This window comes from Streptomyces sp. NPDC002680 (genome assembly GCF_042889145.1).
GTDB lineage: Bacteria > Actinomycetota > Actinomycetes > Streptomycetales > Streptomycetaceae > Streptomyces > Streptomyces adonidis.
Window position 1 is genome coordinate 1 of the sequence record NZ_JBIAQP010000005.1, and the last position, 56,733, is coordinate 56,733.

General features: G+C 69.6%; 53 protein-coding genes (1 of these 53 only partly in view). 22 read left to right on the forward strand and 31 right to left on the reverse strand.

Annotation, left to right across the window (positions count from 1 at the left end):
* Positions 1-263: 263 nt before the first annotated feature.
* Entirely contained in the window at positions 264-1,427 is a 1,164-nt protein-coding gene (locus ACFYXF_RS14750) for a hypothetical protein (protein WP_389349944.1), read from the reverse strand.
* A complete protein-coding gene (locus tag ACFYXF_RS14755) occupies positions 1,424-2,407 on the reverse strand; it encodes a 5-dehydro-4-deoxyglucarate dehydratase (protein ID WP_389349945.1) in 984 nt (327 codons plus the stop codon). The genes ACFYXF_RS14750 and ACFYXF_RS14755 overlap by 4 nt, the downstream gene beginning before the upstream one ends.
* Before the next feature lie 258 nt (positions 2,408-2,665).
* Between ACFYXF_RS14755 and ACFYXF_RS14760 the strand changes: the two genes are divergently transcribed.
* From ACFYXF_RS14760 to ACFYXF_RS14790, 7 genes are all read left to right on the forward strand, one after another.
* On the forward strand, positions 2,666-3,475 hold the full coding sequence (locus ACFYXF_RS14760; RefSeq protein WP_389349946.1) for an NAD-dependent epimerase/dehydratase family protein: 810 nt from the start codon (positions 2,666-2,668) through the stop codon (positions 3,473-3,475).
* A 310-nt stretch (positions 3,476-3,785) separates the two neighbouring features.
* Entirely contained in the window at positions 3,786-4,553 is a 768-nt protein-coding gene (locus tag ACFYXF_RS14765; RefSeq protein ID WP_389349947.1) for a DeoR/GlpR family DNA-binding transcription regulator, read from the forward strand.
* 104 nt (positions 4,554-4,657) lie between these two features.
* Entirely contained in the window at positions 4,658-6,028 is a 1,371-nt protein-coding gene (locus ACFYXF_RS14770) for an ABC transporter substrate-binding protein (protein ID WP_389349948.1), read from the forward strand.
* Positions 6,025-6,963 (forward strand): carbohydrate ABC transporter permease, encoded by a 939-nt coding sequence (locus ACFYXF_RS14775; RefSeq protein ID WP_389349949.1) that lies wholly within the window; start codon positions 6,025-6,027, stop codon positions 6,961-6,963. The genes ACFYXF_RS14770 and ACFYXF_RS14775 overlap by 4 nt, the downstream gene beginning before the upstream one ends.
* Complete coding sequence (locus ACFYXF_RS14780; RefSeq protein ID WP_389349950.1) at positions 6,960-7,820, forward strand: carbohydrate ABC transporter permease; 861 nt, start codon at positions 6,960-6,962, stop codon at positions 7,818-7,820. Before ACFYXF_RS14775 ends, ACFYXF_RS14780 begins: the two co-directional genes overlap by 4 nt.
* On the forward strand, positions 7,817-8,806 hold the full coding sequence (locus tag ACFYXF_RS14785; protein WP_389349951.1) for a zinc-dependent alcohol dehydrogenase family protein: 990 nt from the start codon (positions 7,817-7,819) through the stop codon (positions 8,804-8,806). The genes ACFYXF_RS14780 and ACFYXF_RS14785 overlap by 4 nt, the downstream gene beginning before the upstream one ends.
* 309 nt (positions 8,807-9,115) lie before the next feature.
* The gene (locus ACFYXF_RS14790; protein ID WP_389350350.1) at positions 9,116-10,318 is read left to right on the forward strand and encodes a TerD family protein; all 1,203 of its coding nucleotides are present in this window, start codon (positions 9,116-9,118) and stop codon (positions 10,316-10,318) included.
* A gap of 64 nt (positions 10,319-10,382) precedes the next feature.
* Here ACFYXF_RS14790 and ACFYXF_RS14795 read toward each other — a convergent pair whose 3' ends face one another.
* Positions 10,383-10,874: an FBP domain-containing protein gene (locus tag ACFYXF_RS14795; protein WP_389349952.1), complete on the reverse strand. Its 492-nt coding sequence runs from the start codon at positions 10,872-10,874 to the stop codon at positions 10,383-10,385.
* A gap of 85 nt (positions 10,875-10,959) precedes the next feature.
* Here ACFYXF_RS14795 and ACFYXF_RS14800 point away from each other — a divergent pair, with 85 nt between their 5' ends.
* Both ACFYXF_RS14800 and ACFYXF_RS14805 read left to right on the forward strand, forming a co-directional pair.
* Positions 10,960-11,541 (forward strand): TetR/AcrR family transcriptional regulator, encoded by a 582-nt coding sequence (locus ACFYXF_RS14800; protein WP_389349953.1) that lies wholly within the window; start codon positions 10,960-10,962, stop codon positions 11,539-11,541.
* Between the two features lie 25 nt (positions 11,542-11,566).
* Positions 11,567-12,760 carry a GDSL-type esterase/lipase family protein gene (locus ACFYXF_RS14805; RefSeq protein ID WP_389349954.1) on the forward strand — a complete coding sequence of 398 codons (1,194 nt, stop codon included), beginning with the start codon at positions 11,567-11,569 and terminating at the stop codon, positions 12,758-12,760.
* 18 nt (positions 12,761-12,778) lie between these two features.
* On the opposite strand, the gene ACFYXF_RS14810 is transcribed toward ACFYXF_RS14805, so the two are convergent.
* The 5 genes from ACFYXF_RS14810 to ACFYXF_RS14830 form a co-directional block, all read right to left on the reverse strand.
* A complete protein-coding gene (locus tag ACFYXF_RS14810; RefSeq protein ID WP_389349955.1) occupies positions 12,779-13,795 on the reverse strand; it encodes a 1-aminocyclopropane-1-carboxylate deaminase in 1,017 nt (338 codons plus the stop codon).
* Between the two features lie 15 nt (positions 13,796-13,810).
* Positions 13,811-14,479, reverse strand: coding sequence for a GntR family transcriptional regulator (locus tag ACFYXF_RS14815; RefSeq protein ID WP_389349956.1), 669 nt, complete (start codon positions 14,477-14,479; stop codon positions 13,811-13,813).
* 95 nt (positions 14,480-14,574) lie between these two features.
* Positions 14,575-16,158 carry a TROVE domain-containing protein gene (locus ACFYXF_RS14820; protein ID WP_389349957.1) on the reverse strand — a complete coding sequence of 528 codons (1,584 nt, stop codon included), beginning with the start codon at positions 16,156-16,158 and terminating at the stop codon, positions 14,575-14,577.
* 326 nt (positions 16,159-16,484) lie between these two features.
* Positions 16,485-17,924, reverse strand: a complete 1,440-nt coding sequence (locus ACFYXF_RS14825) for an alkaline phosphatase PhoX (protein WP_389349958.1) — start codon at positions 17,922-17,924, stop codon at positions 16,485-16,487.
* A gap of 235 nt (positions 17,925-18,159) precedes the next feature.
* On the reverse strand, positions 18,160-19,623 hold the full coding sequence (locus ACFYXF_RS14830; RefSeq protein ID WP_389349960.1) for a hypothetical protein: 1,464 nt from the start codon (positions 19,621-19,623) through the stop codon (positions 18,160-18,162).
* A 429-nt stretch (positions 19,624-20,052) separates the two neighbouring features.
* Between ACFYXF_RS14830 and ACFYXF_RS14835 the strand changes: the two genes are divergently transcribed.
* Complete coding sequence (locus ACFYXF_RS14835) at positions 20,053-21,882, forward strand: endonuclease/exonuclease/phosphatase family protein (RefSeq protein WP_389349961.1); 1,830 nt, start codon at positions 20,053-20,055, stop codon at positions 21,880-21,882.
* A gap of 21 nt (positions 21,883-21,903) precedes the next feature.
* Here the strand turns inward: ACFYXF_RS14835 and ACFYXF_RS14840 are convergent, their stop codons facing one another.
* The 5 genes from ACFYXF_RS14840 to ACFYXF_RS14860 form a co-directional block, all read right to left on the reverse strand.
* Positions 21,904-22,638 (reverse strand): SRPBCC domain-containing protein, encoded by a 735-nt coding sequence (locus tag ACFYXF_RS14840; protein ID WP_389349962.1) that lies wholly within the window; start codon positions 22,636-22,638, stop codon positions 21,904-21,906.
* A gap of 3 nt (positions 22,639-22,641) precedes the next feature.
* Positions 22,642-23,238: an ArsR/SmtB family transcription factor gene (locus tag ACFYXF_RS14845; RefSeq protein WP_389349963.1), complete on the reverse strand. Its 597-nt coding sequence runs from the start codon at positions 23,236-23,238 to the stop codon at positions 22,642-22,644.
* A gap of 77 nt (positions 23,239-23,315) precedes the next feature.
* Complete coding sequence (locus ACFYXF_RS14850; protein WP_389349964.1) at positions 23,316-24,020, reverse strand: hypothetical protein; 705 nt, start codon at positions 24,018-24,020, stop codon at positions 23,316-23,318.
* 98 nt (positions 24,021-24,118) lie between these two features.
* Positions 24,119-24,820, reverse strand: a complete 702-nt coding sequence (locus ACFYXF_RS14855; protein WP_389349965.1) for a hypothetical protein — start codon at positions 24,818-24,820, stop codon at positions 24,119-24,121.
* Positions 24,817-24,990: a hypothetical protein gene (locus tag ACFYXF_RS14860; protein WP_389349966.1), complete on the reverse strand. Its 174-nt coding sequence runs from the start codon at positions 24,988-24,990 to the stop codon at positions 24,817-24,819. The genes ACFYXF_RS14855 and ACFYXF_RS14860 overlap by 4 nt, the downstream gene beginning before the upstream one ends.
* Positions 24,991-25,109: 119 nt before the next feature.
* Here ACFYXF_RS14860 and dapA point away from each other — a divergent pair, with 119 nt between their 5' ends.
* Positions 25,110-26,042, forward strand: a complete 933-nt coding sequence (gene dapA, locus ACFYXF_RS14865) for a 4-hydroxy-tetrahydrodipicolinate synthase (protein WP_389349967.1) — start codon at positions 25,110-25,112, stop codon at positions 26,040-26,042.
* 80 nt (positions 26,043-26,122) lie between these two features.
* Here dapA and ACFYXF_RS14870 read toward each other — a convergent pair whose 3' ends face one another.
* The 4 genes from ACFYXF_RS14870 to ACFYXF_RS14885 form a co-directional block, all read right to left on the reverse strand.
* Positions 26,123-26,347 (reverse strand): hypothetical protein, encoded by a 225-nt coding sequence (locus ACFYXF_RS14870; RefSeq protein WP_389349968.1) that lies wholly within the window; start codon positions 26,345-26,347, stop codon positions 26,123-26,125.
* Between the two features lie 161 nt (positions 26,348-26,508).
* On the reverse strand, positions 26,509-27,498 hold the full coding sequence (dapD, locus tag ACFYXF_RS14875) for a 2,3,4,5-tetrahydropyridine-2,6-dicarboxylate N-succinyltransferase (protein ID WP_389349969.1): 990 nt from the start codon (positions 27,496-27,498) through the stop codon (positions 26,509-26,511).
* Positions 27,499-27,907: 409 nt separating this feature from the next.
* On the reverse strand, positions 27,908-28,447 hold the full coding sequence (locus ACFYXF_RS14880; RefSeq protein WP_389349970.1) for a TetR/AcrR family transcriptional regulator: 540 nt from the start codon (positions 28,445-28,447) through the stop codon (positions 27,908-27,910).
* Entirely contained in the window at positions 28,447-28,767 is a 321-nt protein-coding gene (locus ACFYXF_RS14885; RefSeq protein WP_389349971.1) for a DMT family transporter, read from the reverse strand. Before ACFYXF_RS14885 ends, ACFYXF_RS14880 begins: the two co-directional genes overlap by 1 nt.
* Before the next feature lie 224 nt (positions 28,768-28,991).
* On the opposite strand from ACFYXF_RS14885, the gene ACFYXF_RS14890 reads away from it, so the two are divergent.
* Entirely contained in the window at positions 28,992-29,864 is an 873-nt protein-coding gene (locus tag ACFYXF_RS14890; protein WP_389349972.1) for an AbfB domain-containing protein, read from the forward strand.
* Between the two features lie 80 nt (positions 29,865-29,944).
* Here ACFYXF_RS14890 and ACFYXF_RS14895 read toward each other — a convergent pair whose 3' ends face one another.
* Genes ACFYXF_RS14895 through ACFYXF_RS14930 form a run of 8 tightly spaced genes read right to left on the reverse strand, consistent with a single transcriptional unit; the run spans position 29,945 to position 36,548 of the window.
* Positions 29,945-30,277: a metal-sulfur cluster assembly factor gene (locus ACFYXF_RS14895; RefSeq protein ID WP_053741509.1), complete on the reverse strand. Its 333-nt coding sequence runs from the start codon at positions 30,275-30,277 to the stop codon at positions 29,945-29,947.
* The gene (gene sufU, locus ACFYXF_RS14900; RefSeq protein WP_389349973.1) at positions 30,274-30,741 is read right to left on the reverse strand and encodes a Fe-S cluster assembly sulfur transfer protein SufU; all 468 of its coding nucleotides are present in this window, start codon (positions 30,739-30,741) and stop codon (positions 30,274-30,276) included. Before sufU ends, ACFYXF_RS14895 begins: the two co-directional genes overlap by 4 nt.
* A 16-nt stretch (positions 30,742-30,757) precedes the next feature.
* Entirely contained in the window at positions 30,758-32,014 is a 1,257-nt protein-coding gene (locus ACFYXF_RS14905) for a cysteine desulfurase (protein ID WP_105975097.1), read from the reverse strand.
* On the reverse strand, positions 32,011-32,775 hold the full coding sequence (gene sufC / locus ACFYXF_RS14910; RefSeq protein WP_389349974.1) for a Fe-S cluster assembly ATPase SufC: 765 nt from the start codon (positions 32,773-32,775) through the stop codon (positions 32,011-32,013). Before sufC ends, ACFYXF_RS14905 begins: the two co-directional genes overlap by 4 nt.
* Before the next feature lie 7 nt (positions 32,776-32,782).
* Entirely contained in the window at positions 32,783-33,106 is a 324-nt protein-coding gene (locus ACFYXF_RS14915) for a non-heme iron oxygenase ferredoxin subunit (protein WP_105975095.1), read from the reverse strand.
* The gene (gene sufD / locus ACFYXF_RS14920; RefSeq protein WP_389349975.1) at positions 33,106-34,293 is read right to left on the reverse strand and encodes a Fe-S cluster assembly protein SufD; all 1,188 of its coding nucleotides are present in this window, start codon (positions 34,291-34,293) and stop codon (positions 33,106-33,108) included. The genes ACFYXF_RS14915 and sufD overlap by 1 nt, the downstream gene beginning before the upstream one ends.
* 57 nt (positions 34,294-34,350) lie before the next feature.
* Complete coding sequence (gene sufB / locus ACFYXF_RS14925; protein WP_389349976.1) at positions 34,351-35,775, reverse strand: Fe-S cluster assembly protein SufB; 1,425 nt, start codon at positions 35,773-35,775, stop codon at positions 34,351-34,353.
* Entirely contained in the window at positions 35,772-36,548 is a 777-nt protein-coding gene (locus tag ACFYXF_RS14930; RefSeq protein WP_389349977.1) for a helix-turn-helix transcriptional regulator, read from the reverse strand. The genes sufB and ACFYXF_RS14930 overlap by 4 nt, the downstream gene beginning before the upstream one ends.
* 227 nt (positions 36,549-36,775) lie before the next feature.
* On the opposite strand from ACFYXF_RS14930, the gene ACFYXF_RS14935 reads away from it, so the two are divergent.
* From ACFYXF_RS14935 to ACFYXF_RS14945, 3 genes are all read left to right on the forward strand, one after another.
* Positions 36,776-37,699: an ABC transporter ATP-binding protein gene (locus ACFYXF_RS14935; protein ID WP_389349978.1), complete on the forward strand. Its 924-nt coding sequence runs from the start codon at positions 36,776-36,778 to the stop codon at positions 37,697-37,699.
* Entirely contained in the window at positions 37,696-38,478 is a 783-nt protein-coding gene (locus ACFYXF_RS14940) for an ABC transporter permease (RefSeq protein ID WP_389349979.1), read from the forward strand. The genes ACFYXF_RS14935 and ACFYXF_RS14940 overlap by 4 nt, the downstream gene beginning before the upstream one ends.
* 138 nt (positions 38,479-38,616) lie before the next feature.
* Positions 38,617-40,677, forward strand: coding sequence for a glycogen debranching N-terminal domain-containing protein (locus ACFYXF_RS14945; RefSeq protein WP_389349980.1), 2,061 nt, complete (start codon positions 38,617-38,619; stop codon positions 40,675-40,677).
* Here the strand turns inward: ACFYXF_RS14945 and ACFYXF_RS14950 are convergent.
* Positions 40,628-41,896, reverse strand: coding sequence for a glycosyltransferase family 4 protein (locus ACFYXF_RS14950; RefSeq protein ID WP_389349981.1), 1,269 nt, complete (start codon positions 41,894-41,896; stop codon positions 40,628-40,630). The two genes, ACFYXF_RS14945 and ACFYXF_RS14950, sit on opposite strands and share 50 nt — an antisense overlap.
* Positions 41,897-42,134: 238 nt before the next feature.
* On the opposite strand from ACFYXF_RS14950, the gene ACFYXF_RS14955 reads away from it, so the two are divergent.
* On the forward strand, positions 42,135-44,762 hold the full coding sequence (locus ACFYXF_RS14955) for a tetratricopeptide repeat protein (RefSeq protein WP_389349982.1): 2,628 nt from the start codon (positions 42,135-42,137) through the stop codon (positions 44,760-44,762).
* 78 nt (positions 44,763-44,840) lie between these two features.
* The gene (locus tag ACFYXF_RS14960) at positions 44,841-45,857 is read left to right on the forward strand and encodes a heme A synthase (protein ID WP_389349983.1); all 1,017 of its coding nucleotides are present in this window, start codon (positions 44,841-44,843) and stop codon (positions 45,855-45,857) included.
* A gap of 15 nt (positions 45,858-45,872) precedes the next feature.
* Here the strand turns inward: ACFYXF_RS14960 and ACFYXF_RS14965 are convergent, their stop codons facing one another.
* From ACFYXF_RS14965 to ACFYXF_RS14980, 4 genes are all read right to left on the reverse strand, one after another.
* On the reverse strand, positions 45,873-46,640 hold the full coding sequence (locus ACFYXF_RS14965) for a nucleotidyltransferase (RefSeq protein WP_389349984.1): 768 nt from the start codon (positions 46,638-46,640) through the stop codon (positions 45,873-45,875).
* 17 nt (positions 46,641-46,657) lie between these two features.
* Entirely contained in the window at positions 46,658-47,764 is a 1,107-nt protein-coding gene (locus tag ACFYXF_RS14970) for an amidohydrolase family protein (protein ID WP_389349985.1), read from the reverse strand.
* A gap of 133 nt (positions 47,765-47,897) precedes the next feature.
* Positions 47,898-48,212, reverse strand: coding sequence for a hypothetical protein (locus tag ACFYXF_RS14975; RefSeq protein WP_389349986.1), 315 nt, complete (start codon positions 48,210-48,212; stop codon positions 47,898-47,900).
* Between the two features lie 130 nt (positions 48,213-48,342).
* Positions 48,343-49,296, reverse strand: a complete 954-nt coding sequence (locus ACFYXF_RS14980; protein WP_389350351.1) for a heme o synthase — start codon at positions 49,294-49,296, stop codon at positions 48,343-48,345.
* 392 nt (positions 49,297-49,688) lie between these two features.
* Here ACFYXF_RS14980 and tkt point away from each other — a divergent pair, with 392 nt between their 5' ends.
* The 5 genes from tkt to pgl are packed head-to-tail and all read left to right on the forward strand — an operon-like array spanning position 49,689 to position 56,304.
* A complete protein-coding gene (gene tkt / locus ACFYXF_RS14985; protein WP_389349987.1) occupies positions 49,689-51,776 on the forward strand; it encodes a transketolase in 2,088 nt (695 codons plus the stop codon).
* A gap of 35 nt (positions 51,777-51,811) precedes the next feature.
* A complete protein-coding gene (tal, locus tag ACFYXF_RS14990; protein ID WP_389349988.1) occupies positions 51,812-52,930 on the forward strand; it encodes a transaldolase in 1,119 nt (372 codons plus the stop codon).
* A 4-nt stretch (positions 52,931-52,934) separates the two neighbouring features.
* A complete protein-coding gene (zwf, locus tag ACFYXF_RS14995; protein WP_389349989.1) occupies positions 52,935-54,458 on the forward strand; it encodes a glucose-6-phosphate dehydrogenase in 1,524 nt (507 codons plus the stop codon).
* The gene (gene opcA, locus ACFYXF_RS15000; protein WP_389349990.1) at positions 54,455-55,522 is read left to right on the forward strand and encodes a glucose-6-phosphate dehydrogenase assembly protein OpcA; all 1,068 of its coding nucleotides are present in this window, start codon (positions 54,455-54,457) and stop codon (positions 55,520-55,522) included. The genes zwf and opcA overlap by 4 nt, the downstream gene beginning before the upstream one ends.
* The gene (pgl, locus tag ACFYXF_RS15005; RefSeq protein WP_389349991.1) at positions 55,519-56,304 is read left to right on the forward strand and encodes a 6-phosphogluconolactonase; all 786 of its coding nucleotides are present in this window, start codon (positions 55,519-55,521) and stop codon (positions 56,302-56,304) included. The genes opcA and pgl overlap by 4 nt, the downstream gene beginning before the upstream one ends.
* A 243-nt stretch (positions 56,305-56,547) precedes the next feature.
* On the opposite strand, the gene pgi is transcribed toward pgl, so the two are convergent.
* Positions 56,548-56,733, reverse strand: partial view of a glucose-6-phosphate isomerase gene (pgi, locus tag ACFYXF_RS15010; RefSeq protein ID WP_389349992.1) — the 3' end only. 1,467 nt of this gene lie beyond the right edge of the window; only the last 186 of its 1,653 coding nucleotides appear in the window; the start codon falls outside the window, past its right edge; it ends in the stop codon at positions 56,548-56,550.

The window sequence follows — 56,733 nt, forward strand, 5'->3', positions numbered from 1 at the left end:
CCCACCCACCCCAGGCACCATCCAGCCCGCCCGACGCTTGAGGACAAGGCCGTTCAGACCGACCATCCCACCCACCCCAGGCACCATCCAGCCCGCCCGACGCTTGAGGACAAGGCCGTTCAGACCGACCATCCCACCCACCCCAGGCACCATCCAGCCCGTCCGGCGCTTGAGGACAAGGCCCGTTCAGGGCCGTAGCGGGGGTCTGGGGGCGCAGCCCCCAGAAGGATGGGACGGGTAAGGGCGGCGGGGGCGAAACAAACTCAGCCCCGCCCAAGCGCCTCCCGCACCAGCCCCAAGTCCCCGTCCGAAGCCAACCCCGCGTGATACAACCGCAGTTCGGTAGCCCCCAACCCCACCGCCCGCTCCGCATCCACCGCAAGGGTCCCCGGACTACCCCCCATCCCCGACACCACGACGAAGTTGGCAGCCACGACAGCCCCCCGCCGCCCCACCTCCGCGAACGGCGTCAACAACCCCGCCCCACCCGTGCACGGCACCACCACACCATCCGCGACGGACAGGATGTGCGCAGGATCCACACCCGGGTTGGCGCCGACGTGATAGCCGACCGGGTCGGCGTGCAGCAGCACCTGGAAGCCGGCCGGAGCCGCGCCCCGGACCGCGGCCACCGCCGCCTCCTGAAGCGTGCGCGCCGTCTCCTCACGCCACGCGCGCGTGAGCCCCGCCCGCTCCTCCCCGAGAGCCTTCTCGACCCCCGCCCACCCCCCGTCGTCCGGCTCCCCCCGCCACAACGGCTCCAGCGCACCCCGTACGACCGCCGCCAGCTCGTCGGGATCGAGGCCCGTCCCGCCGTACCCCGCACGGCAGGACGGGCAGAAGCAGAGCGCCATCAGATACTGACCGGCGTCACCGAGCCCGATGGCGCCGGTCTTGTCGTGGGCGTGCAGATGCGTCAGCCCGTACCAGCCCAGGGACTCCAGTTCCGTACCGCGCGCCCCGGGGCGTACCGCTGCCTCGGCCGCCAGCTCGACGAGGTACGCGCGCGTGGCGGGCTGCGCGATGCAGGGCGCCCACGGGTAGCGGTCCCCGTACGCGTTGACCACGGAGGTGTCCGGATGCTCGGCGCCCAGCCGGGAGTTGTGCGCGAGGACGACCCAGGTGTGCACGTCGAGGCCCGCGTCGGCGAGTGCGGCGGCGGCCTCGCCGTACGCGTCCCCGGGGGCCCACGCCCCGGCCGCGTACGGCCGCAGCTCACGGCCCGCCCAGCGCTCGTCCGCGGGGTACAGCACGGCCGCGTGCTCGGCGGTGACGATGCGGTGGCGCGGGTGGCGGGGGGTCAACGCGCGCGTGGAGTGGTACGCGGAGGCCAGCGTCACCTGTTCCACGCCGAGCGCGGCGATCCGCCGGGCGGCGTCGGGGTCGCCGTTGACGTCCCAGGGATAGACGAATGCGGACGCCTTCACACGCTCTCCTCGGACTCGGCCCCTGCCGTGACAGCCGTATCGGACTCGACGTCCAGCAACGCGTACCCCCGCTCCACGAGCCGCACGAGCTGCTTCACATGCTCCTCGCTCGGCTCGTGCAACGGCGGCCGGACCTCCCCGACGTCCAGCCCGGCCTGCCGTACGCCCGCCTTGACGAGCGAGACGGCGTACCCGCGCCCCTGCGCGCGCAGCTCGACGAACGGCCGGTAGAAGCCGTCCAGGAGCCGGTTCGCGGTCGCGTCGTCGCCGGTGTTGAGCGCCTTGTGGAAGGCGAGGGCGATCTCGGGCGCGAAGCAGAAGACGGCCGACGAGTACAGGGTGACGCCGATGCCCTTGTAGGCGAGCCCGGTCAGTTCGGCGGTCGGCAGCCCGTTGAAGTACAGGAAGTCGCCGGGCACCTCGGCGCGTACGGCGCTCACGATCCGCTGCATCAGGTCCAGGTCGCCGACCCCGTCCTTGAGCCCGATGATCCCCTCGGTACGCGCCAGCCCGACGACGGTCTCCGGGGTGAACACGGCGTTGTCGCGCTGGTAGACGATGACCGGCAGGGCGGTGGACGCGGCCAGCTCCCGGTAGTGGCGCAGCAGCCCCTGCTGCCCGGCCACCACCAGGTACGGCGGCATGGCCAGCAGCCCGTCGGCCCCGGCCTCCTCGGCGAGACGCGCGTAGCGTACGGCGAGCGCGGTGCCGTATCCGGCGCCAGCGACCACGGGCACACGCCCGGCCGTCTCCTCCACCGCCGCCCGTACGCAGTCCTGGAACTCCTCGGGTGTCAGCGCGTGGAACTCCCCGGTGCCGCAGCAGGCGAACACGGCCGCGGCCCCCGCTTCCACACCTCGGCGCACATGTGTGCGGTAGACGTCGAGGTCCAGCGAGCCGTCGGGGCCGTAGGCGGTGACGGGGAAGAACAGCGGCCCGCTCGGGATATTGAGGCGGGCGGCCAGGGCGGCTGACGTCACGGGCTCTCCCTAGACATACACATACGTGCATGCTTCTGATCCACGTCTACATGTCTGAACGCTTCCACGCTAATCGGCCCCATTGGGGGCGGTCAAGCGCACAAACCCGCAACACAGGAGCAGATCTCGCAGCTCCACGCCACACTTGACGAGGCCGCTCCACGATCCCTAGCGTGTCCACGAATGTGAATGCCGTACACGAATGCGCCTGTGACAGTGCCTGCCGGAATGCTTCTGCCGACTCCAGGAGACCCGAGAATGCCCGCTCCCCGCACCGTTCTGCTCACCGGCGCCGCCGGCGGACTCGGCACCCTCATGCGGGAACTGCTCCCGTCGTACGGCTACACCCTGCGCCTGTTCGACCTGCTCCCCATCGAGGGCGAGCCGGACGCGATCACCGCGGACCTCGGCGACAAGGAGGCCCTGCGCGAGGCCGTGCGGGGCGTCGACGCGATCGTCCACCTCGCGGGCATCTCACTGGAGTCCTCCTTCGACAAGATCCTGAAGGCGAACATCGAGGGCACGTACAACCTGTACGAGGCCGCACACGAGGAGGGCGTCGGGCGGATCGTCTTCGCCTCCTCGAACCACGCGGTGGGCTTCACACCCCGGCCACAGGGCGACGACCCACTCATCCCCGTCGACACCCCGCACCGCCCCGACACCTTCTACGGCCTCTCCAAGTCCTTCGGCGAGGATCTGGCCCAGCTCTACTGGGACAAGCACGGCCTGGAGACCGTCTCGGTCCGCATCGGCTCCTGCTTCCCCGAGCCGACCAGCGTGCGCATGCTGTCGCTGTGGATGAGCCCCGCCGACGGCGCCCGCCTCCTCCACGCGGTCCTGACCGCCGAGAACGTCGGCCACACCGTCGTCTACGGCTCCTCCGCCAACACCCGCCTGTGGTGGGACCTCGGCACCGCGCGTGCGCTCGGCTACGACCCGCAGGACGACTCCGAGCCCTACGCCGAGAAACTGATCGCCGAACAGGGCGACCTCGACCCGCAGAACACGGGCCACACACACCTGGGCGGCCACTTCGTGACCGACCCGCCCATCTGGCCGTACTAGTTTGTCTAGATCACACTGCGGACGGGCGCCGAACGGGCCCGTCCGCAGCGTTGTTCGGGCACGGGCGATGGGCACTGGATCTGCCGCGACAGCGGCGATCCAGGGGCGCGGGGAACTGCGCGACCAGCCACATCCACCCCGCACCCGCAACACGACGGCACCCCCCGAGCTCATGGGCGCACTCCGCCCGAACGGGCACAGCCGGTCACTATCGCCCCCGTAACAGACCTGGTCACCGCCACCCACCCGCTGTAGAACTTCCTCCACAAGGCCCGAACGGGCACCACGGCACAGGAAGGCGGGTGACGACATGACCGGCACCGCGGAAGAACGCCAGCGGCACATCGTGCGCGCCGCCCGCGCCACCGGCTCGGTCGACGTAACAGCCCTCGCCGCCGATCTGGGCGTGGCCAAGGAGACCGTACGCCGGGATCTGCGCGCCCTGGAGGACCACGGCCTCGTCCGCCGCACCCACGGCGGCGCCTACCCCGTGGAGAGCGCCGGTTTCGAGACGACCCTCGCCTTCCGCGCCACCAGCCACGTCCCCGAGAAACGCCGGATCGCCGCCGCCGCGGCCGAGCTGCTCGGGGACGCCGAAACGGTCTTCGTCGACGAGGGGTTCACCCCGCAGCTCATCGCCGAGGCCCTGCCCAGGGACCGGCCACTGACCGTGGTCACCGCGTCCCTGCCCGTCGCGGGCGCGCTCGCGGAGACCGAGAACACCTCGGTCCTGCTGCTGGGCGGCCGGGTCCGCCCCGGCACCCTCGCGACGGTCGACCACTGGACGACGAAGATGCTGGCCGGCTTCGTCATCGACCTGGCCTTCATCGGCGCGAACGGCATCTCCCGCGAACACGGCCTGACGACACCCGACCCCGCCGTCAGCGAGGTCAAGGCACAGGCGATCCGGGCCTCCCGGCGCACCGTGTTCGCGGGCGTGCACACCAAGTTCGGGGCGGTGAGCTTCTGCCGGTTCGCCGACATCGGCGACCTGGACACGATCGTCACGAGCACGCTGCTGCCGACGGCGGAGGCACACCGCTATTCACTGCAGGGACCGCAGGTCATACGCGTCTGAGCCAAGCCCGATCCGAGCCCGCCCCGAACCTGATCCGAGCCCGAGACCCCAACCCACCCACCCCTCCCGCGCCCCTTATGTCCCCATACCTCCAGGAGCGATCCATGCGAACCCCGAGCCGACGGAGGCCGCGAGCCACGCTCGCCCTGGCCGCCGCAGGGACGCTGCTCGCCCCGCTGCTCTCCGGCTGCTGGGCCGGAGCGGGCGGGTCCGGTTCCGGCGGCGACGCCGTCAACGTCCTGATGGTGAACAACCCGCAGATGGTCGAGTTGCAGAAGCTCACCGCGGCCCACTTCACCAAAGAGACCGGCATCAAGGTCAACTTCACCGTCCTGCCCGAGAACGACGTCCGCGACAAGATCAGCCAGGACTTCGCCAACCAGGCGGGCCAGTACGACGTCGCGACCCTCTCCAACTACGAGATCCCGATCTACGCCCGCAACGGCTGGCTGCACGAGATGAACACGTACGTCGCGAAGGACAGCGCGTACGACGAACAGGACGTCCTCAAGCCGATGCGCGAGTCCCTCACCGGGGACGACGGCAAGCTGTACGGCCAGCCCTTCTACGGCGAGTCGTCCTTCCTGATGTACCGCAAGGACGTGTTCGAGGCGAAGGGCCTCACCATGCCCCCGCACCCCACCTGGACCCAGGTCGCCGACCTGGCGGCGAAGGCGGACGGCGCCGAGTCGGGCATGAAGGGCATCTGTCTGCGCGGACTGCCGGGCTGGGGCGAGGTCATGGCCCCGCTGACGACGGTCGTGAACACCTTCGGCGGCACGTGGTTCGACAAGGACTGGAAGGCGAGGCTCGACTCCCCCGAGTGGAAGCAGGCCGTGACCTTCTACGTCGACCTGGTCCGCGAGCACGGCGAGTCCGGCGCCCCCCAGTCCGGCTTCGCCGAGTGCCTCAACAACATGACCCAGAGCAAGGTCGCCATGTGGTACGACGCCACCTCCGCGGCCGGTTCGCTGGAGTCGGCGAACTCACCGGTGAAGGGCAAGATCGGCTACGTACCGGCGCCCGTCGAGAAGACGGAGTCCTCCGGCTGGCTCTACACCTGGGCCTGGGGCATCCAGAAGGCCTCCCGAAACCCCGACGACGCCTGGAAGTTCGTGTCCTGGGCGTCGAGCAAGCAGTACGAGCAGCTGGTCGGCGACGAGATCGGCTGGTCCAACGTCCCGGCGGGCAAGCGCGCTTCGACGTACGAGAACGCCGACTACCGCCAAGAGGCCGCCGCCTTCCAGGAGATGACGAAGGAGGCCATCGAGGGCGCCCGCCCGAACGACCCCGGAGTGCAGCCGCGCCCGGCACCCGGCATCCAGTTCGTGGGCATCCCCGAGTTCACCGATCTCGGCACCAAGGTCTCGCAGGAGATCAGCGCGGCCATCGCCGGACGCCAGTCCGTCGAGTCGGCCCTGAAGAAGTCGCAGAAGCTGGCAGAGGAGATCTCCGAGGAGTACGAGGGACGATGACCGCGACGACGACAGCCCCGACAGCCGCACCATCCGTACGCGCCGTGAAGCCCCCGTCGGGCCGCATGCGCGCCTGGGCGACCCGAGCCCCACTCCTCCCCGCCCTGATCTTCATGATCGCCGTGACCCAACTCCCGTTCGTGGCCACGCTGGTGATCTCGTTCTTCGACTGGAACTCGCTGTACCCGAAGGCCCGCCACTTCACGGGCTTCGCCAACTACACGGAGGTCCTGACAGACGCGGACCTGCGCCACTCGGTGTGGACGACGGTCCTGCTCACCGTGGCGGTGGTCCTGGCGAGCCTGATCCTGGGCCTCGCCCTGGCCCTCCTCCTGGACCGCAAATTCCGCGGCAGGGGCATCGTCCGCACCCTCCTCATCGCCCCCTTCCTGGTGGTCCCGGTGGCGGCGGCCCTGCTCTGGAAGCACGTGCTCTACAACCCCGAATACGGCCTGCTGAACGGCCTGTTGCACTACGTAGGGGGCCCGCAACCGGACTGGATCTCCAACACCCCGCTCCTCGCGGTGGAGGCATCACTGGTCTGGCAGTGGACGCCGTTCATGATGCTGATCCTGCTGGCGGGACTGCAGAGCCGCGACCAGCAGCAGATCGAGGCGGCGAAGGTCGACGGCGCGAACGACTGGCAGATCTTCCGCCACCTGACCCTCCCCCACCTGCGCCGCTACCTCGAACTCGGCGCGCTGCTGGGCTCGATCTACATCGTCCAGAACTTCGACGCGGTCTTCACGATCACATCGGGCGGCCTGGGCACGGCCAACCTCCCCTACACCGTCTACCAGAGCTTCTACCAGGCCCATGAGAACGGCCTGGCCTCCGCGGCCGGCGTCCTGGTGGTCATCGGCTCGATCATCATCGCGACCTTCGCCCTGCGCGTGGTGTCGTCCCTGTTCCGAGAGGAGGCGTCCCGAGCATGAGCGAGACCGCTGCAGGTGTACGTCCGCGCCGCACCCGGGGTACCCGAGGAGCGGGCCTGGGTCTGCTGGCGTGGCTGGCGGGCATCCTCTTCTTCCTCCCGATCGCCTGGATGGCCCTGACGTCCTTCCACTCGGAGGAGGACGCGGCGACCAACCCCCCGTCCTTCGGCGCCGCCCTGACCCTCGACGGCTACCGCGAGTTCTTCGGCACGGGCGGCGGCGCGAGCCCCTGGCCGTCCCTGATCAACTCGACGGTGGCGTCGCTGACATCGACACTGTTCGTCCTGTTGCTGGCCCTCCCCGCGGCATACGCCCTCTCCATCCGCCCGGTCCGGAAATGGACGGACGTCCTGTTCTTCTTCCTGTCGACGAAGATGCTGCCGGTGGTGGCGGGCCTGCTGCCGATCTACCTGTTCGCGAAGAACACGGACATGCTGGACAACATCTGGCTGCTGGTCATCCTCTACACGTCGATGAACCTGCCGATCGCGGTGTGGATGATGCAGTCCTTCCTCTCCGAGGTCCCGGTGGCGATCATCGAGGCGGCACGGGTGGACGGAGCGCGCCTCCCCACGATCCTCACCCGGGTCGTAGCCCCGATAGCCCTCCCCGGCATAGCCGCCACCTCCCTGATCTGCTTCATCTTCAGCTGGAACGAGCTGTTGTTCGCACGAGTGCTGACGGGTGTGGTCGCGGAGACGGCCCCCGTCTTCCTCACCGGCTTCATCACCAGCCAGGGCCTGTTCCTGGCGAAGGTGTGCGCCGCGTCGCTCGTGATCTCCCTGCCGGTGCTCGCCGCGGGGTTCGCCGCCCAGGACAAACTGGTCCAGGGCCTGTCACTGGGAGCCGTGAAGTGAAGGCAGCCGTCATCGAGTCCGTGGGCAAGGCCGTCGTCATGGAGGTCCCGGACCCGACACCGGGCCCCCGCGACGTCGTCGTCGAGGTGGCGGCCTGCGGCCTGTGCGGCACCGACCTGCACATCCTCCAGGGCGAGTTCGCCCCGACGCTGCCGATCGTGCCGGGCCACGAGTTCGCGGGGACGGTGGTGGGCGTAGGGGCACAGGTCACGGAGCTGTCGCTCGGCGACCGCGTGGCAGTGGACCCCTCCCTCTACTGCCACGAGTGCCGCTACTGCCGCACGGGCCACAACAACCTCTGCGAACGCTGGGCGGCGATCGGCGTGACGACGGCGGGCGGCGCGGCGCAGTACGCGGTGGCGCCGGTCGCCAACTGTGTACGTCTCCCGGAGCACATCCGCACCCAGGACGCGGCGCTGGTGGAGCCGCTGTCGTGCGCGGTACGAGGTTACGACGTACTCCAGTCCCGCCTGGGCGCCCATGTCCTGATCTACGGCTCGGGAACGATGGGCCTGATGATGCTGGAGCTGGCGAAGCGGACGGGCGCGGCGAGTGTCGACGTGGTCGACATCAACGCGCAACGCCTGTCGACGGCCCAGTTGCTGGGCGTATCGGGTTCGGCGACGAACGCGGACGAGCTGGACCGTCCTCAGGGCTGGGACCTGGTCGTGGACGCGACGGGCAACGCGGCGGCGATCCAGGACGGCCTGGACCGGGTGGCGAAGGCGGGCACGTTCCTGCAGTTCGGCGTGGCGGACTACGCGACCCGGGTCACGATCGACCCGTACCGCATCTACAACCAGGAGATCACCATCACCGGGTCGATGGCGGTGCTGCACAGCTTCGAACGGGCGGCGGAGTTGTTCGCGGCGGGTGTACTGGACCCAGAGATCTTCATCAGCGACCGCCTGCCACTGGAGAACTATCCGCAGGCGTTGGAGCAGTTCGCGTCGGGGGTGGGGAGGAAGATCGTGGTGGTGCCGTAATTCCTTCCTCGCCCCCGCCGCCCCTACCCGTCCCATCCTTCTGGGGGCTGCGCCCCCAGACCCCCGCTACAGCCCTGAAGGGGCCTTGTCCTCAAACGCCGGACGGGCTAGAAGATCAAGCACCGGCCGGCACCCCCAGCCCGTCCGGCGTTTGAGGACACAGGGGGGTCTGGGGGCGCAGCCCCCAGGGGATGGGAATGGGTAGGGGCGGCGGGGGCGAAAACAACCACCCCACACCCCCTTCCCCCAATCGGACGCCAAGTAAGGGAACGGTAAAACGGGCCCGGTCGTTCACTCGGCATGACAGCTATGACCCCCGGCTCGAACATCCCTCTTCCCACCACACGCGTGACGGTGGACGTCACCGCCCCCGTGCGGCTCGACGTATCGAGCCTGCTGCTCACCGCCGACGGCAAGGTGCGCTCCGACGACGACTTCATCTTCTACAACCAGCCGACCGGCCCGGGCGTGACATACCGCTCCGGCGGCGGCACCACCCCCGACTCGATCACGGTCGACACCACAGCCGTCCCCCCTGGCATCGAGAAGATCGTCGTCACGGCAAGCCCGGACGCCGCAGGCCAGACCTTCCAGGGCATCGAACCGACGGCCACGATCCGCAACGCGGCCGACAACGCCGAACTGGCCACGTTCACACCCCCACAGCTCGGCTCGGAAACGGCACTGGTGATCGTCGAGATCTACCTCCGCAACGGCGCCTGGAAGGCCCGCGCGGTGGGCCAGGGCTACGCGAACGGCCTGGCGGGCATCGCCACGGACTTCGGCGTGAGCGTGGAGGAACCGGCACCGACACCGACACCGACACCGGCCCAGGCTCCGGCCCCGGCCCCGGCGGCCGCCCAGCCGACCCCGGTCCAGCCCCCGGCACCCCCGGCGGCACCCCCGGCTCCCCCCGCCCCCACCCTCGGCGCCGGCAAGATCAACCTCGACAAGGGCCGCGTAAGCCTCCAGAAGAACCAGACCGTCTCCCTGGTCAAGGGCGGCAAGCCCCTCCTCTCCCAGGTCAAGATGGGCCTCGGCTGGGAGCCTGCGTACCGGGGCAAGGACATCGACCTGGACGCGTCGGTCATCGCGTACGGCCCGCAGCGCAACCACATCGACAGCTGCTACTTCGGCAAGCTCTCCATCGTGAACGGCGCGATCAAGCACTCCGGCGACAACCTCACGGGCGAGGGCGGGGGCGACGACGAGGTCATCGTGGTCGACCTGGGCCGCCTCCCCCAGGAGGTCACCGGCCTCGTCTTCACGGTCAACTCCTTCTCCGGCCAGAAGTTCACGGAGGTGGCGAAGGCGTACTGCCGTCTCCTGGACGCGGCGACGGGCGAGGAACTGGTCCGCTTCGACCTGACCAGCGCCGAACCGCAGACGGGCGTGATGATGGCGAAGATGATCAAGCAGTTCTCGGGCGAGTGGGAGATGACGGCGATCGGCGACTTCGTGAAGTCCCGCACGGTCAGGGGCATGGTGAAGCCGGCGGCGCAGGCGCTGTAGCGAAGCAGAACCACGCACAGAGGCGGACCGTGGGACGGGCAACACCACCACCCCGTTCGAACCGTCAACCCGTCACCTTGGCAATGAACGCGGCAAGGTTCCCCACGGTCCGCCGGATCTTCTCCTCCACAGTGATCGTCTCGTGGAGCCGCGCCCCGACCCCCGCGTCCTTTCGGCCGCGCACATACAGCGAGCAGCACAGGTCGCCGCATATGTACGCCCCCACCGAGTTGCCCTGCTTCCCGGCCTTCCCCGCCCGCGGCGCGACCATCAGGGACACCCCGCCGGTGTGCGAGGTCAGGCAGATCGAGCACATGCTGCGCCGCGTCTGCCCGAAGGCGGGCGCCGAGCTGCGCAGGACAAGACCGGCCGGACGGCCGGCCAGCTCCGCGACGAGGTAGGCACGGTCAGGGGCCTGCGGATCCCGCCACCCCAGGAAGTCCAGGTCCGCCCAGGGACGGTCGGCCAGATCACGCGGCACGGACAGGCGCCGCGCCTCACCCTTCGTGCAGTTCACGAACGCGGCACGGATCTCCTGCTCAGTCAGCTGCTCCATAACGGCAGGCTAATTTGCCTAAACACTTTAGGCAAACGCATACTCCCCTTAGTCAAACAGGCCCCACGGACGAACGGGAGAGGCCATGGCGGCACGCGCAGGACTGACCACGGAACGCCTGACCAGAGCCGGAGCGGACCTCGCCGACGAGGTCGGATTCGACCAGGTGACCGCCTCGGAACTCGCCCGGCGCTTCGACGTCAAGGTCGCGAGCCTGTACTCGCACGTGAAGAACACCCACGACCTCAAGACCAGGATCGCCCTCCTCGCCCTGGAGGAACTCGCCGACCGGGCCGCCGACGCCGTGGCCGGACGCGCGGGCAAGGACGCCCTGACCGCCTTCGCGAACGTCTACCGCGACTTCGCCCGGGAACACCCCGGCCGAGCCGCCGCCACCCGAATGCCACTCGACCCCGAGACAGCGGCGGCCAGCGCGGGCGTCCGGCACGCCCAGATGACCCGGGCGATCCTGCGCGGCTACGACCTGACCGAGCCCGACCAGACCCACGCGGTCCGCCTCCTGGGCAGCGTCTTCCACGGTTACGTCAGCCTGGAGCTGGCGGGCGGCTTCAGCCACAGCGCCCCCGACTCGCAGGAGACCTGGACCCGGACCATGGACGCCCTCGACGCCCTGCTGCGCAACTGGCCGTCCCCGCCCACCCGTTGACCCACAGCACAGCCTGAGGACGGACATGCACACGGAACCCGCCCGGACCACCACCCCCATCACCGCGGACCTCATACGCGGCGCCCTGGACCTGGAGCAAACCCCCCACGGCGTACTCCCCCACCGCCTGCCCGCCCAGGCCCGCGCCCAGAACACGGACCCCCAACTCGCCATGGCGGAGGCACAGCCCTCCGGCGTACGGCTGGTCTTCCGCACCCGGGCGACCTCCGTCGAACTGGACGCACTGCCCACCAAGCGCACCTACGTGGGCGCCCCGCCCCGCCCGGACGGTGTGTACGACCTGCTCGTCGACGGCCGCCAGGCCGGTCGCGGCAGCGTGACCGGCGGCAACACCATGACCATCGACATGGCCGCCGGAACCGCCGAGCACCGCCCCGGTACGCCCGGAACCCTCCGCTTCACCGGCCTGCCGGACACCATGAAGACCATCGAGATCTGGCTGCCCCACAACGAGACCACCGAACTCGTGGCCCTCCGCACCGACGCCCCCGTCGAACCCGTGCAGGACCACGACCGGAACCGCGTGGTCTGGCTGCACCACGGCAGCTCGATCAGCCACGGCTCGGACGCCGCGAGCCCCACGACGACCTGGCCCGCGCTCGCCGCATCGCTGGGCGGCGTGGAGCTGATCAACCTGGGCCTGGCCGGCAGCGCCCTGCTCGACCCGTTCACCGCCCGCGCGATGCGCGACACCCCCGCCGACCTGATCAGCGTCAAGATCGGCATCAACCTGGTCAACACCGATCTGATGCGGCTGCGCGCCTTCACCCCGGCCGTCCACGGCTTCCTCGACACCATCCGCGAGGGCCACCCCACGACACCACTACTGGTGATCTCGCCCCTCCACTGCCCCATGCACGAGGACACCCCCGGCCCCACCGCCCTGGACTTCACCACGCTGAGCGCCGGCCGACTGCGCTTCCAGCCCATGGGAGACCCCGCCGAGGTTACCGCCGGCAAACTGACGCTCAACGTCATCCGGGAGGAGCTGTCCCGCATCGTGAAGCAGCGCTCGGCAGACGACCCGAACCTCCACCACCTGGACGGCCGCGCCCTCTACGGCGAGTCCGATTCCGCCGAACTCCCCCTCCCCGACCAGCTCCACCCGGACGCGGCAACACACCGCCGCATGGGCGAACGCTTCGCCGAACTCGCCTTCACCACAACGGAACCGCGCTCCTGGAACGCGAAGGACTAGAAGAGAACCGGCGACGAACTAGAACAGCGCGCTGTACGCGTTCAACGCGGGCTGCCCACCCAAGTGCGCGTACAGCACGGTGGACTCCCGCCCGATCTCCCCCCGCGCCACGAGATCGACCATCCCGGCCATCGACTTCCCCTCGTACACGGGATCGGTCACCATCCCCTCCGTACGGGCGGCGAGCCGCATCGCGTCCAGGGTCGTGTCGTCGGGGATGCCGTACACACCCGCGTGGTAGCGCTCGTCCAGCTCGACGTCGTCCTGCGTCAACTCCCGCTTGAGGCCGATGAGTTGACCGGTGTTGTGGGCGATCCGCGCGATCTGCTCCTTGGTCCGGGCGGGCGCCGCCGACGCGTCGATGCCGAGCACGCGCCGTGACCGGCCGCCCGCCTCCTCCAGCGCGGCGAACCCGGCGACCATGCCGGCCTGGGTGGACCCCGTCACCGAGCACACCACGACAGTGTCGAAGAAGACGCCCAACTCCCGCTCCTGCTCGGCGACTTCGTACGCCCAACCGGCGAAGCCGAGCCCGCCCAGCGGATGGTCGGAGGCACCGGCGGGGATGGCGTACGGCTTGCCGCCGCCCTCCTCCACCTCCCGCAGCGCCAGCTCCCAGCTCTCCTTGAACCCGATCCCGAACCCGGCACGCACCAGCCGCACATCCGCCCCGGCGAGCCGGCTGATCAGGATGTTGCCGACCTTGTCGTAGACGGAGTCGGGCCAGTCGACCCAACTCTCCTGAACGAGAACGCACTTGAGCCCGGCACGCGCTGCACAGGCGGCGACCTGACGGGTGTGGTTGGACTGCACCCCGCCGATCGAGACGAGCGTGTCGCACCCCTTGGCCAGCGCGTCGGCGACGAGGTACTCCAGCTTGCGGGTCTTGTTGCCGCCGTACGCCACACCGGAGTTGCAGTCCTCCCGCTTGGCCCAGAGGGCGGCACCGCCGAGATGCGCGGTGAGCCGCTCCAGCGGATGCACGGGCGAGGGCCCGAAGAGGAGGGGGTAACGCTCGTACGAGGAAAGGGACATGGGGTTCTCCCGGTATCAGTGAGCCTCTTGGCCGGCATCGCCGGTTTCGTCGGCGAGCTCCTCCAGGCCCCGCCAGATCTCCGCGGTGACCCGGACCGCACTGTCCGCGTCACCCGCCGCACAGGCCTCGATCAGCTGCTCGTGCAGCCCGGCCGAACGGCAGTTGCCACCCTCCCCGAAGCGCCGCCGTTCCAGCCGGCGGATGAGAGGGGTGTAGCGGGCGACGGTGGCAGCGGCGGCGCGGTTGCCGCTGACGCGGACGAGGACGTCGTGCAACTCGTCGTCGGCGTGCAGGGCGGCGTCCACGTCACCGACGCTCACGGCGGCGGCGAACCGCGCGTTGGCGGCCCGCATGATGTCAATGTCCGTGCCCCGCAACCGGGGTACGGCCACCCGTACCGCCAACTCGTGCATGGCCCCGACCACGGCGGCGGCGTCCCGCACCTCGGCGGCCACGACCGGGGTCACCCGCGTATAGCTCTGCGGCTTGCTCTCCAGCAGCCCCTCGTCGACAAGCCGCGAGAACGCCTCCCGCACGGGCGCCCGGGACAGCCCGAGCCGCTCCGCCAGCTCGGCATCACGCACCACCGCCCCGGGCTCGATCTCCCCGGCGACGATGGCGTCCCGAATCGCTGAGTACGCCCGGTCCCTGAGCAGGGTCCGGGGCACAGGCCGTATCACCATGACTAAAATGTTAGATGTCAGTCGCAGGAACGCACAAGGGTGTGGCCCGCACCGAAGTACGGGCCACACCCTTGTCAGCTCACTTCAAGCGCGACTCAGCCGACCCACGGCCAGTCCGCGTCCCGCGCGCTCTCCAGCAGCGGAACCATCCGGAACGCCGCGTCCGACAGCCCTCCGAACGTGTGCCGGTTGGCCGCCCCCGACGGACCGTGGCCCGCCTTGTACCCGGCGAGGTTCCAGGTGTACACCGGCACGTCGGCCGGTACCTGCGCGGTCGGATCACCGTGCCGGCTGTACGCGTACTGCTCGTCGGTGACGATCAGCACCCGGTCGTGCTTCCGGTAGTGGCGCCGGACCGCCTCGGTCGTGTCGGTGCCGCCCAGGTCGCCGAAGCGGTCCAGGATCCTCAGCACCGACTCGCCCTTGCGGTACGTCACGCGCTTGCTCGACGTACCGAACTCGACGAGATCCGCGTCCGCCGCCCGCAGTGCGAGCGCCGAGCCGAAGATCGCCGCCGCGTCGGCCCGGGTGAGTTCCGAGCGCTCGGACAGCCGGGAGAAGAACATCGAACCCGAGCGGTCGACGAGGACGAGCGTCCGCCCGCCCAGTGCCGGCACGTTGGCCAGCGAGTGGCCGAGCGCCTGCTCCAGCGGGTACGCCCAGCGCAGCGAGGGCGCGTGCCGGTACGCGGCGAGGTAGCGGAAGGGGAACTGCCGCGAGCGCGCGACCTCGGCCGGGTCGCTGATCTTCGCCGCGACCAGCGCCGCGACCTCGTCGCTCACCCCCGCCTGGTCGAAGTTCCGCAGGTTCCGGACGAGTGCCATCGCCCCCATGGACGGGATGACCGCCTCCCAGGCGGCCCTGTCCATCGGCCCCTGTAGCCAGCCGGCCAGCGCCTCCCAGGTCATGCCCGCGTCCGCGAGCCGCTCGGCGCCGCCCGACCCGGTCACGACCTTGCGCCGCTTGGCGGGCCGCAGCGCCATCAGGTCACGGTGTGCGGTGAGCACGGGCAGCGACTTGGGCACGACGGCCGTCTCCGGGTTGTGGCGCCGGTCGAGGGCGTACTGGAACAGGTCCCCCTGCCAGGGCTTGTCCGGGTCCGGCGCCGCGTGCACGAGGTTGAGGATGTCGCCGAAGCGGTAGCCCTTGGACGCCGTGTCGTACTTCAGCAGCGACTTGGCGCTGTAGAGCCGTCGTACAGCGTCGGCGACGCCCCGCTTCACCGGCTTGGGGATGTTCCGGCCGTACCGCGAGGTCCAGTAGGCGAGCAGCTCGCCGGGCTCGTCCGGGCGACGCAGTACGGAGTCGATGACCTGCCGGTTGGTCGGGCCGTCGGTGACGTTCGCGTCGAGGCGTGCCTTCACGTACTCGGCGGCGCCCACGATGGCGGCCGTACGGAGGTTGCCCTCGCCGCGCAGCCAGCCGAGCAGGCCGGCCGTCCACGCCGGGTCGGTGACGGCGAGCCGGCGGACGAGCGCGGCGAACCGGTCGTCCCGGTCCTCGCCGCTCTCGTAGAAGGTCTTCTGCGCGACGAAGTTGGCGAGCGACAGCAGGAACAGTTCCGAGCGCTCGTCCCGCTCACGGCCACGGCCGCCCTCGTACGTACGGAGCACACGCCCCGTCGAGGTGACCCGCGAAGTGGGCCGCGCCTTGGTGGCCTTGGTGTTGAATCGCGCCATGATGAATTCCCCCCCCCCCATTCGCCGGCACTTCGTGCGTGGAACGGTTGTTTGTGGAGGGAGGCACAGCAATAACTGACCCACCTATTGCTGCGCCTCCCGAGATCAGATCGCGCACCGGGAGGTGCATGAAGTATTAGGTGTCCAGAGATCGAATTCGGCGGAACCGACGTAGGTGCTCTAACCCCTGAGCTACACCGGCGCGTTGTACCGGTGACGGGACTCGAACCCGCGGCCGCCCCATTATGAGTGGAAGTAGGTCCTGCCTTCGCACCTGGACGTTCATCACTCTAGGAGGCGTACCGCGGGCCGAGCGAGCGAATTAATCAGCCGCGCTTCTGGCGCTTCCAGGGCCCTGTAATGGCCAGCATGATCCCCGGCGTCTGGATGTTGGCGTACAACGTCTTGCCGTCGGGCGAGAAGGTGACGCCGGTGAACTCGCTGTATTCGGGCTCGTCTTCGGTGCCGGCGTTGAGTTCGTTGCGGGCGATCGGATACGTCCGTCCGCTGTCCGTCGCGCCGAACAGGTGCTGGATGCCCTCGCCGTCCTCGGCGATGATCAGGCCGCCGTACGGGGAGACGGTGATGTTGTCGGGGCCGTCGAAGGCGCCGTCGACCGACGGGTCGGGGTTCACGCCAAGCAGGACCTTCAGGGTGAGCGTGCGGCGCTTGGGGTCGTAGAACCAGACCTGGCCGTCGTGCTGGACGGGGCTCTCGGCGCGGGCGTACGAGGAGACGACGTAGGTGCCGCCGTCGCCCCACCACATGCCTTCGAGCTTGCGGGCCCGGGTGATCTCCCCGTCGCCGAACTGCTTGCGCACGGCGACCGTCGTACCGTCGCGGTCGGGTACGTCGACCCAGTCGACGCCGTACACCGTGCCGATCTTCGTGGCGCGGGAGAGGTCGTCGACGAACTTGCCCGCGGAGTCGAAGCACTTGGGCGCCTGGAGGGTGCCCGCGGTGTCGGAGAGGGTGCGGAAGGTGCCGTGGCCGTAGTGGAAGTGCTGGGGCGGGGTCCAGCGGTAGAGGAGGCCGTTGGGGGACGCGGCGTCCTCGGTGAGGTAGGCGTGGCCGCGCTTGGGGTCGATGACGACGGCCTCGTGGTCGTAACGCCCGAAGAACTTCAGCGGCTTGGGGTTCTTGTTGGCGCGCTTGTCGCAGGGGTCGACCTCGAAGACGTACCCGTGGTCCTTGGTCATGCCGTTGACGCCGGCGCGGTCGGAGTTCTCCTCGCAGGTGAGCCAGGTGCCCCAAGGGGTGCTGCCGCCCGCGCAGTTGGTGGAGGTGCCGGCGATGCCCACCCACTCGGCGACCTGGCCGCCGGGACGCACCTCGACGACCGTGCAGCCGCCGGACGCGGCCGGGTCGTAGACCAGGCCCTCGGTGAGCGGCACCGGGTACTTCCAGTTGGCGCGCGGACCCTTCAGCTCGTGGTTGTTGACGAGAAGGGTGGTACCGCGCGGCCCGTCGAAGGCGGCGGTGCCGTCGTGGTTGGACGGGGTGATCTCACCCGACTCCAGCTTGGTCTTCCCGCTGTACGTGATCACGCGGTACGAGAATCCGGCGGGGAGCGCCAGCAGCCCCTTGGGGTCGGGCAGGAGCGGGCCGTAGCCGACGCCCCCACCGTGCCGGTCCTCGGTGGCGGCCGTCTCCGTGGACGCGAGGGCGTTGGGCGCGGTGGCAAGAGCGCCGACACTGCCGGCCAGCGCGACCCCGGCCGAGGTGATCGCGGAGTTCCTGGCGAAGTCTCTGCGGGTGAGCGACATGGTGATGTCTCCTGTGACGGTGGGCGTGCCGTGGATGGAGCGTGGAGGGCGGCGCACTCGGGTTCGCCGCAACCGTCCCGCCTGACCTTGAACGCGGGTTGAACGGAGAACGACGCCCTGGAGGCAGCTGCCCCGCAGGGGCAGCGCCGACAGGGGCGCGGGGAACTGCGCGACCAGCCACGACGCACCCGCACCCGGGAGCGATCCGCAGAACCCCCCACAGACTCCGCACCGCTCACCCCCCTTGCTGCGACCGCGCCTTGAACGCCGCCTTCCGCGCTTCCTTCGCCACCCGCTTGTCCGGATGCAACCGCCCCATAGCCTCCAGCACATCCGCCGTGGCCGGATGCTCCACACGCCAGGCAGCCTCGAAGAACCCACCGTGCTGCTGAGCCAACCCCTCCACCAGCCCCCGCAGCTCCGCCGAGTTCCCCTCGGCGGCCAGCTGCGCGGCCACCGTGTCGATGGTCAGCCAGAACACCATCGCCTCGGACGGCGCCGGCACGTCGGGCGCCCCGTGCTCACTGAGCCAGACGCGGGCGAGCCCGCCCAGCTCCGCGTCGTCGAGAACCTCGCGCAGCGCGGGCTCGGCCTCGGCGCCGACGAGGGACAGGGCCTGCTGGCAGAGCAGCCGCCGCAGGGGTCCACCGACGTCACCGCCCCGCGCCGCCGCGAGCAACTCCCGCGCCGCGGCAAGGGGTTCACGACGCGTCAGCCACTGCTCGGTCTCGGCCTGCGCGGCCGTCGCCGGGAAGGCCGCCGTGCCGTCGAGCAGCGCGTCCGCGCCCTTGTCGGCGAGCTCGCCGACGGCGGGCGCCACGAAGCCGGACTCCAGCAGCCGGGCCCGTACGCCGTACAGGCCGAGCGGGGTCAGCCGGACCATGCCGTAGCGGGAGACGTCGGTGTCGTCGCCGGTCAGCGCGCCCTCGGCGGGTTCGTCGGTGTCCGCCATGAGCGCCTCGTCGACGGGCCGGTAGGCGACGAGCCCGATGGGTTCGAGCAGCCGGAACTGGTCGTCGAGGCGCATCATCGTGTCCGAGACCTGCTCCAGGACGTCGTTGGTGGGCTCGCTCATGTCGCTCGGTACGACCATGGACGCGGCCAGCGCCGGCAGCGGCACCGGGCTGTCGGCGGGCCCGCCCTCGCTGACGGTCAGCAGGTACAGGTTGGCGAGCACCCCGTCGAGGAGGTCGGCCTCCGCCTCGGGATCCCAGTCCAGCTGGGAGAAGTCGACCTCGGCGCCCTCGTCCATGGCACCGACGAGATCGTCGAGGTCGGGCACGCTCGCGTCGGCGAGGACGGTCTCCAGCGCGGCGAGCCACACCGCGAGCACGTCATGCGGTGCCCCGGAGATGAGCAGCGCCAGATCCTCGCCCGCCGTGACGGTGCCCTCGTCCTCGTCGACGACCTCGACAAGCCCGGTGTCCACGGCCACCCGCCACGCCTCACTGGCGTGCGCGAGCGCGTCCTCGACCGTGAGAGCCTCCGCGGCGCCACCGTCTCCGATCAGCCCCAGCACCTCCGCCGCCGCGGGCAACTGCTCCTCGACGAGTTCGCCACCGGCCCCGACCCGGGTGTCCGGCCCGGCCCAGCGGGCGAGCCGGACGGCGTGGGAGACCAGCGGGGCGGCGAGCGCGTCCCGCGCCAGCTCCGCTTCGGAGTGCAGTCGCACCGGCGGCAGGGGGGAGCTGTCTGACATCGGCTGTTTTCTCCTCAGGCGCCCGAAAGGCCGTACGGCGGCACCCGGTACGCATCCGAAGTCCGACGACGGCGTCTGACGACCGTACGGCGTTGTGTTGAAGGCCGTACGACTCAGCCGCTCAGCCTAGACGGATTTGGCACCATGCCGCCCGGTTCATGAACCTGCCAAAGGCGGTACATGGCTGAAACCTTGACAACTGGTGTGACCAGGCAGGAGATTGACGCGCGTAGAAGTTTGGACCGGGCGTTCACCGTCGATCGCCCGGCGCCGAACCATCGGTGCGGACCCTTTCGCACCGAGTGTTCACCGGATGTCTACGCGCGTCGCCAGCCGCCCAGCAGCTCGCGTTCCCCCCACGGCACCACCCTTGACAGCTTCTTCACCACCTTCGTCCCGGCACCCACGTCTGTCCCCGGAGGGATCCCGTTGCCGAGCAAGTCTTCCGCGCGCCTCGGCGCGCTCACTGTCGCCGCCGTCTGTTCCACGGTCGCCACCCTGGTGGTGGTCCCGTCGGCCGCGCACGCCGACACCGTGCGCATTCATGACATCCAGGGCACCACGCGCCTCTCCCCGCTCGCCGGCCAGAAGGTCACGGACGTGGCGGGAATCGTCACCGGCGTCCGTACCTACGGTTCGTCGCGCGGTTTCTGGATCCAGGACACGGCCCCGGACGCCGACCCGGCCACCAGCGAGGGCGTCTTCGTCTTCACCAGCTCCAAGCCGACCGTCGCCGTCGGCGACTCGGTCACCGTCACCGGCACGGTCTCGGAGTACGTGCCGGGCGGCGCCTCGACCGGCAACCAGGCGCTGACGGAGATCGTCAAGCCGACGGTCACCGTCGTCTCCAGCGGCAACGCGGTCCCGGCCCCGACGGTCGTCGACGCCAGATCCGTACCGGCCGCCTACACCCCGGCCGGCGACACCGCCGCGAGCGGCTCGGTGAACGGCCTGACGCTGGAGCCCAAGAAGTACGCCCTGGACTACTACGAGTCCCTTGAGGGCATGAACGTCCAGGTCAAGGACGCCCGTGTGGTCACCGCCACCGACCCGTACACCGAGCTGTGGGTCACGGTGAAGCCGCGCGAGAACACCAACCGCCGTGGCGGCACGGTGTACGGCTCCTACGCCTCGCAGAACACCGGCCGGATCCAGATCCAGTCCCTGGGCGCGGTGGCCGACTTCCCGACCGCGAACGTCGGCGACAGCCTCACCGGTACGACCACCGGCCCGCTGGACTACAACCAGTTCGGCGGCTACACCCTCGTCGCCAACGAGATAGGCACCCTGAAGCAGGGCGGCCTGGAGCGCGAGACGACCCGCAAGCAGTCGCGGAGCGAGCTGGCGGTGGCGACGTACAACGTCGAGAACCTCGACCCGGCGGACAACACCTTCGCCGAGCACGCCGCCGCGATCGTGAACAACCTTCAGTCGCCCGACATCCTGTCCCTGGAGGAGATCCAGGACAACAACGGCGCGACGAAGGACGGTACGGTCGCCGCCGACCAGACGGTGAAGAAGCTGATCGACGCCATCGTGGCGGCGGGCGGCCCGACGTACGACTGGCGTTCCATCGACCCGGTCGACCTCGCGGACGGCGGCGAGCCCGGCGGCAACATCCGTCAGGTGTTCCTGTTCAACCCGGCGCGGGTCTCCTTCACCGACCGCGCGGGCGGCGACGCCACGACCGCCACCGGTGTCACCAAGGACCACGGCAAGGCGGCCCTGACCCTCTCCCCGGGCCGCATCGACCCGGCCAACGCGGCCTGGACGAACAGCCGCAAGCCGCTCGCGGGCGAGTTCGTCTTCCGCGGCAAGACCGTCATCCTGATCGCCAACCACTTCTCCTCGAAGGGCGGCGACCAGGGCCTCACCTCCCAGTACCAGCCGCCGACGCGCAGCTCGGAGACCCAGCGTCACCTCCAGGCGACCGCGGTGAACACGTTCGTCAAGGACATCCTGAAGGTCCAGAGGAACGCGGACGTGATCACGCTCGGCGACATCAACGACTTCGAGTTCTCCGACACCACCGAGCTGCTGGAGGACGGCGGCGCGCTGTGGTCGGCGATCAAGTCGCTGCCGAAGAGCGAGCGTTACACCTACGACTACCAGGGCAACAGCCAGGTCCTGGACCAGATCCTGGTCAGCCCGTCGATCAGTCGCGGCTGCGACTTCGACTACGACTCCGTGCACATCAACTCGGAGTTCAACGACCAGATCAGCGACCACGACCCGCAGGTGCTGCGCTTCAAGCCGTAACCAGCTGTGACTCCCAGTGGTTCAGGCCTGGTTGAACACACCGTTCAGCCAGGCCTGCCACTCGGCCTCGCACTCCTTGATGTCGGTGTCCGGCGTGAAGTCGTGCAGGGAGATGCCGACGGGGTAACCCCAGTGGTTGCGCCCGAAGACGCGGGTGAGCCCCCGGTCCGTCCGCAGCCCGATGAAGTACGGGTCCCGGAAGTCGACCACGGCGTCGAACACATCAGGCCCCCGGACAGTCACCCGCGCACCGGCGGCCACACCCTCCCCCAGACCGAGCGCCCGCGCGACGGCCTCAAGGGCGTCAGGAGCCTTGGAGCCCTCGGGCCCGTCGAAGGTGGCGAAGGCGGCCGGCCGGGGCGCGAAGTGGGTGAGGTACTCGCGCAGGGTGTGCAGATAGAAGTCGGTGTGCTTGGCGGCACCGTCGTACTGGTTGTCCCAGTCGTCGACGAAGATCCCGCTGTGCACGTACCGCACCCAGGCCCGCCGGCCCTCGTCGCGCGGCTCGACGGTGTAGTCGAGCTGGTTGAGGGTCTGCTCCTGGATCCCCTCGACGTTCTCGACCCGGTTGGTGTACCGGTGCGGCGGCTCCCAGGCGGTGACCGTCGACCCGAAGGGCCCCTTGCCGCCGACCCTGGGCTCGGGCGGCTCCATCGGCCACAGATAACCGTCGGTTCCGCTGGTGACCGCCGCCCACACCTGCTCCGGGGTGGCGTCGACCTCGAACTCGCGGGCGATCTCGAACTCTTTGGGCATGATCTACTCCAACTCGGTCTGCTTGAGCGTGGGATGGACGGCGACCACGATCCGATGGTCACGGCCGCCCTCGGCGTCCGGCGAGTCGTACTTGCGCACGAGCGCGGCGACTCCCGCCGTCAACTCCTGGATGAACGCGGCCCGTTCGGTGGCCGAGGCAAAGCGCACCTCGCCGTCCAGCGCGTACGTGGCGAGCCCCTTGCGGGCCTTCGTCGCGCCGGTGATCAGCGCCCCGACGTCCCGCACGAGCCGCGCCCCGACCGCCAGCAGCCAGCGCGCGGAGAGCTGGTCACGGAAACGGTCGGGATCGGGCTGTACGGCGGCCAGGGCGAGCGGCGAGATGACGTACGACGCCGCGGTCGCCCGCATCAGCCGCTCGGTGACATTGCCCTTGCGGCGCTCCCCGGCCAGCTCGACCAGTCCGTGCCGCTCCAGCGCCTTGAGGTGATAGTTCACCTTCTGCCGGGGCAGTCCGACCTTGCCGGCCAGCATGGCGGCCGACGCGGGCCCGGCGGCCAGCTCGGCGAGCAGCCGGCCCCTTATGGGGTCCAGCGAGACGGCGGCGGCGGCCGGGTCCTCGATCACGGTGACGTCCAACATGGCTCCACCGTCTCACCGAACACTTTTTTTGTCCAGGGGAGAAAAGTCTTCGGTGAGACCCCGGCCCGGGGCCCGGATCACTCAGGGACGAGCCCGAGGGCGTACGAGTACCGCCCGGCCGTGAACGCCTTCACCGCGGGATACGTCCGGATGCGCTCCCACTCCGGGCCGGGCGAGCCGATGCCCTCCCCCGGCGCGGCGATGGCGGCGTCGTAGGACTCCGCGCTCTCCCACTCGGCGTAGTTCAGGACGTGGGTGCCGTCCTGGCTCAGATGAAAGTGGGCCGAGATGAGCCCGCGGTCGCTCTCCGGCGGCTCGACGAGGGCGTCGAGCACCAGATCGACCCAGGGACGCCGCTCCTCGACCGCCCCCTCCACGAAGTCGATCCGGACGATCACGACGAGCCCGGCCACCCGCGTGTCACCGGCGGCCCGCTCATGACTCCGGTACCACCGGTACCGGTCGAGGGCGATCCGCTCGATCCCCGGTACGGCGGTGTCGATCTCGTCGACGCGCTCCTGCCGCTGGGTCTTGAGAAAGGCCTCGTAGTCCTGCTCGCGGGCCCACTGGGAGTGATGGAGGAGGGTGGTCCCGTCGTGCCCGGCGTAGACGAAGTAGCCGAGCCCTCCCTCGGCGGGCCAGGCTCGGCGCTCCCAGGCCGTGGCGATGGCCTCGACGGCCTCCCGCTGCCGCTCGGGCGTACCGACCCGCCAGGTGCTGAAGAAGCGCGCCCGGGCGTCGGGGCGGGTGAGATCGGGGTGCGTGTGGATACGACGGGCCATGGCGGCCTCCGTGTGATCGGCAATGTGTGTACGCCGACCAGCCTCCGACCTCGACCAGGATTGAGGTCAAGCCCTGCCGGAAGCCGAGACCAACTCCCTCACCCCTTGGGCCCGTTGCCGGACTCCCCTCCCTCCAGCCCCGCCAACTGACTCTGGAACCAGTCGAGCCGGGCCTGCAACAGCGCGGCCTCGGCGACGAGTTCGGGCACCCCGAGCCCCTCGGCGGAGCCCAGTTGACCGCCGGCACCCGCCACCCCACGACCACTGCCGCCCGCCACGACCCGCAGCCCGTCCCCGGCCAGCCGGGCGAACCCGGCGAGCGACACGGACGTACGCCCCCGCAGGCAGCCCCCGCACGCGGCGGCCAGGCCGAGCCAACCGGGCCTGCCCCAGCCTGCGTCGGCGAACGCGACGGCGACCGCGCCGCAGGCGCAGGGCCCGACGGTCGCGACGCGCACCCGCTGACGGGCGTACCGGAAGCCGAGTTCGAAGCGGATGTAGGCACCGAGGACGGTGATGTCGAGCAGGACGGCCGACCGGTGCTCGCCGGTGCACAGCAGCCCCTCGGCCGTTGCCCGGTCGTGCACACAGTGGAACCCGCAGTCGCAGCGGCGATTCGGCGCACGATGCCGCAGGCCGTAGACGCAGGACGCGTCGGCGAGGACTCCGTACGGCAGCGCGCCGCCCAGCGACACCCCGGTGAACCCGGCCCGGGTGCCGTCCTGGGACAGCACCGGGTGGGCGATCTTGTATCCGGTCGGCGGCTCCGCCGGACGTTCCTCGGGGAGCCGCAGCCTCATCGGGCGACCGGAGCCTCTTCGACGGAGGCTTCCAACTCCTGCACTTCGTCAGGCAGTTGGAGTTCCTCGTCCTGGACGGGAACCCGCTCCTCCGCGACACCGGTGGCGAGTGCCTTGCCGAGCTTCATGACGCCTCCCATGACCTGCTGTTCGGTGACCGTTCCGGCCATGGTGACTCATGGGAGCCCGATTTGGCACTAGTGCCTCCACCTTCCACGTAGCACTACTTACCAATACAAGACAGAAAAATTAAGTAGAGCTTCACCGACACCGCGCCGAGACTACCCGCATGAAGACACCACCGACACAGACACAGACACCGACATCGGCACCGGCACCGGCACCGGCACCCTTCGGACGCGCCCTGTGCGCGATGATCACCCCTTTCACCGCCGAGGGCACCCTGGACCTGGACGGCGCCCAGCGGCTCGCCGACCGGCTGGTGGCCGGGGGCTGCGACGGCCTGGTGCTCTCCGGTACGACGGGCGAGTCCCCGACCACGACGGACGCGGAGAAGTCGGCGCTGGTACGGGCGGTGCGGGAGGCGGTCGGTGCGCGGGCGTCGATCGTGGCGGGCGTCGGGACGGCGGACACCCGGCACACCGTCGAACTGGCCCTGGCGGCCGAAAAGGCGGGCGCGGACGGCCTGTTGGCGGTGGCCCCCTACTACAGCCGCCCTCCGCAGGACGCGATCGAGGCCCACTTCCGGGAGCTGGCGGACGCCACCGCCCTCCCCCTCACCCTGTACGACATCCCGGGTCGCACCGGCGTCCGCATCGAGCCGGAGACGATGATCCGCCTGGCCGAACACCCGAGGATCGTCGCGGTGAAGGACTGCGCGTACGACCTGCTGGGCACCCAGAAGGTGCTGTCCCGGACGGACCTGGCGTACTACACGGGCTGCGACGAATACGTACTGGCGCTGTACGCGCTGGGCGGCGCCGGATACATCAGCACGGTGGCGAATGTGATCCCCCGTCACTTCCGGTCGATCATCGACAGGTTCGACGCGGGAGGGACGGCGCAGGCGGCCCGCCTACAGCAACGAGCCCTCCCCCTCACCGAGTTGATGATGGCGAAGGACCTGCCGGGAGCGGTGACGACGAAGGCACTGCTGGGCCGGCTGGGCCTGCCCTCGGGCCCGGTAAGGCCACCACTGCGCCCGGCGAACGAGCGGACGAAGGACGAACTACTGGCGACGTACGAGGAGTTGACCGCGTAGAGCCCGGCGACGAGGGAGGGGCGAAGTCCGAACCGAACCTCGCCCCTCCCCCAAAAAAAAGCCACGGATCAATCAATCAATCAATCCCAGCGATACCCGTCACCCAACAGGAGGAAGTGCTCCAGCACGTCCTCCATCGGGTCGTCGATCTGACCGACGTTGACGAGCCCGATCTTGGGACCGTTGTGCGAGTTCGTGTTGTACTCGTCGGCGCACGCCGTCCCTGCGGAGAACCCGCAGACCACGGCCGCGGTGGCCGCCCCCGTCAGCCAGCGCGTGGCGATCCTGGCCCGCTCGTTCGTCATGAGCTCCACCCCTCGTCCTGCTTCGACATTCGACATTCGGCATCTGATCGTCGGACCCTGTGTCCACCCGTTCATCTGCCTGAAGCCGGACGAGGTCACGCGGAGTAACCCGTACGTGATCTTGGGGGGTTGCCGTACGAACCCATACGGGTACGGATATGTCAGTTATGGCTGTGAAGAACCTCGTTCAGACCGCCCCAGACCGCGTTGTTCGGGCGGGCCTCGACCTTGCCGGTGACGGAGTTGCGGCGGAAGAGGATGTTGGAGGCGCCGGAGAGTTCGCGGGCCTTGACGATCTGGCCGTCGGGCATGGTGACGAGGGTGCCTGCGGTGACGTACAGCCCGGCCTCGACCACGCACTCGTCGCCGAGCGCGATCCCCACGCCGGCCTCGGCGCCGATCAGGCAGCGCTCGCCGATCGTGATACGGACCTGGCCGCCACCGGACAGCGTGCCCATCGTCGAGGCACCGCCGCCGATGTCGGAACCGTCGCCGACCACGACACCGGCGGAGATCCGGCCCTCGACCATCGACGTGCCGAGGGTGCCCGCGTTGAAGTTGACGAAGCCCTCGTGCATGACGGTCGTGCCCTCGGCGAGGTGCGCGCCGAGGCGCACCCGGTCGGCGTCGGCGATACGGACGCCCTTGGGGGCCACGTAGTCGGTCATCCGGGGGAACTTGTCGACGGACGTCACCTGGAGGTGCAGGCCCTCGGCGCGGGCGTTGAGGCGCACCTTCTCGATGTCGTCCACGGCGACCGGGCCGAGCGAGGTCCAGGCGACGTTGGCGAGGTGGGCGAAGATGCCGTCCAGGCTCTGCCCGTGCGGCTGTACGAGCCGGTGCGAGAGCAGGTGGAGGCGGAGGTACACGTCGTGCGTGTCGAGGGGCTTGTCGTCGAGGGAGGCGATGACCGTACGAACCGCGACCACTTCGACGCCCCGGCGGGCGTCCGGCCCGACCGCTTTCGCAGCACCCTCGCCGAGCGCCTCGACGGCCCGCTCGACGGACAGCCGCTCGGTACCGGCGGGACCGGGCTCGGCGGACAGCACGGGGGCGGGGAACCAGGTGTCGAGAACAGTCCCGTCGGCGGCGACGGTGGCAAGCCCGGCGGCCACGGCACCGGTGGTACGAGAAGCAGTCGTATCGGTCATAGAGAAAACCTAACTTGAGGAACCCCACCCGAGCGAACCAGCACAGACCAGATCTCAAGGACCGGTCACACCATCCAGCCGGGCTGGCACCACCCAGCCCGTCCGGCGTTTGAGGACGAGCGCGTTCAGCGCGACTTTCCCACTCACCCGCCTGCCACCACCCTCCAGCCCGTCCGGCGTTTGAGGACAAGGCCGTTCAGCGCGACCTTGCCCCCCCCCCCCCCCCCCCCCCCCCCCCCCCCCGCCCGCCGTTTTGGGCAAAGCCCGTCACCGCGACCCTGCCCCCCCACCCACCCGCCTGCCACCACCCTCCAGCCCGTCCGGCGTTTGAGGACAAGGGGGGTCTGGGGGCGCAGCCCCCAGAAGGATGGGACGGGTAGGGGCGGCGGGGGCGAAAAACCACCCCACCTCACCCCCGCAACACCCGCCCGAACACCTCCCGAGCAAACCCCTCCTCATACTCACGCCCCGTAAGCAGCACCTGCAGACACATCCCGTCCATCACCGCCACCAACGCCCGCGCGGTCACCGCATCCGTCCGCCCCACCAACAACTCCCCCACCCCCTCCACCCACTCAGCCGCAACAGGCCGCAACGCCGGCCGCCGAAGCGCCGCCAAATACAGCTCGCACTCCAGCTCCACCCCCGCCCGATCCCCACCGAGCCACTCCCCCAACAACCCGGCCAGCTCCCCCGCCAGATCCCCCGTCCCGTCCCGCAGCCCACCCCTCGCGACAACCACCTTCGCGAACCCCTCGTTCGCCTGCCGAAGCGCGGCAACGAGCAGCTCGTCCAGCGTGCTGAAGTGATACGTCGTCGACCCCAGCGGCACATCCGCCTCCGCCGCGACCGACCGATGACTGAGCCCGGCGATCCCCTTCTCCCCCACCACCCGAATCGCCGCGTCGATGATCCGCTGACGCCGCTCGGGGTCGTACCGCCGCCCCATCAGTGCGCACCGCCCATGTTCAGCACGACGACCCCGCCGATGATGAGCACGATCCCGGCGATCTTCGCCACGCCCATGCCCTCCCCCAGGAACACCGCGCCGATCGTCGCGACGGCAGCGGTCCCTATCCCGGACCAGATCGCGTACGCAGTCCCCACCGACACGGTCTTCAGCGTCTGCGCCAGCAGCACGAACGCGACGGCGTACCCCAGACCGGTCAGCACGGACGGCCACAGCCTGCTGAACCCGTCGCTGTACTTCATGGCGGTCGTGGCGCCCACCTCGGCGGCGATGGCTCCGACCAGCAACAGATATCCCATGTGTACGAGTGTACGCATCGATATGTACGACCGTACACAGCACCGCCCAAATCCACCCCCAACCACCCCACCCCACCCGCACCGACCACCAACTCCCCCACCCCCCGGTCTCATTGAGGAAACAACCCTTCTCACAGCAATGGACCGTCGCCTAGCCTCGCGTCCATTACTGTTTCAACTACTCGTTCACACGTTCGCCACAGGCGACGCCGGAGGAACAGCGCATGACAGAAGAAAAGCCCCGGCTCATCCCAACTCAACCGTGGGAGAACGGCTGGGCCCCGGACACCTCACGTGTGCCCGGGACGCGGCGGCTCTGGATGGCGGGCACCCTGGCCCTGTCGGTCGTGGCCGCCTGTGTGACCGCGATCATCGTCACGGAGCGGCAGGCCGAGCAGCCCGCGCCCGTGGCGAAGGCCCCGCTGCCGTCGCCGGGCTCCACGTACCCCGGTCTCCTCACCTACGCCTCCCCGTCGGCGACCGGAGACGCACCGCCGAGCGGAAAGAGCGGCCTGTCGTCGGCCCAGCCGACCACGTCGGCCGCCACGGCCGACGCCCCCGTCGTCCCCGCCCCGGACGCCAAGGGCTCCGCCTCCGCGGCCGTCTCGGAGGCCCCGGGGAAGCCCGCCGCTTCCCCGTCCCCCAGCAAGTCCTCGGCCGCTCCCGCCAAGCCGGCCTCCACCGCGCGGTCCGTCGAGTCGGTCAACTACCCCGGCCGGTACTGGCACGTGTCGAACGGCCTGGTGAAGCTCGACGAGGTCCGTGGCTCGGAATCCCGCGAGGACAGCACCTTCGACGTGGTCAAGGGGCTGTCCAACAGCTCCTGCTACTCGTTCAAGACGAACGACGGCAAGTACCTGCGCCACCGCGACTTCATCCTGCGCGCCGAACGCAACGACGGCTCCTCGCTGTTCAAGCAGGACGCCACCTTCTGCGGCGGGTACTCGGGCTACACCGGCGAGGCGATGCTCACGTCGGTGAACTACCCCAACTACGCGCTGCGCCACAAGAACTTCCAGCTGCGCCTGGACCCGTACGGCTACAACACGACCAACCGGCAGGACTTCTTCTTCCGCCTGGTGGCCCCGCTCGCCTGAGACACACACGAAAGCGGCGGCACCCGGTCAGGGTGCCGCCGCTTTCGTGTACAGCGTTCGGAGGAGTGGCTCTCAGACTCTCAGACGTTGAACCCCAACGCCCGAAGCTGGTCCCGGCCGTCGTCCGTGATCTTGTCCGGGCCCCACGGCGGCATCCACACCCAGTTGATGCGGAGTTCGTTGACGATGCCGTCCGTGGCGGACTTGGCCTGGTCCTCGATGACGTCCGTGAGCGGGCAGGCCGCGGACGTCAGGGTCATGTCGATCGTCGCGATGTTCGCGTCGTCGATGTGGATGCCGTAGATCAGGCCCAGATTGACGACGTCGATGCCCAGTTCCGGGTCGACGACGTCGTACAGCGCCTCGCGGACCTCGTCCTCCGAGGCCGGCTTCATCTCAATGGTCTCGCTCATGCCGTCTTCCTTTCGGCGGCGTCCGAGCCCAGGGCCTGGGCCGTCGCGTCCTTCCACGCCATCCAGCTGAGCAGCGCGCACTTCACCCGGGCCGGGTACTTGGAGACACCGGCGAACGCGACCGCGTCCTCCAGCACCTCCTCCATCGCGTCGTCCGGTTCGATCCGGCCCTTGGACTGCATCAGTTCCAGGAAGGTCTCCTGGATCTTCTGCGCCTCGGACAGTTCCTTGCCGACCAGCAGCTCGTTCAGTACGGAGGCCGAGGCCTGGCTGATCGAGCAGCCCTGGCCCTCGTACGAGACGTCGCTGATCGTCGTGCCGTCGTACTTCACGCGCAGGGTGATCTCGTCGCCGCACGTCGGGTTGACGTGGTGCACCTCGGCATCGCCGTCCCGCAAGCCCCGGCCGTGCGGGTGCTTGTAGTGGTCCAGGATGACTTCCTGGTACATCGAATCCAGCTTCACGATTCCAGCCAGCCCCTCAGCCGAAGAAGTTCCGTACGTGCTCCAGACCGTCGATCAAAGCATCGATCTCGGCCGGCGTGGAGTACAGATAGAACGACGCTCGCGTGGTCGCGGGAATTCCGTAGCGCAGGCAGACCGGGCGGGCGCAGTGGTGGCCGACCCGGACGGCGATGCCCTGCTCGTCGAGAACCTGGCCCACGTCGTGCGGGTGGATGTCGCCGAGCGTGAAGGAGATCGCCGCGCCCCGGTCCTCGGCCGTGGTCGGGCCGATGATCCGCAGGTCGGGGACCTCGCCGAGCCGCTTCACCGCGTACTCGGTGAGCGCGTGCTCATGGGCGAGGATCTTGTCCATGCCGATCGCCGACAGGTAGTCGATCGCCGCGCCCAGACCGACCGCCTGGGCGATCGGCGGAGTGCCCGCCTCGAACTTGTGCGGGGCGGGAGCGTACGTCGACGAGTGCATCGACACCGTCTCGATCATCTCGCCGCCGCCGAGGAAGGGCGGCAGGTCCTCCAGCAGCTCCTGGCGGCCCCACAGCACGCCGATGCCCGTAGGACCGCACATCTTGTGGCCGGTGAAGGCCACGAAGTCGGCCTGGAGGGCCTGTACGTCCAGCGGCATGTGCGGCGCGGCCTGCGAGGCGTCGATCAGGACCAGGGCCCCGACCTCCTGCGCGCGGCGCACGATCTTCTCGACCGGGTTGACCGTGCCCAGGATGTTGGAGACCAGCACGAAGGAGACGATCTTCGTCTTCTCGGTGATGACCTCGTCTATGTTCGAGAGGTCGAGCCTGCCGTCGTCCGTGAGGCCGAACCACTTCAGCTTCGCGCCCGTGCGCTGCGCGAGCAGCTGCCACGGCACGATGTTGGAGTGGTGCTCCATCTCCGTGATGACGATCTCGGTCTCGTGGTCGACCCGGTAGGGCTCGTCGGCCCAGCCGAGCATGTTGGCCACGAGGTTGAGCGACTCGGAGGCGTTCTTGGTGAAGATCACCTCGTCGCGGCTGGGCGCGTTGATGAACGCGGCGACCTTGTCGCGCGCGCCCTCGTACAGCGCCGTGGCCTCCTCGGCGAGCACATGGATGCCACGGTGCACGTTGGCGTTGTGCTGCTCGTAGTACTCGGAGAGGGTGTCGATCACCTGGCGGGGCGTCTGGGAGGTCGCCGCGTTGTCCAGGTAGACGAGCTTCTTGCCGTCGTGGATCACCCGGTCGAGGATCGGGAAGTCCTTACGGATCGCCTCGGTGTCGAGGAGGCCCGGCAGCTGTGTCACGCGGATGCGCCACCCTTCGTGTATACCTCGTAGCCCTCGTTCTCCAGCTTGTCGGCGAGCTCGGGGCCACCCGACTCGACGATCCGGCCGCCGGAGAAGACGTGCACGTGGTCGGGCTTGATGTAGCGCAGGATGCGCGTGTAGTGGGTGATCAGCAGGGTGCCGACCTCACCGGTCTCGCGGACGCGGTTGACGCCCTCGGAGACGATCCGCAGCGCGTCGACGTCCAGACCGGAGTCCGTCTCGTCGAGGATCGCGATCTTCGGCTTGAGCAGCTCCAGCTGAAGGATCTCGTGGCGCTTCTTCTCACCGCCGGAGAAGCCCTCGTTGACGTTGCGCTCGGCGAAGGCGGGGTCCATGTTGAGGCGCTGCATGGCCTCCTTGACCTCCTTCACCCAGGTGCGGAGCTTGGGCGCCTCACCGCGGATGGCGGTGGCGGACGTACGGAGGAAGTTGGAGACCGAGACGCCGGGGACCTCGACCGGGTACTGCATCGCCAGGAACAGGCCCGCGCGGGCGCGCTCGTCGACGGACATCTCCAGGACGTCCTCGCCGTCGAGGGTGACGGTGCCGCCGGTGATCGTGTACTTCGGGTGACCGGCGAGCGAGTAGGCGAGGGTCGACTTGCCGGAGCCGTTGGGGCCCATGATGGCGTGGGTCTCGCCCTGCTTCACGGTGAGGTCGACGCCCTTGAGGATCTCCTTCGTGGCGTTGTCGGCCTCGACGGTGACGTGCAGGTCGTGGATTTCAAGCGTTGCCATGGGTTCCTCAGGACTCCTGGGTGAGGGAGACGAGCACATCGTCCCCTTCGATCTTTACGGGGTATACGGGGACGGGGCGCGTCGCGGGAAGGCCGGACGGCTTGCCGGTGCGGAGGTCGAAGCTGGAGCCGTGCAGCCAGCACTCGATCTGACAGTCCTCCACCTCGCCCTCGGAGAGCGAGACGTTCGCGTGCGAGCAGATGTCGTGGATCGCGAACACCTCGCCCTCGGTACGGACGACCGAGACCGGCGTGCCGTCGAGTTCCACCCGCTTCGGGGTGTCCTCGTCCAGCTCGCTGAGGCCGCAGGCCCGCACAAAGGTGGTGGACATCAGACCGACGCCTCCAGCTCCTCGTCGATCTTCGTGAGAAGGCGCTGCTGGATGTCGTCGACGCCGATCTGCTGGACCAGCTCGGCGAAGAAGCCGCGCACGACCAGCCGGCGGGCCTCGTCGGCCGGGATGCCGCGGGCCATCAGATAGAACAGCTGCTCGTCGTCGAACCGCCCGGTCGCGCTGGCGTGCCCGGCGCCGACGATCTCACCGGTCTCGATCTCCAGGTTCGGTACGGAGTCCACGCGGGCCCCGTCCGTGAGGACCAGGTTGCGGTTCATCTCGTAGGTGTCGGTGCCCTCGGCCTTGGCCTCGATGAGCACGTCACCGATCCACACGGCGTGGGCGCCCTCGCCCTGGAGCGCGCCCTTGTAGACGACGTTCGACTTGCAGTGCGGGGTGTTGTGGTCGACCAGGAGACGGTGCTCCTGGTGCTGACCGGCGTCCGTGAAGTACAGGCCGAACAGCTCGGCCTCGCCACCGGGACCGGCGTAGGAGACGCGCGGGTGGAGGCGTACGAGGTCGCCGCCGAAGGTGACGACGAAGGACTTGAAGGTGGCGTCGCGGCCGATCAGCGCGCTGTGCTGGGCGACGTGCACGGCCTGGTCGTCCCAGTCCTGGACGGAGACGACGGTGAGCTTGGCGCCGTCGCCGAGGACGTACTCGACGTTGGCGGCGATCACGGCGTCACCGGTGTGGTCGATGACGACGACCGCTTCGGCGAAGGCGCCCAGCTCGATGAACTGGTGGCCGTAGCGCACCCCGCCCTCGCCGTGCACGGTGACGCGGATCGGCTCGGTGAGGACCATCTCCTTGGGGACGGTGATCACACCGGCCGCCTCGAAGGAGGAGTACGCCTGGGCGGCGACGCGGTCCACGGGGGTGCCGGCCCGGCCGAGGCGTACGTCGTCACGGCCGACGGCCTCGACGGTGACGCCCTCGGGTGCCTGGACGTCCACCTTCACACCGGCGCCGGTGGCGACCGCGGTGCCGTCGTGCAGCCCGCGCAGCCGGTCCAGCGGGGTGAACCGCCACTCCTCCTCGCGGCCGTGGGGGACGGGGAAGTCCGCCACGTCGAAGGAGGGGGGCGCGCTCATGCGCGTGGCGACGGTCGACTCGGCCGCGGCCGCAACCGCGATCGAGCCGGCGGTGGTGGATCCCACCGGGATGTTCTGAGCCTCAGCCATGGCTGTCGGTCTGCTCTCTTTCCTGCGTAAGTGACGTGATGGGGACGCGGTCGACGACTAGCCGACCGAGCCTTCCATCTGGAGCTCGATCAGCCGGTTGAGTTCGAGCGCGTACTCCATGGGCAGTTCCTTGGCGATCGGCTCGACGAAGCCGCGCACGATCATCGCCATCGCCTCGAACTCGGACAGACCACGGCTCATCAGGTAGAAGAGCTGGTCGTCGGAGACCTTGGAGACGGTCGCCTCGTGGCCCATGGACACGTCGTCCTCGCGGACGTCGACGTACGGGTACGTGTCGGAGCGGGAGATGGTGTCCACCAGCAGCGCGTCGCACAGCACGTTGGACTTGGAGCCGTGGGCGCCCTCGCCGATCTCGACGAGACCGCGGTAGGACGTACGACCGCCACCGCGCGCCACGGACTTCGAGACGATGTTGGAGGAGGTGTTCGGCGCCATGTGGACCATCTTGGAGCCGGCGTCCTGGTGCTGGCCCTCGCCCGCGAAGGCGATGGAGAGGGTCTCGCCCTTGGCGTGCTCGCCCATGAGGTAGACGGCCGGGTACTTCATCGTCACCTTGGAGCCGATGTTGCCGTCGATCCACTCCATGGTCGCGCCCTCGTAGGCGACGGCGCGCTTGGTGACCAGGTTGTAGACGTTGTTCGACCAGTTCTGGATGGTCGTGTAGCGGCAGCGGGCGTTCTTCTTGACGATGATCTCGACGACCGCGGAGTGCAGGGAGTCGCTCTTGTAGATCGGCGCCGTACAGCCCTCGACGTAGTGCACATAGGCACCCTCGTCGACGATGATCAGGGTCCGCTCGAACTGGCCCATGTTCTCCGTGTTGATACGGAAGTAGGCCTGGAGCGGGATCTCGACCTGCACGCCCTTGGGCACGTAGATGAACGAGCCGCCCGACCACACCGCGGAGTTCAGCGACGCGAACTTGTTGTCGCCGACCGGGATGACGGTCCCGAAGTACTCCTTGAAGAGCTCCGGGTGCTCCTTCAGCGCGGTGTCGGTGTCGAGGAAGATGACGCCCTGCTCCTCCAGGTCCTCACGGATCTGGTGGTAGACGACCTCCGACTCGTACTGCGCGGCGACACCGGCGACCAGGCGCTGCTTCTCCGCCTCCGGGATGCCGAGCTTGTCGTACGTGTTCTTGATGTCCTCGGGCAGGTCCTCCCAGGACTCCGCCTGCTTCTCCGTGGAACGCACGAAGTACTTGATGTTGTCGAAGTCGATGCCCGACAGGTCCGAGCCCCAGTTCGGCATGGGCTTCTTCTCGAAGAGGCGCAGGCCCTTGAGGCGGAGCTTGGTCATCCACTCGGGCTCGGACTTCTTCGAGGAGATGTCGCGGACGACGTCCTCGTTGATGCCGCGCTTGGCAGCGGCACCGGCCGCGTCGGAGTCGGCCCAGCCGTATTCGTACGTGCCCAGACCCTCCAGCTCGGGGTGGGCAGTCTCCTCGATGGGGAGCGTCATGCTGGGTTCCTCCCGGCAGTACGTGCAGATGCTTTATGGGTGGCAGTGGACAACTGTGGGGCGGGTGAAGCAGAGGCGTGTGAGGCCTTCGGGATGAACGTCGTGCACACACCGTCGCCGTGGGCGATGGTCGCGAGCCGCTGGACATGCGTGCCGAGCAGCTGGGAGAAGATCTCGGTCTCCGCCTCGCAGAGCTGCGGGAACTTTTCCGCGACATGGCCCACCGGGCAGTGGTGCTGGCAGAGCTGCTCTCCGACCGGTGCGCTGCGCGCCGTAGCAGCGTACCCGTCCGCACTCAGGGCCTTGGCCAGGGCTTCGGCGCTCTTCTCGGGGCCGGCGGCCTCGATCGCCTTGCGGTAGCCCTCGGCCTGCTCGGCGAACCGGGCCCGCGCGAAGGCGAGCACCGCCTCGTCGCCGCCCTCACGCGCGGCGATCCAGCGCAGCGCGTCCATGGCGAGCTTGTCGTACGACTGGTCGAAGGCGTCGCGTCCGCAGTCCGTGAGTGCGAAGGCCTTGGCGGGCCGGCCACGGGTGCGTGCCCCGTAGACCCGCTGCTCACGCGGTTGTACGACGTCGTCGGCGACCAGCGCGTCAAGGTGACGGCGTACGGCCGCATGGGTCAGGCCCAGTCGCCCGGCCAGTTCGGCGACGGTCGACGGACCGTGGTCCAGGATGGACCGCGCGATCCGGTTGCGCGTCGAGCGCTCACCGGTCGCGAGTTCCTCCTGAGGGGCGCCCATGGGAGCCTCCCGATCCTCGCCGACGTATTTCACAACACCATTGTTGCGTAATTCCTCAGAGCGCGGCAAGCCGCGTCCACCCGTCTCGACGGTGCCCTGCATCACTTAGGCTCACCTAACCTGACCTGCGCAAACGATCTTTGATCGATCACCGGACCGCCTCCGAGCAGCACGGGAGCATGCCCGCCCCGGGTCCGAGCGGAGGCCGGCCAGACCCCCGCGCACCTGGGTGACACATCCCGTACCTAGACTCTGGACCCATGCGAAGCGAGCCCGTGGTCCAGGTCCAGGCCCTGGTGAAGCGGTACGGCACGAAGACCGCGGTGGACGGCCTCGACCTGGTGGCCCCGGCGGGCATCACCGCCGTACTCGGTCCGAACGGCGCGGGCAAGACGACCACCATCGAGACCTGCGAGGGATACCGCAGACCGGACTCGGGGACGGTACGTGTCCTGGGCCTCGACCCCGTACGAGAAGCCGCCGCCCTCCGACCCCGGGTCGGCGTGATGCTCCAGTCGGGCGGCGTCTATTCAGGCGCTCGCGCCGACGAAATGCTCCGCCACGTCGCCAAACTCCACGCACACCCGCTCGACGTGGACGCCCTCATCGAACGCCTCGGCCTCGGCAGCTGCGGCCGGACCACCTACCGCCGTCTCTCCGGGGGCCAGCAGCAGCGGCTGGCTCTCGCGATGGCGGTCGTCGGCCGCCCGGAACTGGTCTTCCTCGACGAACCGACCGCCGGCCTGGACCCCCAGGCCCGCCGCGCCACCTGGGACCTGGTCCGCGACCTGCGCACCGACGGGGTCTCGGTCATCCTCACCACCCACCACATGGACGAGGCCGAACAACTCGCCGACGACGTCGCGATCATCGACGTCGGCAAGGTCATCGCCCAGGGCACCCCGGAACAACTGTGCCGAGGCGGCGCCGAGAACACCTTGCGCTTCACGGGCCGCCCCGGCCTGGACGTGGGCTCCCTGCTCAAGGCCCTCCCCGCGGACTGCACGGCGGCCGAGCTGACCCCGGGCGCCTACCGCGTCGGCGGCAAGGTCAACCCGCAGCTCCTCGCGACGGTGACGTCCTGGTGTGCGCAGCACGGGGTGATGCCGGACCGGATCTCGGTGGAACGGCACACCCTGGAAGACGTCTTTTTGGAGCTCACGGGCAAGGAACTGCGCTCATGACGACCACCACGACCGCGACAGGCACCTACACCCCACAGCCGGGCGCCGCCCCGCTCCCCCGCATGATCGGGGCGCAGGCGGCCCTGGAGACGAAGATGCTGTTGCGCAACGGCGAGCAGTTGCTCCTGACGGTGATCATCCCGGCCCTGCTCCTCCTCCTGTTCGGCTCGATCGACATCGTCGACACGGGAGCCGGCAAGGCGGTCGACTTCCTCGCCCCCGGCATCCTCGCGCTGGCCGTGATGTCGACGGCGTTCACGGGCCAGGCGATCGCGACGGGCTTCGAACGCCGCTACGGAGTCCTCAAGCGCCTGGCCTCCTCCCCCCTCCCCCGCTGGGCCCTGATGACGGCGAAAACGGCGTCGGTACTGGTCACGGAAATCCTCCAGGTGACCCTGCTGACGGCGATCGCCTTCGCGCTCGGCTGGTCCCCGCACGGCAACCCCTTCGCCGTACTCCTCCTGCTCCTCCTCGGCACGGCCGCCTTCTCGGGCCTCGGCCTGCTGATGGCGGGCACCCTGAAGGCGGAGGCCACACTGGCGGCCGCGAACCTCGTCTTCCTGCTGCTCCTGGTGGGCGGCGGGGTGATCGTCCCCCTGGACAAGTTCCCGCCCGGCGCCCAGGACGCCCTGTCCCTGCTCCCCATCTCGGCCCTCTCGGACGGCCTGCGTGACGTGCTCCAGCACGGCGCCGGAATGCCGTGGGGCGACCTGGGGATTCTCGGGGTGTGGGCGGTCGTGGGGCTGGCGGCGGCGGGGCGGTTCTTCCGCTGGGAGTGACGCCGGCCCGGAGCGGCGACCGGCCGGAGGCCCTCCCGGTGAGTGACGTTCGTACGGAGTGGGCAGAGACGCTCCGTGTTCGACTCAGTGGATTCCTCGCAAACGCGTGCCCTGCAACCGCTGTTGCACGATGTGGTGATGTGCGTGGCAGCCCCCGCATTCGTGGCGTCCCCCCGGGACGGACAACTGCGCGGTCTGCGCGCCGAGGGCTTCTACGGCCATGACCGCAGACTCCTGCACACCGCGTGCCTGGTGATAGACGGGCGGGAACCCGAGCCGATCGGCGTGCAGCCGCTCGGCCCCGACCAGGTGCGGTTCACATCGGTGCGGCGCTACCAGGGAGACCCCACGGACGACCCGACCCTGATCGTCGAACGGGTGCGCACTGCGGGCGGAGGAGAGCGCATCCTGCTGCGCAACGTCGGCACGAGAACCCGCCGATTACATGTCCAACTGGCACTGGCCACCGACCTGGCGGACATCTCCGAGGTGAAGCGCGGCCACCGTGGCAAGGCCGTGCCCTGCACCGCCGCGCCCGACGGCGGCGGCCTGGACTGGCAGGCGTCCAACGGCAGGACCGAAGTACGCGCGGGGGACGGTGACCTGACGCCGGAGGTCACCGACGGCCCGGAGGGCGGCACGTTCACCTGGCCCCGGGTGCTGCTGCGACCGGGCGAGAGCAGACAGCTCGGACTGACCGTCACCGGCGGCGCGATGCCCGCCCCGCCGGGCCATCCCGACGCCCCGCGCTCCCGGGCACCCTGGACCGAACCCGAGGTCAAGGGCGACCGCCGCCTGGTCGAGTTGGTGCGACGAGGACTCGGAGACCTGCGCGCACTGCGCCTCGCGGACCCGGAGCGGACAGATCCGGACGGTCCCGAGGACCAGTTCATCGCCGCGGGCTGCCCCTGGTATCTCACGCTCTTCGGCCGGGACTCGATCTGGTCGGCCCGCATGATGCTGCCGCTGGGCACGGATCTGGCCCGCGGCACGCTGTGGGCGCTGGCCCGCCGCCAGGGCACGGCACACGACCTGTTCCGGGAGGAGGCGCCCGGCCGGATCCTGCACGAGCTGCGCCCGGCGGACGCCGAGCACGGTCATGGGCTGCGGCTGCCGTCGCGCTACTACGGTTCGGTCGACGCGACGCCGCTCTTCGTGACCCTCCTGGTCGAGGCCTGGCACTGGGGACTGCCGGACCCGGACGTGGACGCCCTGCTGCCGTACGCCGAGCGTGCGATGCGCTGGGTGGTGGAAACGTGCGACGAGGACGAGGACGGGTTCCTGCGCTACCTCCCTCGCGCCGAGGGGCTGCTTCACCAGTCGTGGAAGGACAGCGAGGACGCGGTCCGGGACGCGACGGGACGCCGAATCGAACCGCCCCTGGCCCTCTGCGAGGTCCAGGGGTACGCCTACCAGGCGGCGACCGGCCTGGCGGATCTGCTCTCGGCGCGGGGGCACCACGAACGGGCGAAGAAGCTGCACACCTGGGCCGACTCCCTGCGCAAGCGTTTCGCGGACGCGTTCTGGCTGCCGTCGCCGGGCGGCCCGGCCCGCCGCTACGTGGCCATAGCCGTGGGCCGCGACCTCGCACCGGTCAGCGGACCGGCGTCCAACATGGGCCAGCTGCTGTCCACCGGAATCCTGGACGACGAGGGCTGCCGGACCGTCGCGGCCTGGCTGACCTCCGCCGAGCTCAACTCCGGCTGGGGACTGCGCAGCCGCTCCGCGGCACTGCCCGGCTTCAACCCGCTGAGCTATCACGGCGGTTCGGTCTGGACCCACGACACGGCGATCGCGATACAGGGACTGTGCGCGGCGGGCTGCCACAACGAGGCGTACCAGCTGGCGGACGGCCTCCTGGACGCGGCCACCCACTTCGGCTACCGCATGCCCGAACTCTACGGCGGCGACAGCCGCACAGCCGGTTCCCCCGCCCCACTCGCCTACCCGGCGGCCTGCCGTCCCCAGGGCTGGTCGGCGGCTTCCGGCATGGCCCTGCTCAGTGCCCTTCTCGGCCTGCGCCCGGACGCGCGCGACCGCACCTTCCGAGCCGTCCCGACGCCCCCCGGACTGCTGGGTCCGCTCTCCGTCAGCGGCCTGAAACTGTCCGGTCACCCGCTCAAGGTCGCCATGGACGGCACGGGGGAGGTCAGGGTCGAGGGCCTGAGCGACGGCTGGCGCGACGCCGGCCGCGGCTGAGGAACCGCCGAAGCCTCCCCGCGGGCGGTGCGGGCGACAACAGGTTCTCGTAGGCCGCGACCAGAGGCGGCAGACAGCGGCCTTCGAGGTCGAACTCCGCCAGCACCCGTTTCCGCGCCGCGTTGCCCACGGACCAGGCCAGGCCCGGGGAACGGAGCAGTTCCGTGACGCGACGGGCGAGACCGTCCACGTCGTCGGGCTCCACGAGGAAGCCCGACACACCGTCCTCGCCGATGCCTTCCGCGAGACCGCCCATCTTGGTGGCGACCACGGGACGTGCGGAGCACATGGCCTCCAGGGCCGCGAGCCCCATGGGCTCGGCGAACGTGGACGGGCAGACGACCACCCGGGCCCGGCTGTACAACTCGGGCATTTTGTCGACTCCGGCCCGCTCGAACCGCACCCGGTCGGAAATGTTCAGTTCTTTTGCGAGAGTCAGCAGAGAATCCCGGAAACCGACTTTCTCGCCATGGAAGTCGACCGAATCCGGAGTGTCCATGAGAATGAGGTACGGCCGGACCGGGAGATCCTCTCCGATGACCTTGGCCATGGCCCTCACGGCCATTTCCGCACCCTTGTCCGGGATAAGCCGGGCGGGCAGAAGAACAGGGGCCTCCGCTTTCGGTCCCGGGTCGGCGAGTTCGAGAATCCCCAGGTGGGGTTCGGTGTCGATACCCAGATAGAGCGGCTTCGGGCAGTTGACGTCCAGCACGTCGGCGCAGGCCGTGCGGAGGAAGTCGGAGACCACGAAGTGCGCGTCGAAACGGGCGCAGGAGGCAGCCAGCGTCACGCTCTCCGGCTCGCGCCAAATGCTGTGGTAGGTGTGCACCAGGACAAGACCCATCGCGTCCCGCAGCCCGAGCAGGGCCTCGGCGGGGGCCGACGAGAAATGGTGCAGGTTGTGCCCGTGGACAAGACGGATGCCGCGGCTGCCCAACTCGGTCCGGAACCAGTCCCGCAGTGCCTTTCGGTCCGCTTGGCCCCCCGTCGCCCTGGAGAGGTCGAGGCCGTCGTGCCACAGCACTTCGACGCCGTCCTCCGGAGGGATCCGGGCGTCGGGCGTACCGGTGAACACCGTCACCCGGTGCCCCTGCCGCGCCAGCAGCCGGGAGCAGTTCCACAGATACGACTCGACTCCGCCGACCGTGGGCGGGAACGCCCAGTGGACCAGGGCGATGTCCAGCGTTTTCGGGATCCGTGGACCGATCTCCGACCTCATTGCCGCCTCCGGGCGCGCCTCGCCACCGCGCTCGGGTCGTGCCCGGCAAAACGGCGGAACAGAACATCCGCGAGCCGGGATCGTATTGCACGGAACGGCTCGACACTCGGCTCTTTAACGAAAGGGTTGCCAACTGGTTGCAGGACCGAGAAGTAGGGAAAACTGAAGATTCGATGGCATTCGCTCCAGCACGCGGGTGGCACGCCCGTGCGGCAAAAGCGCGGATTCGGGGGGTCCTATGCGCTCGAGGTGGGTCGTCATTTCTGCGGGCACGGGCACCGGCGTGGTCGCGGCCATACCCCTGGTGGTCAAAGCGGCACCCTGGTGGCTGACCGTGGGCGCCATGGTCATCGTCGGTCTCACCGCAGGGGTGGCCTCGTACGCCATACACAGACCCCCCTCCGACTCGGCGACCGCCCCAGCCGGCCCTCCGCAGGGGACGCCGCACAAACTGGGACCGCCCCACAACCTCCCCGTCCTCAGCAGGTACTTCACCGGTCGCACCGCCGAGAGCGACCGCATCATGACCATGCTCCGCAGAACGACCCGCAGGCGCCGGGACGAGCGGCCCGTGCCCCGGATCTGCGTTCTCTACGGCGCCACCGGCGCGGGCAAGTCCCAGCTGGCCGTCGCCTACGCCCGCCGGCAGCTCCCCCGGCACTCCCTGACCTGGTGGCTGAACGCCTCCCGCCCCGACGCGCTGCGCACAGAACTGCTGCAGTTCGCCCAGTACGTGGGCATCCCCGACGAGGAGAGCAAGAACGTCGTCCTCATGAACCTCTGGCGGTGGCTGCGCGACCAGCGGGGCTGGCTTCTCGTGTACGACGGCTGCCCGGCCTACGACGACGCGCTGGCCGGGCTGCTGCCCTCGGAGGGTGACGGCGAGGTCCTGATCACCACCCAGCAGCACCAGGACTGGCACGGCCTGTGCGAGGCCCCGGTCCAGCTGAGGGTCTTCCCCGAACACGAGGGCATCGAGTTCCTGCGACGGCGCCTGGACAGCACCCCCGAGGACCTGTCGGACGAGGACCAGCGCACCGCCCTGACCGCACTGGGCCGCCAGCTCGGCTGGCTGCCGCTCGCCCTCGAACAGGCCGCCGCCTACATCGTGCAGGCCGAGATCCCCGTCGCCGAGTATCTGAGTTCCCTGCCCGGCGGAGCCTCGGTCGAGGACACCTTCCGCCGCGCCATCGAACGCATCTCCGGGACCTCCCCCGCCGCCGTGGATCTGCTGCGGCTGTGTACGTTCCTGGCCTCGGAGGACGTGGAGCGGGCGACCCTCACCCAGCACCGGTCGGTCCTGCCCACCCGGCTGCGGGAGGTGATGGCCGATCCGGTCGTGTTCAACCGCGAGGTGCTGCTGCTGGTCGACCACTCGTTACTGACCCGCAGCGGCGACTGGCGCAAGGGGTCGGCGGCGTACGGCATGCACCCGCGCGTCCAGATCCTCATCCACGACGAACTGCCGCTGCCCGAACGGCTGGAGTGGTCCCAGGCCGCGGTGCGGCTGATGGAGGCCTCCTTCCCCACCGCCCCCGAGCTGCTGGAGTCCCGCCGCAAGTGCGAGCGGCTGATGCCGCACGTCGAGGCCGTCATCGACAAACTCGCCTGGGGCGACGACGCCGACGGCGGCCTGGGGGCCTCGCAGGACCCGGCGGCACTGGCCCGGCTGATGCACCGGGTGGGTACGTACCAGGAGCATCGCTGCGACTGGGTACGGGCCCTGGACTCCTTCGAACGCGAGGCCACGCTCCGCGAGATCGGCAACGGCGACTCACTGGCCCGGGCCACGGCACGGTACGCGGTGGCCCGCCAGCACTATCTGCTGGCGGCGCTCGACAACGCCGAACGGGAGAGCCGACGGGCCCTGGAACTGTGCGAGAACCACGACGACGAGGCTTTCCTGCGGCTGCAGGCGTTGTGCCAGCGGCAACTCGGCGGCATCATGCGCGAGCGCAACCGTTTCCCGGCGGCCCTGGAGGCCGTACAGACGGCGGTCAAGATCTACGAGGGGCAGGTCTGGCGGGAGGAGAGCCTCGACTGGGCGGTCGCCGAACAGGAGATCGGCCTGATCCACCGGAACGCGGGTCAGCTGCGGCAGGCCGTCGTCCACTACGAGCGGGCCGCCGACCGCATTCCCAGCCGCGGCAACCAGGAGCCTCCCGAGCACACGGTCTTCCGCGCCATGCTCACGCGTGACCTGGGCATCGTCGCCCAGGACCGCGGCGATCTGGCCCTCGCCGAACAACGGCTGAGCGAAGCACTGGAGCTGTTCAAGGACCACCGGGGAGCGGAGGACTTCGAGACGGCCCAGATCGCCAAGTTCCTGGCCGACATCCTGCGCCGCCGAAGCGAGCGGCACCGGGAGGAAGCGCACCGAGCGATCCGGCCGCTGCGCCGGCGCTCCCTGCGACGGCTGGCACACGCCGAACTGGACCGGGCGGAGCGGATTCTCCTCCCGGTGGTCGAACTGCACAGCAAACGCAGCGACGCCGAGGAGCACAAGCACGCCGCGTGCCTCAACAAGCTCGGCTCGCTGCGGCTCGCACAGGGCCGGACGACAGAGGCCAGGGACATCCTGCGCAAGGCCGAGAGCATCTACCGGCGGGCCTACGGCGAGCAGCACTACTACCGCGCCAAGTCGCTGGCCAGACTGGGACCCGTCCTGCGCGCCGCGGGTGACGGCGCGGGCGCCGAGCGTGTCCTGCGGAACGCGGGCGACATCTTCCGCAACGCGCTCGGCAACGACCATCCCGTCCTGATGGCGGTGTACGGGCATCTGGCCGACTGTGTGCGGGATCGCGGCGGCGTGGAGGAGGCGACCCGGTTACGGGCCGAGTCGGAACGGATCCGGCAGTCCCTCTGAACCCCGAACTGAACCCCAAATGAACCCCGAAATGGACAAACACACCCACGTGAATTCATGCACAAGCCGCCCCCTACGATGGGACGCGTGCCAAAGATGACCCCCGCCGAGGCCCTGTCCGCCCTGCGGAACCCCCTCGCCTTCATCGCCGCCCGCTGGACGCCGACCCCTCGGACCGTGCAGCGCGCCGCGCTCGCCGCGCTCGTCATGTCGGTGGTCATCGTGGTGACCGGCGGTGCCGTACGGCTGACCGGCTCGGGTCTCGGCTGCCCGACCTGGCCCAAGTGCACCGACGACTCGCTGACGACGACCAGCGCGATGGGCGTCCACGGCGTCATCGAGTTCGGCAACCGCATGCTGACGTACGTGCTGTGCGCGGCCGTCGGCTGGGCGATCATCGCCGCCCGCTCGGAGAAGCCGTACCGCCGGAGCCTGACCCGGCTCGGCTGGGCGCAGTTCTGGGTCGTCATGAGCAACGCGGTCCTGGGCGGCATCGTCGTCCTGGTCGGTCTCAACCCGTACACGGTCGCGGCCCACTTCCTGCTCTCCTCGGCCCTGATCGCGGTCGCCGCGGTGATGTGGCAGCGCACGAAGGAGGGCGACGAGGCGCCCCGCCCGCTGGTCGGCAAGGCCGTGCAGCAGCTGGTGTGGTTCCTGGTGGCCGCCACGGTGCTGCTGATCGCGGTCGGCACGGTGGTGACCGGCTCGGGCCCGCACGCGGGCGACTCGAGCGAGATCGAACGCATGCCGCTGAACTGGGAGAACGTCAGCAAGCTGCACGCGGTGCTGGCCTGGGTCGTGGTGACACTGACGTTCGCCCTGTGGTTCGTCCTGAAGGCGGTGGACTCCCCGAAGGGCCCGCTGGACCGGACCCGGGATCTGTTCCTGATCCTGCTCGCGCAGGGAATCATCGGGTACGTGCAGTACTTCACGAACCTCCCCGAGGTCCTGGTCGGTCTGCACATGCTCGGCTCGGCGCTGGTGTGGATCGCCGTCCTGCGTGTCCTGTTCGCCCTGCGCGAGCGCCCCGAAACCGCCGCCCTGGCCGACGTACCCGGCCCCGCGACCGAGGCGACGGTCGGCACGCGCGCGTAGACGTTCTTCACGACATCAGTTGTACGAGGCCACCAAGCGGTCGATCGCAGGCCCCAGGAAGCCCCGCGTCAGCTCTGCACGCCGCTCGGGCCACCCGTCTCCCACCGGCTGGCCCTCCTGCCGGTACCGCCGCCGTACGACATCCTCGACGACCTCCACCGGCGCCCCCAGCCCCGGCAGCAGGTCCAGTGCCTCCCGTTTCGAGATCAGGCTGCCCTCCCGCACGGTCATGGTCGCCCGCGCGAAGGTGACCAGGCCCAGGTCGACCCAGACGTCCCGCGTCCAGAGCCGGGCCTTGTCCACGGCGGGTCGGTAGTTGTCGCGCAGGTCACGCACGACGTAGTCGGTCAACTGCCGGTCCGGCACCAGCGGAAGCAACTCCCCTGGCACCTTCCCGTACAGCACCCGCCCGAAGGTGTGCAGCTCGCGCCGGGTCACCGGGGAGACGGTCCGCCGGAACAGCTGACTGTGCGCCCAGGTGAGGTGCCGTCGCGCCGGATTGGCCGTCGTCTCGTCGGACAGGTAGGTGCAGTGCAGCAGCGGGGCGAGCGGGTGGGCGCGGAGACGGGCGTGCGCCTGGGCCACGTGCCAGGCGGTGCCCGGCCCGATCGGGCCCGCCAGGACGGCGATCAGGTCGAGATCGCTGCGGCCCTCCTGGTAGTCGCCGCCGCCCAGCGAGCCGTGGGCCCAGACGGCGACCGGGGCGAGCGCGCGCAGCTCACCCAGGAAGCGGTCCAGTAAGGCTTCGGTCAGGGCATCCGCCCGGGTCCCGTGTGTCGTCATGCCCCCAGTCTGTACAGCTAGCCCAGCCCGTACACCCGTCGCGCGTTCCCCGCGGCGATCAGCCCCGCCACCCGCTGCGCGTCCCCCAGCGACCACGCCCCCTCGGCGACCCAGCCGCCGAGCACCCGGCCGAGGGCCTCGCGGAACAGCCGGGCGCCCACCACATGGAGTTCGGGCAGACCTTGGGCGCCGCTGGAGAAGATGATCTTGCCGAAGGGGGCGAGTTCGAGGATCTCGGCGAGGATGGCGGCGGCCCGGGCGCCGGTACGGACCATGGCGGCGCCCAGATCGGCGTACACATGCGGGAAGACACCGGCGAGGTGGGCCGCGTGGCGGTGGTACGGGTACCCGTGCAGCAGCACCAGGTCGGTGCCGAGTCCGGCCGTCGCGCGAACGAAGTCGGTGAGCAGGACCGGGTCGGTACGGTCGATGCGCAGACCCGGTTCGCCGAGCCCGGCGTGGAGCTGGAGCGGCAGGCCCGAGGCGACCGCGATCCACAGCAGATGGCGCAGCAGCACGGGGTCACTGAGCGCGCCGCCGACCCGGCGTCCGGCCAGCCAGCGGCCCGCGGCGCCCCGCACCTCGCCCGGCCCCGGCGGCTCGGGCGCGAGCGCGAGACCATGCCGTACGCCTGCCACGGACGTGAAGGCCACGGCGCTCGTGGCCGCGCCGTGCACCGACTCGGCGAGGTTGGCGAGAAAGGACTCGACGGTGCCCGAGGTGTCGGCGACCTGTTCGGCCAGGAGTTCGAGCCGGACGATCTCACGGGCCTCGGCGGCGCCTGCGGAGGCCATCTCATCGGGCCCGGTGAGGTCGCCGGGCAGCCCCGCGTCGACCAGATATGTCGTGATTCCGCTGCCCCGCAGCAGCCGCCGGCCCGACTCCAGTACGCCGAGTTCACGACGCCGGGCGAGATAGCGGGCCGGGGGAGCGTGCGGTTCCAGGCCGAGCAGCGGGGGGCACCAACGGCGTACGGCGAACCCGGTCTGGGTGTCGAAGAGGGTCGTCCCGGCGGCGGGCGGCCCCTCGGTACGCGCGAGCTGGGCCTCGAAGGTGCCGAGGCCCAGCTCTGTTCTCAGTACGCCGTGGCAGTACTGGTCCACGAGGGACGGCGTCTCGATCATCCGGGCTCCCCGCGTCTGGACCGTGTGTTCCTAAGGTCCTAACGGGTGAACCGACTGTCAGGTGTTGCTGTCGCACACCCCGTGGGAATGAGAGGCGCCGATCGGCCACTCCCCACGTCTCATGAATTACGCCTCATGCGTTGCTGGGCCCGCCGACCTGGATCCCCGCCATGCGCGTCCACTCGTACGGGCCGGTCGTCACCTTGGCCGCGAACTCGCCGTCGAAGTCCTCGTGGACGGTGATGCCGGCCTTCTCGACGGCCTGCTGGGCGATCTCGTACGAGGGGGCCACCAGGTCGCCCCAGCCACCGTCCTCACCGACGAGCACGATCCGGGCCCCACGCTCCCCGATGTACGCCACCTGCCCCTCGGCCCCACCATGCTGCTTGGCGAACCCGTTGATCTGCTTGGCGAGCTTGGCCGCCGTCCGCTCCTGCGTATCTGCCATGCCAAGGATGCTACCGACGGGTAGATCGAATGGCGACGGCAGGGCGAAGTGGCCTTGGCCACGAGCCCTTTAGGGGCGCGGGGAACTGCGCGACCAGCCCCCACCGAACCCGCAGCCGACTACGAGCCCATCACCGCAGGAAGGGATCCACAGCCACAGCCACGAACAGCAGCGACACATAGGTGATCGACCAGTGGAACAGCCGCATCTCCTTCAGCTTGCCCCCCGTCACCTCGGCCTTCGCCCGGTTCTGCAACCCGTGCGCCTCCCACAGCCACCACCCACCCGCCGCCAGCGCCACCGACGTATAGAACCAGCCGGTGTAACCGAGCGGAGTGAGCAGCAACGACACCGCCACCATCGCCCAGCTGTACGCCACGATCTGCCGGGCGACCGTCTTGTTGGAGGCGATCACCGGCAGCATCGGCACGCCCACGCGCGCGTAGTCCTCCTTCACCTTCATGGACAGCGGCCAGTAGTGCGGCGGGGTCCAGAAGAAGATGACCAGGAAGAGGATGAGCGGCGCCCAGGAGAGCGAGTCCGTGACGGCGGACCAGCCGATCAGGACCGGCATACAGCCCGCGATGCCGCCCCACACGATGTTCTGCGACGTACGCCGCTTGAGGATCATCGTGTAAACGACCACGTAAAAGAGGAGGGCGCCCAGCGACAGCCAGGCCGACAGCCAGTTGACCGTCAGGCCGAAGAGGAGGGTGGCGGCGACGGCGAGGGTGATGCCGAAGGCCAGACACTCGCGCGGGCTGACCATGCCGGTGACCAGCGGACGCTGCGAGGTGCGGTCCATGAGCGCGTCGATGTCACGGTCGATGTACATGTTGAGCGCGTTCGCGCCCCCCGCGGAGAGATAGCCGCCGAGGCAGGTGAGGAGGACCAGACCCAGGTCCGGTACACCCTGCTCCGCGAGGAACATCACCGGAACGGTGGTGATGAGCAGCAGTTCGATGATCCGCGGCTTCGTCAATGCCACGAACGCCATGACCCGGGCCCCGAACGGCCGTCGGCTCGGGCTCTGGCTCGTCCCGATAATCCCCGCTGGACGGGATTCAACGGCCGTCACGCACACCCCTGACAGAGACATTCCAACAAGCCCCCGGCCGTGAAGTCCCGGTAAAGGCTCGCGCTTACCACGCCACTCTAGACGTTGCCCAGACCCCGCCCTTCGCGGGGGTGGGGTCGTGTTGAGCGGCGGTTTGTGATGGGCGTGACGTGGCTCGATTGAGCAGTTGGACCGCCCGCTTCGTATTCACCAGCCGAATGCCGATCACACTGGTCGGACAGCGGTCCGGCAGTGGCCGGGAGGCGGATCCGAAGCAGTCCCGGCAGTCTGGAATGACTCGAAAAGCTGCACGTTCTTACAGGGGTAGGCTCGACAAAGGCCGAGGGTGTCAGCCCCCGGCAGCCGGTGGACACCGAGGACGCCGGCATTAGACATGTGGAGAGGAGCCCTGACTCAGGGTGAGCACCAAGCCGACCACCACAGACCTCGAGTGGACCGAGTTGGACCAGCGGGCCGTGGACACCGCCCGCGTCCTGGCCGCCGATGCCGTACAGAAGGTCGGCAACGGCCATCCCGGTACGGCGATGAGCCTGGCCCCCGCCGCGTACACCCTCTTCCAGAAGGTGATGCGGCACGACCCGGCGGACGCCGACTGGGTCGGGCGCGACCGTTTCGTGCTGTCCGCCGGCCACTCGTCCCTGACCCTCTACACCCAGCTGTACCTGGCCGGTTTCGGCCTGGAGCTGGACGACCTGAAGGCGTTCCGGACGTGGGGTTCGAAGACCCCCGGCCACCCCGAGTACGGGCACACGACGGGCGTCGAGACGACGACCGGTCCGCTCGGCCAGGGTGTCGCCAACGCCGTGGGCATGGCCATGGCCGCCCGCTACGAGCGCGGTCTGTTCGACCCGGAGGCACCCGAAGGGGAGTCCCCGTTCGACCACTTCATCTTCGCGATCGCCGGTGACGGCTGCCTCCAGGAGGGCATCTCCGCGGAGGCGTCCTCGCTGGCCGGCCACCAGAAGCTCGGCAACCTGGTCCTGCTGTGGGACGACAACCACATCTCGATCGAGGGCGACACCGAGACGGCGGTCTCCGAGGACGTCGCCAAGCGGTACGAGGCGTACGGCTGGCACGTCCAGCGGATCGCCCCGAAGCCGGACGGCGACCTCGACCCGCACGCCATCTACAACGCCGTCCAGGCCGCCAAGAAGGTGACGGACAAGCCGTCGTTCATCGCGATGCGCTCGATCATCGCCTGGCCCGCCCCGAACGCCCAGAACACCGAGGCCGCGCACGGCTCGGCGCTCGGCAACGACGAGGTCGCGGCCACCAAGCGCGTCCTCGGCTTCGACCCGGAGCAGTCCTTCGAGGTCTCGGACGCGGTGCTGAACCACACGCGTGAGGCCCTGGAGCGCGGGCGCCAGGCGAAGGCGGAGTGGGAGAAGTCGTTCCAGGAGTGGCGCAACAACAACGCCGAGCGCGCCGCCGAGTTCGATCGCATCTCCGCGGGCGAGCTGCCCAAGGGCTGGGAGGAGAAGCTCCCGGTCTTCGAGGCGGGCAAGGGCGTCGCCACGCGTGCCGCGTCCGGCAAGGTCCTGCAGGCGCTGGGTGCGGTCATCCCGGAGCTGTGGGGCGGCTCGGCCGACCTGGCCGGCTCGAACAACACCACGATCGACGCGTCGAGTTCGTTCCTCCCGGCGGACAACCCGCTGCCGGAGGCGGACCCTTACGGCCGCACGATCCACTTCGGTATCCGCGAGCACTCGATGGCCGCCGAGATGAACGGCATCGCGCTGCACGGCAACACCCGTATCTACGGCGGTACTTTCCTCGTCTTCTCCGACTACATGCGCAACGCGGTACGGCTGTCCGCGCTGATGCACGTGCCGGTTACCTACGTGTGGACGCACGACTCCATCGGCCTCGGCGAGGACGGCCCGACCCACCAGCCGGTCGAGCACATCGCGTCGCTGCGTGCCATCCCGGGTCTGAACGTGGTCCGCCCGGCGGACGCCAACGAGACGGCCATCGCCTGGCGCGAGATCCTCAAGCGCTGGACGAAGGTCTTCGGCAAGGGCGCCCCGCACGGCCTCGCGCTGACCCGCCAGGGCGTGCCGACGTACGAGGCCAACGAAGATGCCGCGAAGGGCGGTTACGTCCTCTTCGAGGCCGAGGGCGGCACGCCCGAGGTCGTCCTCATCGCGACCGGTTCCGAGGTCCATGTGGCCGTCGGTGCGCGGGAGCAGCTCCAGGCTGAGGGTGTGCCGACTCGGGTCGTGTCCATGCCGTCCGTGGAGTGGTTCGAGGAGCAGGACCAGGGGTACCGGGAGAGCGTTCTGCCGCCGTCCGTCAAGGCACGGGTCGCGGTCGAGGCCGGTATCGGTCTCACGTGGCACAAGTACGTCGGTGACGCGGGTCGCATCGTTTCCCTGGAGCACTTCGGTGCGTCGGCCGACGGCAAGGTCCTCTTCCAGGAGTTCGGCTTCACTGCCGAGAACGTCGCATCCGTCGCCAAGGAATCGATCGCCGCAGCCCAGCGCTGACGCTGACATAACGACTCGTAGGAGATGTATTTTCCATGACAGACGCACTGAAGCGCCTCTCCGAGGAAGGCGTCGCGATCTGGCTGGACGACCTGTCGCGCCAGCGGATCACGTCCGGCAACCTCGCCGAGCTGATCGACCAGCAGCACGTCGTGGGCGTCACCACCAACCCGTCGATCTTCCAGAAGGCGATCAGCAGCGGTGACGGTTACGAGCAGCAGCTCACCGACCTCGCCGCCCGCAAGGTCACCGTCGACGAGGCGATCCGCATGATCACGACGGCGGACGTCCGTGACGCCGCCGACATCCTGCGTCCGGTCTTCGACTCGACGCAGGGCCAGGACGGCCGGGTGTCGATCGAGGTCGACCCCCGTCTCGCCCACAACACCACCGCGACCGTCGCCGAGGCCAAGCAGCTGGCCTGGCTGGTCGACCGTCCGAACACCCTGATCAAGATCCCGGCCACCAAGGCGGGTCTCCCGGCGATCACCGAGGTCATCGGCCTCGGGATCAGCGTCAACGTCACGCTGATCTTCTCGCTGGAGCGCTACCGCGAGGTCATGGACGCCTACCTGGCCGGTCTGGAGAAGGCCAAGGACCGCGGCCTGGACCTGTCGAAGATCCACTCCGTGGCGTCCTTCTTCGTGTCCCGCGTGGACACCGAGATCGACAAGCGGATCGACGCCCTGGGCACCGACGCGGCCAAGGCCGCGCGTGGCAAGGCCGGTCTCGCCAACGCGCGGCTCGCCTACCAGGCGTACGAGGAGGTCTTCTCCACGGACCGCTGGGCGGCCCTCGACAAGGCGCAGGCCAACAAGCAGCGTCCGCTGTGGGCCTCGACCGGCGTCAAGGACAAGGCGTACAAGGACACCCTGTACGTCGACGACCTGGCCGCGCCGAACACCGTGAACACCATGCCGGAGGCGACCCTGTTCGCCACCGAGGACCACGGACAGATCACCGGCAACACCATCGCCGGTACGTACGAGCAGTCCCGCGCCGAACTCGACGCGGTCGAGAAGCTCGGGATCTCGTACGACGACGTGGTCCAGCTGCTGGAGGACGAGGGCGTCGAGAAGTTCGAGGCGTCCTGGACCGACCTGCTCAAGTCGACCGAGGCGGAACTGGCGCGCCTCGCCCCCTCGGAGGGCTGAAACCTTGTCAAGCAGCAACCCGCTGCGTGACCCCGCAGACCGACGGCTCCCGCGTATCGCGGGGCCGTCGGGCCTGGTCATCTTCGGGGTCACCGGCGACCTGTCACGCAAGAAGCTGATGCCTGCCGTGTACGACCTCGCCAACCGCGGGTTGCTGCCACCAGGTTTCTCTCTCGTGGGCTTCGCCCGGCGTGAGTGGCAGAACGAGGACTTCGCGGCGGAGGTCCACGACGCCGTCAAGGAGCACGCCCGTACGCCGTTCCGCGAGGAGGTCTGGCAGCAGCTCATCCAGGGGATGCGCTTCGTCCAGGGCACCTTCGACGACGACGAGTCCTTCGAGCGGCTGCGCTCGACGATCGACGAGCTGGACAAGGCGCAGGGGACGGGCGGCAACTTCGCCTTCTATCTCTCCGTGCCGCCGTCCGCCTTCCCGGTGGTCATCAAGCAGCTGAAGAAGCACGGTCTGGCGGACCAGGACAACGGTTCCTGGCGGCGCGCGGTCATCGAGAAGCCCTTCGGCCACGACCTCAAGTCTGCGGAGGAGCTGAACTCGACCGTCGAGGAGGTCTTCGCCCCGGACCAGGTCTTCCGGATCGACCACTACCTCGGCAAGGAGACCGTCCAGAACATCCTGGCGCTCCGCTTCGCCAACCAGATGTTCGAGCCGATCTGGAACCGGTCGTACGTGGACCACGTGCAGATCACGATGGCCGAGGACATCGGCATCGGCGGCCGGGCCGGCTACTACGACGGCATCGGCGCGGCCCGTGACGTCATCCAGAACCACCTCCTCCAGCTGATGGCCCTGACGGCCATGGAGGAGCCGGCCTCCTTCGACGCGGACGCGCTGGCCGCCGAGAAGACCAAGGTCCTCGGCGCGGTCAAGCTGCCGCCCGACCTGGGCAAGGACACGGTCCGCGGGCAGTACGCGGCGGGCTGGCAGGGTGGCGAGAAGGCCATCGGCTACCTCCAGGAAGACGGCATCGACCCCAAGTCGAAGACCGACACGTACGCGGCGATCAAGGTCGAGGTCGACAACCGCCGCTGGGCGGGCGTCCCCTTCTACCTGCGCACGGGCAAGCGCCTGGGCCGCAGGGTGACCGAGATCGCGGTCGTGTTCCAGCGGGCGCCCCACTCCCCCTTCGACCACACGGCGACGGAGGAGCTGGGCCAGAACGCGATCGTCATCCGCGTCCAGCCCGACGAGGGCATCACGGTCCGCTTCGGCTCCAAGGTGCCCGGCACCTCGATGGAGATCCGGGACGTGTCCATGGACTTCGCGTACGGCGAGTCCTTCACGGAGTCCAGCCCCGAGGCGTACGAGCGCCTGATCCTGGACGTCCTCCTCGGCGACTCGAACCTCTTCCCGCGCACCGAGGAGGTCGAGCTGTCCTGGCGGATCCTCGACCCGATCGAGCAGTACTGGGACAAGCACGGCAAGCCCGCCCAGTACCCCTCGGGCACCTGGGGTCCCGTCGAAGCCGACGAAATGCTCGAACGAGACGGACGGAGCTGGCGGCGCCCATGAAAATAGACCTCACGGACACCACGGCCAGCAAGGTCAACAAGGCACTGGTGAAGGGGCGGCGTGCCATCGGCACCCCGGCCGTCGGCATGGTGCTGACCCTCGTCATCGTCACGGACGAGGAGAACGCGTACGACGCCCTGAAGGCCGCGAACGACGCCTCGCGCGAGCACCCCTCACGCACCCTGGTCGTCGTCAAGCGCGTCTCCCGCTCCCCCCGCGACCGTACGACGTCCCGCCTGGACGCCGAGGTCAGGGTGGGCGTGGACGCGGGCACCGGCGAGACGGTCGTCCTGCGCCTGTACGGCGAGGTAGTCGACCACGCGGACTCGGTAGTCCTTCCCCTCCTGCTGCCGGACGCCCCCGTGGTCGTCTGGTGGCCGGTGAACGCCCCGCTGGACCCGGCGAAGGACCCGCTGGGCGCTCTGGCGCAACGCAGGGTGACGGACACGTACGCGGCCGAGCAGCCGGTACGGGAACTGGCGGCGCGCGCGGACGCGTACACGCCGGGCGACACCGACCTCTCCTGGACCCGCATCACGCCCTGGCGCTCGATGCTGGCCGCCGCCCTGGACCAGGTCACCTGCGAGGTGGACGCGGTCGAGGTGGAGGGCGAGGAGTTCAACCCGAGCTGCGAGCTGCTGGCGATGTGGCTGGCGGACCGACTGGACGTCCCGGTGAAGCGCTCCCTGTCCTCGGGCCCCGGCCTGACGGCGGTGCGTATGCGGACGAGCACGGGCCCGATCACCCTGGACCGAGCCGACGGCTCCCTGGCGACCCTCTCCATCCAGGGCCAGCCGGACCGCGCGGTGGCACTCAAGCGCCGCGAGACGTCCGAGCTGATGGCGGAGGAGCTGCGCCGCCTGGACCCGGACGACACGTACGCGTCGGCTCTGCGGTTCGGGGTGGAGCGACTGACCCCCGCGACGGCGCCGGCTCCGCCCGTGACTCCGGCCCCGTCGTCGGCGCTGGCACTGGAACCGGCGAAGAAGGCACCGGTGGCGGAGGACTCGGACAGGGCGACCCCCGCCCTGATGCCGCCGGTGAAGAAGGTGTCGGCGAAGTGAGTACGGCACCGCAGCTCGTCGTCCACCGCGACAAGGAGCTGATGGCCGAGGCCGCGGCGGCCCGCCTGATCACGAAGATCGTGGACGCGCAGGCCTCGCGTGGCTCGGCGTCGGTGGTGTTGACGGGCGGCCGCAACGGCAACGGCCTGCTGGCCGCGCTGGCCTCGGCACCGGCCCGGGACGCGATCGACTGGACCCGGCTCGACCTGTGGTGGGGCGACGAACGCTTCCTGCCCGAGGGCGACCCGGACCGCAACGTCACCCAGGCGAAGGCGGCACTGCTGGACGCGGTGCCGCTGGATCCGACGCGTGTCCACGCCATGCCCGCGTCGGACGGCCCGTACGGCTCCGACGTGGACGCGGCGGCGGAGGCGTACGCGGCTGAGCTGGCGAAGGCGGCGGGCCCGGAGAACCACGGCCCGGTCCCGACCTTCGACGTCCTGATGCTGGGCGTGGGCCCGGACACGCATGTGGCGTCCCTGTTCCCGGAGTTGCCCGCGGTCCGGGAAACGGACCGCACGGTGGTGGGCGTCCACGGTGCCCCGAAGCCCCCACCGACCCGGGTCACCCTGACCCTCCCGGCGATCCGGGCGGCCAGGGAGGTATGGCTGCTGGCGGCGGGCGAGGACAAGGCGGGAGCGGCGTCGATAGCCCTGTCGGGCGCGGGGGAGATCCAGGCACCGGCGGCGGGCGCGTACGGCAGACAACGCACGCTTTGGCTGCTGGACGCGGCAGCAGCGTCCCAACTCCCACGGACGCTGTACCCACCGTCATCCCCCTGAGGAACGTCGGCATCGGGTAGGGGCGGCGGGGGCGATTTTTCTTCGCCCCCGCCGCCCCTACCCATTCCCATCCTCGGGGGCCGCCGCCCCCGAACCCCCCGCTACGGCCCTGAAGGGGCCTTGTCCTCAAACGCCGGACGGGCTGACTATCCAGCCCGTCCGGCGTTTGAGGACAAAGGGGGGTCTGGGGGCGCAGCCCCCAGGGATGGGACGGGTAGGGGCGGCGGGGGCGAAAACAACCCCCTACCTCCCCCGCAACTCCCGGTACTTGGCAACCAACGCCAACGTCGACGCGTCCAACCCCGCCACCCCCACCCCCTCCGTCAACGCCGGCTCAACCCGCTTCGCCAGCACCTTCCCCAGCTCAACCCCCCACTGATCGAACGAGTCGATGTTCCAGACGGCGCCCTGGACGAACACCTTGTGCTC

Excerpts from the sequence above, each read along its gene's own strand:
- ACFYXF_RS14845 (WP_389349963.1), bottom strand. The coding sequence starts at position 23,238 with ATGTTGGACGTCACCGTGATCGAGGACCCGGCCGCCGCCGCCGTCTCG.
- ACFYXF_RS14775 (WP_389349949.1), top strand. The coding sequence starts at position 6,025 with ATGACCGCGACGACGACAGCCCCGACAGCCGCACCATCCGTACGCGCC.
- ACFYXF_RS14840 (WP_389349962.1), bottom strand. The coding sequence starts at position 22,638 with ATGCCCAAAGAGTTCGAGATCGCCCGCGAGTTCGAGGTCGACGCCACC.
- ACFYXF_RS14880 (WP_389349970.1), bottom strand. The coding sequence starts at position 28,447 with ATGGGGCGGCGGTACGACCCCGAGCGGCGTCAGCGGATCATCGACGCG.
- ACFYXF_RS14890 (WP_389349972.1), top strand. The coding sequence starts at position 28,992 with ATGACAGAAGAAAAGCCCCGGCTCATCCCAACTCAACCGTGGGAGAAC.
- ACFYXF_RS14870 (WP_389349968.1), bottom strand. The coding sequence starts at position 26,347 with ATGACGAACGAGCGGGCCAGGATCGCCACGCGCTGGCTGACGGGGGCG.
- sufD (WP_389349975.1), bottom strand. The coding sequence starts at position 34,293 with ATGGCTGAGGCTCAGAACATCCCGGTGGGATCCACCACCGCCGGCTCG.
- ACFYXF_RS14895 (WP_053741509.1), bottom strand. The coding sequence starts at position 30,277 with ATGAGCGAGACCATTGAGATGAAGCCGGCCTCGGAGGACGAGGTCCGC.
- ACFYXF_RS14950 (WP_389349981.1), bottom strand. The coding sequence starts at position 41,896 with ATGAGGTCGGAGATCGGTCCACGGATCCCGAAAACGCTGGACATCGCC.
- ACFYXF_RS14810 (WP_389349955.1), bottom strand. The coding sequence starts at position 13,795 with ATGTCCCTTTCCTCGTACGAGCGTTACCCCCTCCTCTTCGGGCCCTCG.
- ACFYXF_RS14960 (WP_389349983.1), top strand. The coding sequence starts at position 44,841 with ATGGGACGCGTGCCAAAGATGACCCCCGCCGAGGCCCTGTCCGCCCTG.
- ACFYXF_RS14965 (WP_389349984.1), bottom strand. The coding sequence starts at position 46,640 with ATGACGACACACGGGACCCGGGCGGATGCCCTGACCGAAGCCTTACTG.
- ACFYXF_RS14915 (WP_105975095.1), bottom strand. The coding sequence starts at position 33,106 with ATGTCCACCACCTTTGTGCGGGCCTGCGGCCTCAGCGAGCTGGACGAG.
- ACFYXF_RS14780 (WP_389349950.1), top strand. The coding sequence starts at position 6,960 with ATGAGCGAGACCGCTGCAGGTGTACGTCCGCGCCGCACCCGGGGTACC.
- dapD (WP_389349969.1), bottom strand. The coding sequence starts at position 27,498 with ATGACCGATACGACTGCTTCTCGTACCACCGGTGCCGTGGCCGCCGGG.
- dapA (WP_389349967.1), top strand. The coding sequence starts at position 25,110 with ATGAAGACACCACCGACACAGACACAGACACCGACATCGGCACCGGCA.
- sufB (WP_389349976.1), bottom strand. The coding sequence starts at position 35,775 with ATGACGCTCCCCATCGAGGAGACTGCCCACCCCGAGCTGGAGGGTCTG.
- ACFYXF_RS14885 (WP_389349971.1), bottom strand. The coding sequence starts at position 28,767 with ATGGGATATCTGTTGCTGGTCGGAGCCATCGCCGCCGAGGTGGGCGCC.
- ACFYXF_RS14770 (WP_389349948.1), top strand. The coding sequence starts at position 4,658 with ATGCGAACCCCGAGCCGACGGAGGCCGCGAGCCACGCTCGCCCTGGCC.
- ACFYXF_RS14955 (WP_389349982.1), top strand. The coding sequence starts at position 42,135 with ATGCGCTCGAGGTGGGTCGTCATTTCTGCGGGCACGGGCACCGGCGTG.
- sufC (WP_389349974.1), bottom strand. The coding sequence starts at position 32,775 with ATGGCAACGCTTGAAATCCACGACCTGCACGTCACCGTCGAGGCCGAC.
- ACFYXF_RS14935 (WP_389349978.1), top strand. The coding sequence starts at position 36,776 with ATGCGAAGCGAGCCCGTGGTCCAGGTCCAGGCCCTGGTGAAGCGGTAC.
- ACFYXF_RS14855 (WP_389349965.1), bottom strand. The coding sequence starts at position 24,820 with ATGAGGCTGCGGCTCCCCGAGGAACGTCCGGCGGAGCCGCCGACCGGA.
- ACFYXF_RS14860 (WP_389349966.1), bottom strand. The coding sequence starts at position 24,990 with ATGGCCGGAACGGTCACCGAACAGCAGGTCATGGGAGGCGTCATGAAG.
- ACFYXF_RS14795 (WP_389349952.1), bottom strand. The coding sequence starts at position 10,874 with ATGGAGCAGCTGACTGAGCAGGAGATCCGTGCCGCGTTCGTGAACTGC.
- ACFYXF_RS14800 (WP_389349953.1), top strand. The coding sequence starts at position 10,960 with ATGGCGGCACGCGCAGGACTGACCACGGAACGCCTGACCAGAGCCGGA.
- ACFYXF_RS14940 (WP_389349979.1), top strand. The coding sequence starts at position 37,696 with ATGACGACCACCACGACCGCGACAGGCACCTACACCCCACAGCCGGGC.
- ACFYXF_RS14850 (WP_389349964.1), bottom strand. The coding sequence starts at position 24,020 with ATGGCCCGTCGTATCCACACGCACCCCGATCTCACCCGCCCCGACGCC.
- ACFYXF_RS14820 (WP_389349957.1), bottom strand. The coding sequence starts at position 16,158 with ATGGCGCGATTCAACACCAAGGCCACCAAGGCGCGGCCCACTTCGCGG.
- ACFYXF_RS14945 (WP_389349980.1), top strand. The coding sequence starts at position 38,617 with ATGTGCGTGGCAGCCCCCGCATTCGTGGCGTCCCCCCGGGACGGACAA.
- ACFYXF_RS14805 (WP_389349954.1), top strand. The coding sequence starts at position 11,567 with ATGCACACGGAACCCGCCCGGACCACCACCCCCATCACCGCGGACCTC.
- tal (WP_389349988.1), top strand. The coding sequence starts at position 51,812 with ATGACAGACGCACTGAAGCGCCTCTCCGAGGAAGGCGTCGCGATCTGG.
- ACFYXF_RS14790 (WP_389350350.1), top strand. The coding sequence starts at position 9,116 with ATGACCCCCGGCTCGAACATCCCTCTTCCCACCACACGCGTGACGGTG.
- ACFYXF_RS14970 (WP_389349985.1), bottom strand. The coding sequence starts at position 47,764 with ATGATCGAGACGCCGTCCCTCGTGGACCAGTACTGCCACGGCGTACTG.
- opcA (WP_389349990.1), top strand. The coding sequence starts at position 54,455 with ATGAAAATAGACCTCACGGACACCACGGCCAGCAAGGTCAACAAGGCA.
- ACFYXF_RS14975 (WP_389349986.1), bottom strand. The coding sequence starts at position 48,212 with ATGGCAGATACGCAGGAGCGGACGGCGGCCAAGCTCGCCAAGCAGATC.
- ACFYXF_RS14815 (WP_389349956.1), bottom strand. The coding sequence starts at position 14,479 with ATGGTGATACGGCCTGTGCCCCGGACCCTGCTCAGGGACCGGGCGTAC.
- ACFYXF_RS14830 (WP_389349960.1), bottom strand. The coding sequence starts at position 19,623 with ATGTCAGACAGCTCCCCCCTGCCGCCGGTGCGACTGCACTCCGAAGCG.
- ACFYXF_RS14760 (WP_389349946.1), top strand. The coding sequence starts at position 2,666 with ATGCCCGCTCCCCGCACCGTTCTGCTCACCGGCGCCGCCGGCGGACTC.
- ACFYXF_RS14765 (WP_389349947.1), top strand. The coding sequence starts at position 3,786 with ATGACCGGCACCGCGGAAGAACGCCAGCGGCACATCGTGCGCGCCGCC.
- ACFYXF_RS14825 (WP_389349958.1), bottom strand. The coding sequence starts at position 17,924 with ATGTCGCTCACCCGCAGAGACTTCGCCAGGAACTCCGCGATCACCTCG.